The organism is Sphaerospermopsis aphanizomenoides BCCUSP55 (assembly GCF_001586785.1).
Lineage (GTDB): Bacteria > Cyanobacteriota > Cyanobacteriia > Cyanobacteriales > Nostocaceae > Sphaerospermopsis_A > Sphaerospermopsis_A aphanizomenoides_A.
Genome location: NZ_LUFH02000038.1, coordinates 1 through 50,732, shown reverse-complemented (window position 1 = coordinate 50,732; position 50,732 = coordinate 1). Strand labels below are relative to the sequence as shown.

Here is a 50,732-nt window from a genome sequence, read left to right as displayed (position 1 = left end):
TGGGGAGATGGGGAGATGAGGGGATGGGGAGAAAGATTTACCTGCTGCCTTCTGCCTCCTGCCTTCTGCCTCCTGCCTCCTGCCTCCTGAACTCCTGAACTTCTGAACTCCTGCCTCCTGACTCCTAAACTCCTAAACTCCTGAACTCCTGAACTCCTTCTTCAATGACCAACTTACAAATTTTTCTCGATATTGCTACTGAAGCGGCTTTAGCTGCTGGTATGGTTTTGCAAGATTATCTGGGTAAAGTAGAAGATGCTATTACCGAAAAAGGAAGACCTGGTGATTTAGTTACCGCTGCTGATCAGGCTTCCGAAAAAGTCATTTTGGACGTTTTACGTCGCCATTTTCCCCAACATTCCATTCTTGCAGAAGAGTCAGGAAAACTGGGTGATCAAACTAGTGAATACCTCTGGGCTATTGATCCTTTGGATGGTACAACTAACTACGCCCATCAATATCCCTGTTTTGCAGTTTCTATTGGTTTGTTGATCCAAGGTGTACCGCAAGTTGGTGTAATTTATGACCCTTTCCATAATGAACTATTCCGGGCTGCTGCTGGCTTAGGTGCAACTCGCAACCGTAGACCTATCAAGGTTTCTCAAACTGTTGAGTTGAGTAAAAGTCTGTTAACCACAGGATTTGCTTATGACCGTCGAGAAACTCAAGATAATAATTATGCAGAATTTTGTCATCTGACCCATCTTACCCAAGGCGTGAGACGTGGCGGTTCAGCATCCTTAGATTTAGCTTATGTTGCCTGTGGCCGTGTTGATGGTTATTGGGAAAGAGGAATTGCACCTTGGGATGTTGCAGCTGGTATAATTTTGGTACAAGAAGCAGGTGGCAAAGTCACAGCTTATGATGGTACTGATGTAAAAATTGAATCTGGGAGAATCCTAGCTACTAATAGCTATATTCACGACACTCTCAGTCAAAAACTCATGCAAGTCTCCCCTTTATCAGCCTGGTAAGCAAGAAAAACTGCCATTCAACAATTGACAATGAACAATGGACAATGAAAAATTACTGCTTTCTCAAGGGTGGAGGATTGAAATTCAGGGAGGGTTTTTCTGGCTCTTGCTCCTGGAAAAGAGAGGTTTTAAACCTAATTAACTAATTGTCAATTATCAATTGTCCATTGATAATTGGTAGATAAATAATACAGGCGAGTTACACTATAAAAAATTGCTGCTTGGGTGCAAGATTTCTATATGTCTTTAAAAATAGATGGTGGATTATTCAAATATGAAATCATAGATTATCACGCAGTTCTGTGCGTACCAGTTGATGCTGATGCAAAGGAAGTGCGTAAACGCTATCTCAAGATTGCTAGACGCTTGCACCCAGATAGTTCCGCTATTGCGAATAGTCCAGAAAAAGATATAGCCAATGACTTATTGTCTAAGTTGGTGAATCCTGCTTATGAAAAACTGTCTGTAGAACGCAATCGAGCAGAATATACTTTAGTGTTGTCTCAAATAGGCAAACGTCTAGCACAAGAGTCAGCACAAATAGAACTGAGTACAGAGGCTGCCAAGCAATTAGCGATCGCTCCCAACGTTGACTTGTTGTACAAAAATGCGATCGCCAAAATCGCCGAAACCCAATTTAATCAGTTAAAACAAGTACCCCAATTCATTGCCCAAATTAGTGAATTAAATTTAGTGTACTTGATGCGACGTGCAGGAAAAATCATGACAACTTCCCCAGTTGTTCAAGCTGCAACCTCTACTACAGCACCACCTCCACCACCTCCACCACCCTCACCACCAAAAGAAGATTCCGTGGTGGAACAATACCTGCGTCGCGCTCAAACTCTAATTAAGAATAACCAATTTGTCCCAGCCAAAGTAGAATTACAAGATGCCTTGAAGCTTGAGCCGAAAAACAGTCGCGCCCATAGCTTAATGGCTATATTATATATGCGGCAAAATCAGCTAAAAATGGCCAGAATTCACTTCGATAATGCACTGAAATTAGATCCCCATGATCCCATAGCTTTGGAGTGGAAACCTAAAGTTGATAAGGTTTTAGGGACTCAATCTGGTACTACTCAAGTGAAGAAATCTGCCGATAGCGAAGATCCACAACCAGATAACTCTTCTGGAAATGGTGGTTTGTTTGGTGGTCTGTTTGGTGGGAAGAAAAAATAATGGTGTATCAACCAGCAGCGGGAGCTAGGGATCTACTGCCCTTAGATGTGGCTCAAAAACGCTGGATTGAAGAAAGGTTACAGCAAGTTTTTCACCGTTGGGGATATCACAGGATTATCACCTCAACTTTGGAAAGAATGGATACCCTCATGGCAGGTGGAGCAATTCAACGCCATAAGGTAATTCAATTACAAAATGGTCAAGATGAAGAACTGGGTTTACGTCCAGAACTCACAGCCTCTATTGCCCGGACTGTAGTTACTCGCATGGCAGAGGCTACCTATCCCCAACGACTGTACTACAATGCTAATGTATTCCGTCGTAACTGGGAAAATCGCCATAATCGCCAGCAAGAGTATTATCAAGCTGGTGTAGAGTTGCTAGGATCAGATGGGTTGCTGGCCAATGCGGAAGTGCTGCTACTGGTAGCCAGTTGTTTAGAGGCTTTAGATTTGCAAGGATGGCATTTAATCCTTGGTGAAGCCGGAATTACTAAATTTCTACTGGATGCTTTTCCAAGCAATATCAGAAGTAAAGTGCGGGGTGCGATCGCTCATTTAGATCGAGTTGCTTTAGACACTTTGCCCATGAGTGATGAACTACGGGAACGTGCCAGAATCATGTTAGATCTGCGCGGTGACAGTGGTGATGTCTTGGCAAAGGTCAGCAGTTTAAATTTAGATGCAGATCAACAAGCAGCGGTAAATAACCTCAAATCCCTAGTCGAATTACTAGAATCAGAAGGTAAATTCTCCTTAATTCTGGACTTGAGTTTGATTCAAACCATAGACTACTATACAGGCATTGTGTTTGAAGTAGTTAGTAATACCGACGGACAAGCACAGGTCTTAGGACGTGGTGGTCGATATGACCAGCTTTTAGGGTTATATCATCCCCAAGCGGAAAACATTCCTGGCATTGGCTTTGAATTAAGTATTGATGATTTATACCAACTTTTAGCATCGAGTCAGCAATTACCGCAAACTACTCCCGCAAGTAACTGGTTAGTAGTACCAGAAAGCAACAGTGCTAATGCTGCGGCCTTTGCTTACGCCCAAAAGTTGCGAGATTCTACTCATTTAGTGCGAGTAGAAATGGACTTGGGGGGAAGGGATACAGAAGCTATTCGGAACTATGCACGCGATCGCTCAATCACCCAAATCGCCTGGATTAAACCTGATGGTTCTCCCATAATAGAAGCAGTCCGTTAACAGGTAATATTACAAATTGTTACGCTAGAAACTGCTGATTGATGAAAGAGAGGGGATCGAGAAAATGCCACATACAATTGTAACTGAAGTTTGCGAAGGCGTTGCTGACTGCGTAAGTGCCTGTCCTGTAGCTTGCATCCATGAAGGACCAGGCAAAAACATCAAAGGAACAGATTGGTACTGGATAGATTTTGCTACCTGTATTGACTGTGGCATCTGTTTACAAGTTTGTCCAGTAGAAGGAGCAATCTTACCAGCAGAACACCCTGAATTACAGAAAATAGAAAAATAGGTGACAGGTGACAGAAGAAGCAGGGGGGAGGTATTTTCCCCCTTGCTCCCTGCTCCCTGCTCCCTGCTCCTTTTCCTCTTTTCTATTCCCTATTCCCTATTCCCTATTCCCTATTCCCTATTTTTTATGACTAATAACTATTTATTAAAAGTTGAAAATGTCCACGCTGGATATATTAAAGATGTAGATATCTTGCAAGGAATAAATTTCCGAGTTGCAGATGGAGAATTAGTAACTGTAATCGGTCCCAACGGTGCTGGTAAATCTACTTTAGCAAAAACAATTTTTGGACTTTTGACACCCCACACAGGTACTATTACCTTCAAAGGAGAAAATATTGCCGGGTTAAAATCAAATCAAATTGTGCAGAAGGGAATGTGCTATGTTCCCCAAATAGCTAACGTTTTTCCATCTTTAACCATAGAAGAAAATCTAGAAATGGGGGCTTTTGTAAGGAATGTTCCCCTCAAACCTTTAAAAGATAAAATATTTACCATGTTTCCCAGATTGAGCGATCGCCGTCGTCAACGTGCTGGTACACTATCTGGTGGAGAACGTCAAATGTTAGCAATGGGTAAAGCTTTAATGTTAGAACCCAGTTTATTATTATTAGATGAACCTTCTGCGGCTTTATCTCCCATTTTGGTGACACAGGTGTTTGAGCAAATTAAACAAATTAACCAAGCGGGTACTGCGATAGTTTTAGTAGAACAAAATGCCCGTAAAGCATTAGAAATGGCTGATACAGGTTATGTTTTAGAATCTGGACGTGATGCAATGTCTGGGCCTGGTAGGCAATTATTGAATGATCCGAAGGTGGGAGAATTATATTTAGGTGCAGGAAGACATTAAAGATTTTTTGTTTCACCTAAGCGTTTTGAATTTTGAATTTACGGTTATTCGCCTCTCTGCTTGCCTGCCATGACAGCGATTGTATATTTATTATATAGTTATTTATTTATTAATCCCTTTACATGTTAAAACTTTAATCGACAAGCTTGATATGATATAATTTACGTGACAGACGTTTTAACATATTAATTCTTATTGGATCAGAATACTTTGATATGACACTGCATTTATATATACAGCACGCATTAGGTATGAATTAAATTGTATTACTTATTTAGTATATACTATAGCTACCTTTGTAAATAAACAAACTAGACTATTTAAAACAATACTATCTGAACAACATCGGATAAAATTAATAATACATACCATAACTCTATTCTGTTTGCTTGGTAAAATACATTGCCTAACAGCATAGTTGCCTAATGCAATATGATTTGCTACATCTGTAAAAAAACAGCCAAATCTGCTTCCCTACTCCTTGCTGCCTGAATGATAAGTGTTTAACCGGACACGATATGGAAAATTTTCTGGACTTTAGTTTTCACATATTGGCTATGAATTTTATTTACTGTTAGAAATGAAAGCTACAAAATCTGTAGGATTTACGCAGAAAAACAAAAAATGAAGGGTTTGGACAAAGGGATAAAGTGATGGAAAGATTAAGGTCGAGGAGAGGAAAACCCCTACACCCCTACACCCCTACACCCAGCCCTGACGACAGATTCTGTGCGTAAGTCCTGATCTGGTTTCGATGATTTTTTTTTCGAGAGTGACAGAAAAGGGATAAGAATCAATGTCTTTAAAGATATATGCAAAATCAAAAGACTCAAGCAGAAATTTCTTTTCACCTTGGTATTCTTGCTCAGGTCAGTGATGCAGTAATCGCTGTTGATCTTGAACAACACATCACATATTGGAATCAAGCAGCAGAGCGGCTATATGGATTAAAGGCACAAGAGGTATTGGGTCGTAAGTTACAAGAATGTTACCAGTATCAATGGCTCAAACCAGAAGAAGAGCAAACTGCATTCAATTCCTTGGCAACCACAGGTGAATGGCAAGGTGAGAATCTTCATATTAAAACCACTGGAGAAGTTATCCATGTTGAATCATCAGTCAGCAGTATTAAAGATGAACATGGTACTAATATTGGCTGGCTGGCTGTGATTAGGGATATTACTGAACGCAAACAGCAAGAGGAAAGACTCAAAGAAAGTGAAGAACGGTTGCAACTTGCTCTCTTGGCTGGTGATGCTGCCATTTGGGACTGGAATATCAAGACTAATCAGGTGATTTGGTCAGATCATCTGTATTCTTTATTTGGTCTCACCTCCGAGATGTTTGACGGGAGGTATGAAACTTTTCTCAATTTTGTCCATCCTGAAGACCGAGAATTCCTAAATCAGTCAGTTATGCGGTCTATTCACCAGCATACACCCTATGAACTAGAATTCCGGTTCATTAAACCCGATGGTACAGTGGGTTGGTCAGCTTGCAAGGGCAAGGTTTTATACGATGATAGTAATCAGCCAGTGCGGATGATAGGGGTGAATATGGATATCACCCAGCGCAAGCAAACAGAAGAATTGTTGCGCCAAAGTGAAGCTGAGTGTTGTCGTATTCTGGACACTGCCACAGAAGGTGTTTGGTTGATAGATGAAGAAGGGAAGACAAGCTTTGTCAATGAACAAATGGCAAGAATGCTGGGCTATGCAGTTGATGAAATGCTGGGAAAATCCTTTCTGGAATTTATGGCTCAAGAACAGCAAGCATTAGCCACCCAGCTTTTGGCCAGACGCAAACAAGGAATTAAAGAACAACACGATTTCAAGTTTCGTCATCGAGATGGCACCCAAATGTGGGCAATTGTTTCAGCCAGTCCAATTTTTGACGATCACGGTCAATATTTTGGTGCTTTAGGAATGGTGACAGATATTACTGCTCGCAAACAAGCAGAGGAAAATTTACAAGCAAGCGAGCAACGTTTACAGGCAATTTTAGATAATTGTCCGTCCGCTATCTATGTGAAAGATACCCAGGGTCGTCACATTATAGTCAACTCCCAATTTGAAAGATACACTCACCTCACACGAGAGCAAGCTAAAAATAAAACTAATTATGATCTTTTTCCCGCCAACATAGCTGATAACTTGGTGAGGAACGATAAAAGGGTTCTTGATACTCTCATACCTTCTGAATTTGAAGAAATAATCACCTTTGACGATCAAGTTTATACTTTCTTTAGTGTCAAGTTTCCTTTGTGTGATGCTTTTGGTAAGCCCTATGCCGTATGCGGTATTTCTACTGACATTACCGAGCGCAAACAGGCAGAAAAGAAAATTCAGGAACAAGCGGCTTTGATTGATATTGCTACCGATGCGATTTTTGTTCGTGATTTAGAAAACCGCATTTTGTTCTGGAGTCAAGGTGCTGAACGCTTGTACGGTTGGACATCAGAAGAAACTCTAGGTAAAAAAGCGCATGAACTTTTCTACAGAGAATCTTTACAGCAACTGGAAGCAGGTTTAAAGGCTACTATCGAAACAGGTGCTTGGTATGGAGAGTTAGAGCAAATTACCAAAACAGGTAAAAAAATCATTGTTGCCAGTCGCTGGACACTGGTATGGGATGAATCTGGAAAACCCCAATCTATTCTAGTGGTCAATAGCGACATCACAGAGAAGAAACAATTAGAACAACAATTTTACCGCGCCCAACGCTTGGAGAGCTTAGGAACTTTAGCTAGTGGCATTGCTCATGACTTGAATAATGTTTTTACTCCTATTGTCATGCTGGCTCAATTACTGCCTTTAAAATTCAAAAATGTTGATGCACGCACGCAAGAATTATTTAAAACACTGGAAAATAGTTCAAAGCGCGGAGCTAACTTAGTTAAACAAATTCTCATCTTTGCTCGTGGTACGGAAGGAAAACTTACTCTCCTACAGCCTGAACATTTACTCAATGCAATAGTGCAAGTTATCAACCAAACATTTCCCAAGTTGATTGAGATTCAAACTGACATTCCCAGGAATACTTTATGGTTGGTGAAAGCAGATAGCACCCAAATAGAACAAGTTTTAATGAACTTAGTAGTTAATGCTCGTGATGCAATGCCCAATGGTGGGATTTTGAAAATTGCGGCTGAAAATCAGTTTATTGACGAAATTTATGCTCAGATGCACCTTAATGCTCATGCAGGTAACTACGTTGTGATTACTGTCTCAGATACAGGGATAGGAATTCCCCAAGACAAGTTGGAATACATCTTTGAGCCATTTTTTACCACCAAAGAGATTGGTCAAGGTACAGGACTGGGGCTATCAACAGTTTTAGGCATTATTAAGAGCTACGGTGGCTTTGTCAGTGTACAAAGCGAAGTTGGCAAAGGTACTAAATTTTCTGTGTATTTACCAATAGCAGAAGGCTCATTAATTGAGCCAAGAGGTGAGGAAGAATTACCTCAAGGTCATGGGGAATTGATTTTGCTTGTAGATGACGAAGAAATGGTGCAACAAACTACCAAGATAGCATTAGAAAATTATAATTACAAAATTCTGATTGCTAATGATGGAATTGAAGCGATCGCTCTTTATGCTGAGTACCAACAAGATATTAGTTTAGTTTTGATGAATATTATCATGCCTAACATGGATGGATTAACTGCTATCCGTACTTTGCGAGCCATTAATCCTCAAGTCAAGATTATTGCTACCAGCGGTTTACCCACTAATAAAGATAAAGTTCTTGCTGCTGGTGCAATGACATTTTTACCAAAAGCTTACACAGCCAATGAATTACTAAATACTCTATCATCGTTAATTGCTACAGCAGGTGACAGGTGACAGGTGACAGGTGACAGGTGACAGGTGACAGGTGACAGGTGACAGGTGACAGATTTAAAAGTTTATAAGATAGGCAAAAGATTAAATCACCGTTAAACAGTGTAATCAGGTACTCTCATATCATTGTTAAACCTGATATCTTCCTGAAAATCATGTAGAAGTTGTCAGGTAGACTTATGAGTAGAATGAACGGGTTTATAGGTCGTCGTAACTTCTTAAAAGTTGCAGGTTTAACTACCTTAAGTATTGGTGGTATTACTGCCTGTAATGGCATGATTACTAACCGAGAAGCAATCACTATTCCTGAAAATAATCCTAATCCTAATCCAGTTAGTGCAAATGAAGCCCAAAGAAGATTAGTAGAAGGAAATAGAAGATTTTACAACCAAAATCGGCAATATCCTAACCAATCAAAAAGACGCTTACAATCTGTTGCTAAAACACAGTATCCTTATGCAGCAATATTAGGATGTGCAGATTCCCGCGTACCACCAGAAATAGTTTTTGACCAAGGACTGGGAGATTTATTTGTTGTGCGTGTAGCTGGTAATATTGCCAGTGATGCAACTATTGGTAGTTTAGAATATGCTGCTGCTGCTTTAGGTACACAGCTAATAGTTATTTTAGGTCACAAAAGATGTGGTGCAGTTCAAGAAGCTATTAAAAATGAACAATTTCCTGGTAGAATCAACTCGGTTGTTGACAGTATTAAACCAGCCTTAGCTCAAAATCAACCAATAACAAATGATGTTGACAGTAATAAAGATGCTGTAATTAATAACATTAAATATCAGACAGAGCAATTGCAGAGAAATTCCCCAGTTTTAGAAAGATTGACCCGCGATGATAGATTAAAAATTGTTAGTGCTTTTTATGATATTGATACAGGAAAAGTTCAATTCTTAAATGGAAGCTTATCCGACTGATTTTTGTGCCTTTGCGTGAGGCATTTTTTATTTTCACGCAACAATTACCCTAATTTTCATCTTCGCTTTCTGTATACAAATCCTGTAAATTTTGTACCTGTAGACGACGAGAAACACGGCGATATTTCTTACTTTCTAATTTTGGTTCGTATTGATTTTCTCCTTTACTTTTGGTTTTTAATTTTAATGTTGATTCTGGGTCAGTTTGTTGTTTTAAGAAAGTTTGATAAGCGATCGCATCATTTAAAAATTCTAAATAATGCTCATACCTTTCCCAATCATCACCCACAGCACAATTTGGCTCATCTCGATGCAAGCAATCACTAAACCGACAACTAGCAACATCTAACTTTTGTCTGGCTTCAGGAAAATAGTATATTAATTCCTCTGGACTACAATTTAAATCAGGCTGGTTAAAACCTGGAGTATCAGCCAATAAACCACCACCGGGCATTTCAAATAATTCTACATGACGGGTGGTATGACGACCACGGGCTAATTTACCAGAAACCTCCCCTACGCGCAGATTAGCATCGGGAATCAGCATATTAATTAAACTGGATTTTCCCACACCAGAAGGACCTGCAATCACTGTAATTTTATTATTTAAATATTCATCAACTTGATGAATATTGATTTGATTTTGGACACTAATAAAAATTGGTTGATATCCCCATTGAAACAAGCGATCGCTAATTGAGTTCTGTTCTTCTGAGGAAATCAAATCACATTTATTCAGACACAACAGTACATCTAAGCCGGTAGACTCAGCCTTGATTAAAAATCTACTCAACTGAAAAGGTTCTAAAGGTGGATCAGCAACCGCAAACACCAGCAAAATTTGGTTCACATTAGCGATCGCCGGTCTGTCTAACTCACTTTGTCTGGGTAAAACTTCCGCAATTGCTCCTCTTCCCCCACTCCAATCAGGTTCTTCCACAATCACGCGATCGCCAACCATCACCTGTTGGCCAATTTTCTTCAACCGAGTTCTGCGAGTACAGAGGAGAATAGGTGACAGGTGACAGGGAACAGGTGACAGAGAAGAAGAATTTTCCCCCTTGCTCCCTGCTCCCTGCTCCCTTTCCTCTTCCCCATCTAGTTGGACACGATAAAAATTAGCCTGTACAGCTAACACTGTACCCAATAACTGCCCAGTAGTAGAAACTGTATCCTCTTTCATGCGTCAGTTACAGGACGGCGTACAAACAGAGAAAAATAGTCAGCGCAATCTGTAATTTTTTCCACCTGATAACCTGCCATTGTCAAGCTATCAGGAACTTGCTCAATGGGTTCTCCCGCATCTAACCAGACTTCGAGCAAACTTCCCATTGGCATTTGTTCCAAACGCAGCTTTGTCCGCACAAAATTAATTGGACAAGGAGTGCCACGCAAGTCCAGTTGAGCATCAGGAGTTGATATAGAGGATGTACTCATCACTTAAACAAACTTCCCAAAAATCCTTCTAGACCACCTTTACCAGTTCTGTCTCCCTTGATTTTAGCCAGTTGCTCTAACAGTTGTCTTTCCTCCGGTGTAATCTTATTGGGAATATCAATTAATACCGTCAGCATATGGTCGCCCCGACTCACGGGATTACCCAAACGGGGTACACCACGATTTTCCAACTTCATGACTGTATTGGGCTGAGTTCCAGGGGGAATAATCAACTCCACAGGGCCATCAACAGTATTCACCTCCAAACGACAACCTAAAATCGCTTGTAGGTAACTAATTTTGATTTCTGAGAGAACATTAATTCCATCGCGCTGAAATTCTTCGTCCTCATTGACAAATAAGTAAACATATAAATCTCCAGCAGGACCACCACGTTGACCAGCATCACCTTCTTGAGAGATGCGTAAGCGTGTGCCATTATCTACCCCAGCCGGAATAGTAATTTTCAGCTTTTTCGTGACTTGATTTGCGCCTTTCCCATCACAAGCATCACACTTATCCTCAACCACCGAACCTGTACCATTACAGGTTGGACAAGTAGAAACTTGGGTAAAACTGCCAAAAGGTGTTCTAGTCACACGCCGTACCTGACCAGAACCGCTACAAGTAGCACAAGTGCGGGGACGAGTTCCTGGTTTAGCACCAGAACCACTACATACTTCGCAAGTTTCTAGATGAGAAATACGAATTTCTTTTTCGCCACCAAATACCGCTTCCCGAAAATCTAACTTCAGGTCTAGGCGTAGGTCATCACCCCGCACAGGTCCACTACGCCGTCTTTGCTGCTGGGCAGGTCCACCCATGCCACCAGCAAAGCCACTGAAAATACTTTCAAAGATATCGGCAAAACCTCCCATATCGCCCATATCTTGGAAGCCACTAGCAGCAGCACCAGATACCCCGGCTTCTCCAAAACGGTTATAACGCTCACGAGTTTCTGGCTCAGACAATACTTCGTAAGCGCGGTTAATTTCCTTAAATCGTTCTTCAGCACCCGGTTCTTTGTTCACATCTGGGTGATATTTCCGGGCTAGACGGCGATAAGCCTGTTTAATTTCTTCTTTGTCGGTGTCACGAGAGACACCTAGAATTTCATAATAGTCGCGGGCCATAGAGCAAGGGTAAAAGTTAGAAGTAAGAAAGCAGAAATAGTTGCAAAAAGCATAGACAAATATCTCATGCCCTTTGTTTGCCGGGAATAACCCCAACAGGGCGAACTACAACACCCCCTATCCCTAGACTAAAAGCTGTCGGGACTACTTTACGTAAAATATTCCAACGAGTTATATCACTCTTTTACAATTGTGCTACTTAGAAGAAAAAATCCTAGCTTCTTAACCACTGGTACTACCCGTACTATTAGGTGTGGAAAACCAACCATAGACGTTTATTCGCCTCTGTAGTATGGAAGCATTGAGTTTAATAAAGTTCGCCTCTACAATCTAGCAAACCTTGGCATATAAAACCATTTTCAGGAGTTTGTTACCTGTCACCGATGAAGGGGCAGATGACCCCTTCCCTCCTAATCTATCGCTTCATAATCAGCCGAAGCTGTACTATCCTCATCAAAATCGAAGTTGAATTGTTGAGGGATTGATGTCTCAGTCGCAGAACTTTCTTCCACTAAAGTTACAGAAAAATCAGACACATCTTCATCTTCCTGGTTCTCTTCCGGTATAACATCTACTTGTTGACTACTGGCGCGTTTGTAAACATCTGCACCAATAGCAAATAGAGTTTGTTGGAATTCCTCTAAGATCGGCTTAAAGACGATGGCGGAGATATTAGGATCTTTCATGACTACTCGGAGTTGCGTAGCTTTTTCATTGGCTAACTCTTTCATTTCTTCACCAATAAAATCGCTATTATCCTTTAACGTAGATTCGTAACTTAACAACAAGTTATCTGCTTGGTTTTTGAGTTCAATCAGTTCTTTACGTTTTCTGTCTTCTTCTGCATATAATTCCGCTTGTTGTCGCATCCGCTCAACTTCAGCTTGACTTAAACCGCCTGTATTAGTGATGCGAATACTCTGCTCTCTACCTGTCCCCTTATCTTGAGCAGAAACTTTCAGGATACCGTTGACATCAATATCAAAAGCCACTTCAATTTGTGGTACACCACGAGGAGCGGGAGGAATTCCAGCTAAAAGAAATTTACCAAGACTTTTATTATCTCTTGCTAAAGCTCTTTCTCCCTGAAGAACATGAATTTCTACAGAATTTTGGCCATCAACTGCTGTAGAAAAGACTTGGGATTTGCTAGTGGGAATTGTGGTGTTACGTTCAATAATTTTAGTAAATACTTCTCCCAGAGTTTCCAGTCCCAAAGACAAAGGAGTCACATCTAAGAGTAATAAAGTATCAACTTCCCCACCCAAGACTCCGGCTTGAATGGCGGCTCCCAGTGCAACAGCTTCATCAGGGTTTACAGACCGATCAGGAGTTTTGCCATTATAGAATTTGATCACCGCATTTTGAACTGCGGGAATACGGGTAGAACCACCAACTAAGATAATTTTATCAATGTCTTTTGGTTTCAGGTCTGCGTCTTTGAGTGCCTGACTCATTGGTTCAATGGTAGCAGCTATTAAATGTGCTGTCAGTTCTTCAAATTTGGAACGGCTCAGTTCCATTTCTAGATGCTTGGGGCCTGTTTCATCAGCGGTGATAAACGGCAAGTTAATTGAAGTGTTGGCCATGCTAGAAAGTTCAATTTTTGCCTTTTCCGCTGCTTCCCGCAAGCGTTGTAGCGCCATTTTATCTTTGGCAATGTCAACATTCTCCTGTTCCTTAAATTGCTCTACCATCCAGAGGACAACGCAATTGTCAAAGTCATCTCCACCCAGTTGATTATTACCACCAGTGGCTTTCACTTCAAAAACTCCATCTCCCAGTTGCAAGATGGAAACATCAAAAGTTCCTCCACCCAGGTCAAATACTAAAATTAGTTGCTCTTGGTCTTGCTTGTCTAAACCAAAGGCTAAAGCTGCCGCTGTTGGTTCGTTAATGATCCTCATAACTTCCAAACCAGCAATTGTCCCAGCATCTTTAGTTGCTTGTCTTTGGGCATCTGTAAAATAGGCTGGTACGGTGATTACTGCCTGAGTGACTTCTTCACCCAAAAAGTTTTCCGCCTCTTGTTTGAGTTTTTGCAGGATCATCGCGGATATTTCTTGGGGTGTGTAATTACGTCCGCGAATCTGCACATCAACGGTATCATCTCTACCTTTGACACAGTTATAGGGTACACGAGAGCGTTCCGTGGCAGTATCTTCCCAACGGCGACCGATAAATCTTTTTATACTGTAGATTGTGTTTTCGGCATTAGTGATGGATTGCCGCTTGGCTAACTGACCAACCAGTAGATCGCCACTTTTGCCAAATCCGACAATACTAGGAGTCGTGCGTCCTCCTTCGGAATTGGCAATCACTAGTGGTTGACCACCTTCCACAACAGCAACACAACTGTTGGTAGTGCCTAAGTCTATCCCAATAACTTTTCCCATACTGACAGTATTTTTATTGAGTGCTTTTACCGTGATTTTTCGCGGACTATCGTTTTTGGCTCAGGGTTGGAAGTTCAAGGTCAGGTATAAGACGAGAGCTAAACAACTGGTACATTTTGTTGTTTGCTTAGGTGCTTCTACCAAGGAGATCAAGACACCAGCGGCTACAACTTTGGATACCATAACACACTGTCCAAGCCCCGTTGGGGCGGGGTGTGGGGTGTGGGGTGTGGCGCTTCCAGGCGACCCGTCTTTTCAGAACGCGATCGTCCTTGGGAGTTCAAGCTCCGTCCCACCCTGTCTTCCCTACACCCTTTTGGTGACTCATCTTCTTATCCACATACATAAATTTTGTGCTGGACGCATTCACTTGATGGTATGAATTACGCCAAGCTATCGGAGTATCTCTTAAATCGACAGCAGCATTTAAATTACGGCCTTGAACTTGTCCACAACCGCTATGATTATATAGCTTCTGTGAACTGTCAGAGAATATCTGTAAGAATTATGTACTCCATGTTGCTAGTGCAAGAAAACAGAAGGCAGATGGCAAAAGGCAAAAATTTCTCCCCTGCTCCTCTGCTTTCTTCCCTATTCCCTGTAACTTGCTCAGTTAACTGGGTTCCTGACTCGAATCATCTTCCTGTGGTGTGGGTGTATCTTCTTTAGGAGCGGCTACTTTCACCATTGCATGGCGCAGAACGCGCTCGCCTAAGTAATAACCGCGTACTAACTCTTCCAACACTGTCCCTTCTGGATGTTCATCCGTAGGTTCTCGCATTACGGCTTCATGCAAGTTAGGATCAAATTCTTGACCTTCTGGACGCATTGGTGAGACACCTAAACGTTTTAAACAATCTACCAATTGTTTATAAACGCCTTGATAACTTTTGTGAATTGTCATCTCGCCTTCCGTTTGCGGTTTGAGATGCGCCCGCGCCCGTTCAAAATTATCAACAACAGGCAACAATTCCATAATTGTATTTCGCTTGATTTGCACCTCCATATCTTCCTTTTCTTTGGAGGTGCGTTTGCGATAATTCTCGAAATCCGCAGCAATACGCATATATTGATTGCTACGGTCTTCCAATTGGAGTTTCAGGGACTCAAGTTGCTGAGTCAAATTAGCCAAAGCAGCTGTATCTACTTCTGTTGTTTCTGCCGCAGCGACACCATTTTCTTCTGTGAGTTCAGGTTCTTGCGGTACATTATGGGCTGTCATTTCCTCAGTCACCTCGCTGCCTGATTCTTGAGAGTTCATTTCGTCTGGGGAGTCGCTCTTCATTGCTTGCTTTACCTCTATTGGTTCACCCGATTGCTGGTTGGTGTTGTTTACTTGTTTATTTTCATCCATCATTGCCTACTCATCCCAGATGCTTTTTACGGCAGAGCCTCAAGCAATTGTGGATTAAGTATTTTTGAATTGAGATTTAGTCCATGTCTGAAGACAGAGACTTGGTTGAGGGAGTTTTGGGTTTTGGTCTCGAATTGATTGGGGTCTTGAATTTATTCCATAGTTGAAACTGACGTTGCTTTGTACTAGATTAAAGATTTTGGATCGAGAAGACAAAATCTACAAAATCTAATATATAAAATTCGGTAGTCAGTAGATTTGAGATTTTAGCCTTGCGGTCTACCTATTGTGACAAATTGTGAACAGGTTAGCGTAGACGGGAAACCGAACAGGCAGTTGAGTGCTGAGTGATGAGTGTTGAGTCCTGCCCCTCTACACCCTTATACCCCTGAAATGTACTGAAATAAAAATTTTTAAGAAGAAAGACTTTAAACTTAAATTTAATACACTCTAAATGAGAATAATTGACTAGAGTGTGGGAATACTTAAACAAGAGGTTTCCCTACGAGATTGCTTATGACTTACTCGTCACCACAACGGCCTAGCACCGCGCTAACTACAAGAACACAGTTTTCGCCCTTTGGCAATAAGCTAGTGCAATCTGGCTATGTCAACACTGATCAGATGAAACAGGCACTAATTGAGAGCCGGAAATCTGGCAAGATGTTGACCGATGTCCTAGAGTCAATCACTGGGCAACAACTATCACCGGAATTTATCAGGGAATACAAGAAACAACATTTATTTGAACTAAAAATACTATATGGCGTTGAGTCACTAGATCCAGAAATCAATCAAATTGGGAATTTGATGGTGGGGCAATTGATTGACAGTCTGATTCCAGTGGATATATGTCGTCGTCATCGTCTAGTACCTTTATCAAAACGGGAAGACCACAACCCGCCTTATGTATTGGTGGCAATGGTTGAACCGGATAATTTAGAGGCTTCTGACGACCTCAACCGCATTTTGCGTAACAAAAATTTGTCTTTACAGCGGATGGTAATTACTCAAGAAGATTACCAACAGCTGATCAATAAATATTTAGATGAGTTTGCTGTTCGACAAAAGGAAATCGAACAACAAAAATTTACAGATATTGGTCAAGATTTAGAAAATCTAGAAAAGCTGGACACAGAAGAAGTTGCTGACGATATGGAGGCTGACTTAGGCGCAGCCATGAAGGGGGCTGAAGATGCACCCATTATTAACCTCGTCAACAGAATTCTGTTTAAAGCTTTGCAAGATAAGGTTTCGGATATCCATATCGAACCACAAGAGGAAAACTTACGCATTCGCTTCCGTAAAGATGGAGTGTTGCGTCAGGCTTTTGATCCTCTACCTAAAAAAATTATTCCGGCGGTGACAGCACGATTTAAAATCATTTCCAATCTAGATATTGCAGAAAGACGTTTACCGCAAGATGGAAGAATTCGCCGCTTATTTGAAGGACGGAAAGTAGACTTTCGGGTCAATACCTTACCCAGTCGTTATGGGGAAAAGGTATGTCTGCGGATTTTGGATAACTCTTCTACCCAACTGGGTCTAGATAAATTAATTACTGATCCAGAAACTTTGCATATAGTCAAGGATATGGTCAGTAAGCCCTTCGGATTGATTTTAGTCACAGGTCCGACTGGTTCTGGTAAAACGACTTCGTTGTATTCGGCATTGGCGGAAAAGAACGATCCAGGGATTAACATTAGTACCGTAGAAGACCCGATTGAATATAGTTTGCCAGGGATTACTCAAGTACAGGTAATTCGAGAAAAGGGGTTGGATTTTTCCACCGCATTGCGGGCTTTCTTACGTCAAGATCCTGATGTGTTGCTGGTGGGTGAAACACGGGATAAAGAAACAGCAAAAACAGCGATTGAGGCAGCTTTAACAGGTCACTTGGTATTAACTACCTTACACACTAATGATGCTCCTGGTGCGATCGCTCGTTTAGGAGAAATGGGTATTGAACCCTTCATGGTTTCCAGTTCTCTAATTGGTGTTTTGGCACAACGTTTAGTGCGGAGAGTCTGTTCACAATGTCGAATTCCCTACACTCCCACTGCTGATGAACTGGCTCGCTACGGTCTATCAGCATCAAAAGAGACATTAGTTACTTTTTACAAAGCTAACTCCTTACCACCAGAATCCATAGCTGAAGTTAAAGCCAAACATCAACTTTGCCCAGCTTGTAATGGTATTGGCTACAAAGGACGTTGTGGTGTATATGAAGTGATGAGGATTACGGAAAACCTACAAACTCTGATCAACCAAGAAGCACCCACAGAACGCATCAAAGAAGTAGCTGTAGAAGAGGGTATGAAAACTTTACTCGCTTACAGTCTAGATCTAGTACGTCAAGGTGCTACAACCCTGGAAGAAGTAGAGCGCGTAACCTTTACTGATACAGGTTTGGAGGCTGAGTTGAAGGCCAAACGGAAGAGTGGTCTAACTTGTCAAACTTGTGATGCCACATTACAACCAGAATGGCTAGATTGTCCCTACTGTATGACACCTCGTTTTCAAGATTAACAACAGAGAAGAGGGTGTGGGGTGTTGTTTATTTTGGATTTGGATTTTGGATTTTGGATTGTTTTTAGCCACTTCAATCTAAAATCTAAAATCTAAAATTTTCTTCTCTATTCCCTCATTTTAAATTGGAGCGAAGCAACTATGGAAATGATGATTGAAGACTTGATGGAGCAGTTGATTGACATGGGTGGTTCGGATTTACACCTGTCCGCAGGTTTACCTCCCTACTTCCGTGTCAGTGGTCATTTGACTCCTATTGGTGATCATGTGCTGACCGCAGATGAATGCCAAAGATTGATCTTTAGTATGCTCAACAATACCCAGCGCAAAACCTTGGAACAAACCTGGGAATTAGATTGTTCCTATGGTGTGAAAGGATTAGCTCGCTTTCGGGTGAATGTCTATAAAGAGCGTGGGTCTTATGCGGCTTGTTTGCGAGCATTAAGTTCTAAAATTCCTAACTTTGACAAATTAGGTTTGCCAGATATAGTCCGGGAAATGTCTGAAAAGCCTAGAGGATTAATTCTGGTGACAGGTCCGACCGGTTCAGGTAAAACAACTACCCTAGCGGCAATGATTGACTTAATTAACCGCACTAGGGCAGAACATATTTTAACAGTTGAAGATCCTGTGGAATTTGTTTATGAACCGATTAAAAGTCTGGTTCACCAACGTCAATTAGGTGAAGACACCAAGAGTTTTGCTAATGCCCTAAAAGCTGCTTTGCGGGAAGATCCAGATATCGTGCTGGTGGGGGAAATGCGGGATTTGGAAACAATTGCTTTGGCAATTTCCGCCGCAGAAACAGGTCACTTAGTATTTGGTACACTACACACCAGTTCTGCTGCTCAAACTGTTGACCGGATCATTGACGTTTTCCCCTCGGAACGACAAACTCAAGTACGGGTACAATTATCAAACTCTTTAGTCGCAGTATTTAGCCAAACTTTAGTACCCAAGAAAAATCCCAAACCTGGTGAATATGGTCGGGTAATGGCTCAAGAGATTATGATTGTCACACCGGCTATTTCTAACCTAATTCGGGAAGGAAAAACAGCCCAAATTTACTCAGCTATTCAAACTGGAGGTAAAGTAGGGATGCAAACTTTAGAGAAAGTTTTAGCCGATTTATACAAGGCTGGAACTATCTCTTTTGAAGCTGCCATGTCGAAGACCTCTAAGCCAGATGAAGTGCAGCGTCTCATTGGTTCAGCACCACCACCCCAGGCAGCAGCAAAACCTGGTACTGCTGCTAAAGCTCGATAGATGTTTTAATTCGTAATTCGTAATTACCAACTATAAATTATGAATTACGAATTACAAATTTTGAATTACAAATTTGGAATTTTGAATTAATATTATGCCAACCTACCTTGCCCGTGTTCGGGATTCCCAAGGAAGATCCCGAACTCAAAAATTTGAAGCTGATTCTTTAACCGATGCTCGGACTAATCTCAGAGATAAGGGTTTGATAGTTCAAGACCTGAAAGAATCTCAAAGTTTATCGTCACGCTTTGATTTAAAAAAATTCCAGACTTCCCTAGTGAAGGTTTCTGTAAAAGACAAAGCCGTTTTTTCCCGTCAGTTTGCTGCTTTGGTGAATGCTGGTGTGGCAATTGTCAGAGGTTTGGGGGTGTTGTCTGAGCAGTGCAGCAATCCTAAACTGAAAGCAGCACTGACAGAGATTAGCAATGATGTACAAACCGGAATTAACCTTTCTGATGCGATGCGTAAGCATCCTGATTGTTTTGATGGTTTGTATGTGAGTATGGTGCAAGCTGGGGAAATAGGTGGTGTACTGGATGAAGTCTTAAATCGTCTAGCCAAACTATTAGAAGATATGGCTCGGTTGCAGAACCAAATTAAATCCGCCATGTCTTATCCATTGGTAGTAGGTTTTTTAGCAACGGCTATCTTTGTGGGGATGACTGTTTTTCTGATTCCTATTTTTGCCAAGATATTCAAAGACATAGGTACAGAATTACCTGCTCTCACACAATTTCTAATGACTTGTAGTGAAATATTACGAAGTTATTGGTCTTTGGTGATTATTGCTGCCTTTATAGCTGCCAGCATTGCCTATAAACAGTATTACAAAACCCGTGTAGGCAAAGAAACTATTGATCGCCTTTCTCTGAAAGTTCCCCTATTTGGTGATTTAATCCAAAAATCTTCCGTGGCAAGATTTAGCCGTACCTTTGGTTCTTTAACTCGTTCTGGCGTACCTATTATCACTTGTTTGGAAATTGTACGGGATACATCAGGAAATCAAGTGATTGCTAACGCTATAGATGCAGCTCGTCGAGAAGTTCAAGAGGGAGGAATGATTAGTGCAGCTTTGAACAGAAACCAAGTATTCCCTGCTATGGCTATTCAGATGATGATGATTGGGGAAGAAACTGGGGAATTGGACGGAATGTTGATGAAAGTTGCTGATTTCTATGAAGATGAAGTAGAACAGGCAGTTAAATCTTTAACTAGTGTTTTAGAACCATTAATGATTGTGGTTCTTGGGGGGATGGTGGGTACAATTTTGCTGGCAATGTATTTACCGATGTTCAAGGTATTTGAAAAGTTCGGTTGATACTGTGCAGAAAAGCAAAATTTTCCAGGTAAAAGTTATTAGATGTCTTGGGACAGGTGTTATGTTAAGCCTATAAAAAGGCTGAATATAACACTTGTTAGATTCTAAAGCAGCAGTCAGGAGTCAGGAGTCAGAAGCAAAACCCTATTAATAAGACTTTCATGATAAAATCATGTCCTAACTACTCTGTCTACGGCTATAGATTAATAGAAAAAGAATCTATTTTGAATTTTGAATTTTGAATTTTGAATTGATATTATGTCTGTACAAAAATCTCTTTATGAAGGTAGTTTAGCTGAATATAGCAATCATTTAGCAGCGATCGCACTACTCAAACAACATCGTCCTTATTTGGAGATGATACCCAGTCTCCGTCGTCCATCGGAAAGTGTGATTACTATTCCTTTACCCATTGTTCGGATTCGTGATCTTGAAGCTAAAACTTCACAAACGATAGCTTTACCCAGTGATATTGCCATGATCATGTGTGATCCGGAATGGAAAATCAAAACAGGTGTAGAGATATTACTATTCATTCATCGTCCCCATGAAGACTTTTCTGACTTATTGGGAAGATGGAGACAAAGTCAAGTTTGGTTAGATAAAGAATACGAGTGGATTATGCACCCCCGTCACAGTCATATTTTAAGTGAAGGTGCAAATAGTATTTATCCTTTGTTTGTAATTTTCAATCAAACATCAGAACGTATCCAACGGGGTTTAATTGGTGCGGAATTACCTTTTGTCATTCAAACATCTGCAACTTTGGAAGAAGAAGAATATCAAGAATCTTATATTAGGGAATAGGGAACAGGGAACAGGGAACAGTAAGAAGGCAAAAGGCAAAAGGCAAGAGAGTATTATTATCAATTACCAATTACCAATTACCAATTACCTATTCCCTATTTTACAAATTTGGGCATAATTTCTGCGGCAGTAAATAAGCCACAAATACCCCGTTGATGTAATTCTTGACCAGCTTTTAAATAACCAAAAGCTGGACCACAAACGTTGGCGGCCATGCTGGTTTCATCACCTAATGTAAAGGTGTGAGTAGAAATTTTACCTTCAAAAGTACGACCGGTAATTTTCACATTTGTACTTAAAGGTTTTTTGGGGTTGCGGGTATCAACTACACCACCAACGGTTACTCTATCCCGTGAACAAATTCCGGCTATTTCTAACATCACATCATCGGCGTGTTCCATGTTTTCTAAGGTCAGCACACCGTTGGTTTTATCTAATAATGCTTCTACTTCTGCATCAGTCATTGCCCTAGCAACTTCTACACTATAACCAGGCATATGGCCGATATCTTCCCGAACTGTGGCGCGGTAAGCTTCCCAGTTAGCAATACCTACACCAAAGGTAATAACTACACTGTGAATTTCTGCGTAACTTTGAGCAGCTAAAGCGGCGGCGGCGGTTAATAGTCCAGGGGTTGCACCACAACCGGTCATGTAGGTAATACCTGCTGCTTGCAGTTCGTCTTTCATCGCTAACAGTTGTTCTACTGCACTGGTGCGTTTGATGGCATCAACTAATACACCTTTCCAACCAGCTTGGATAAATTGTTTGGTGACGTTGGGGATAAAGTCGTTAGGAAGGTTAGGTAAAGCCAGGAAATAACCATCTACAGCGTCACCTGTGGCTTGAATTAGGTCTTGAATGCTGTTGTTGCTGAGTGTACCAAAGGGTTCTAAATAACCGACTGTTCCTTGTTTTTGGTAGGTGGAAATGCAAGCGTCGGTGTTTAAGCCTTCTGTGGAGTATGCGTAGCCTTTTTGATCTGCGGCGGCTACGAGGATCATTTCTCGTTTGCTGGAGAGGAGTTTTGCTGCTGCTTGGCCGAGTCCACCAAAACCAAGGACTCCGATGCGGATGGGTTGTTTGTTCATTGTGTTTTTTCTCTGTATGGTTAATGGTTAATTATGCTTTATTTTGATTAAAGTTTCGCGCAATCTCCGTCAGGAGATCCCGTAGGGTAGACGGGAAGGAGCAAAGAAGATACCTTGATTTAGAATATAGTGATAATGGGGAATGATTGATTACAATTAGTGTACTATAGGGAGATTTGGTAATTTATGACTATTGAACAATTAGAGGCTGAAGTTTTAGCTTTACCAAAGGATACTCTAGCATTATTAGTAGCTCGTTTAATTGAACATTTAGGACAAGTGGAAGAAATTGATCAGCAAGTTGCTGAGGAATGGATACAAGAGGCAGAATTGAGGGATGAGGATATTAGTAGTGGTAAAATTGTTGGTGTTTCCTCTCAAGAAGTGTTTAGTAAATTGCGTACTTATTTACAATGATAAATGTTATATTTCATCCCTTAGCAGAACAAGAATTAACTGAAGCTATCAATTATTATGAGGAGCAAAGAACTGATCTAGGTTTAGAATATTTAGAAGCGGTAGAACAGGCTGTAAATTGTTTAATGTATTATCCAGAAATAGGTGTAAAGGTTCGGGGTTCTATTCGGCGTTTAGTGATACCAAAATTTCCCTATTCTCTTTTATATCGTGTTTTGGAAGAGGAAGAAATTCGCATTTTAGCTGTAGCGCATCATAAGCGTAAACCATTTTATTGGAGTAGAAGAAAGTAGCTGTTAAGCTGAAATAGCTTATTGTTCTATGGATTCCTTAACTAATCAATATCGTCAGATTATTAAAAATGTTCTTGAAGAATATGCAGATTTTTTTGGTAATGATGAACAAGTGAAGGTGGAAATAGTGTTAGATGAAAAAAATGATCATTATTTATTAGTAGAAATCGGTTGGGAAAATGGTTATCGGATTTATGGATGTTTATTACATTTTGATTTAATTGATGGTAAGGTTTGGATTCAACATGATGGAACTGAGGAAGGGGTGGCTAATGATTTGGTGGCTGCGGGAATACCAAAATCACATATTATTTTAGGGTTTAAAGCGCCTGAAGTTAGGAAATATACGGAGTTTGCTGTTTTTTAGGTAAAACTTCGTTAACTTAGAGTATAATAAAGTTTTAGAATTGTTATTTTTGTATGTAAAAATATTTTTTTAATCTAATGCGAGTACATCTAGAAATTACTGAACGAATAAGATATGTTGAAAGATTCGAGGTTTTAGTTTCTGGTAAACCATTACATTATGGAAAATCTACGGATAGTCGTTCTTGTGAGTATCCTTTCAGTCGTGCCGCAAATAGGCAAATGCCTGTATCAAAATGGCTGGAAACTCGATTTCGTCCCACATACCCAGGTTTCCAAGCAACTGTAATTTATCCTAATGGTTTAACAGTTACCCCTGATATACCTATCGGAGTTGTAAGAGACGCATATAAAGATATTACCGATTTGTACGGTAAATCAATGTGGTTTAAGTTCTCTGATAATAATCAGTCCTCGATTGTTAAGCTAAAATGCAATCTTAGTAAAGCAGGAATTGAAACAAAATTTGGAAGTCCATCTATTTTGTGGTTGTGGGAATGGTACACAGTTGAGAGTAATATTTTACATATTCATATTCCTCTGTTTAATTGCAAAGAACTTCCTCTTATATTAAAATCATTTGCTCCTTCACAAGATATAAGCTTTGAATATAAATTCAGTTCTGATAGTTGCCATTTGTTTGAAGCTGACTCTAATTATTTGTATTTTGGTATGGAGCAATTTAAGTTGTTAAAATCTTTTAATGGATAAACTAAAAATTTTATTTTTGGATTGGATTATTACATAAAAGCAAAAAATATGCTCCATTTTATTTAGCAATCTAACCAGTTTAAGTCAATATCATTATCAATTTGTTGAAGAGATTTGACAGCTTTTCTTACTACATCAACAGCCCCTTGTGCTTCTAATAATGTGACATAATTATTATCTTCTGCTTCTTCTAAATCAAAATCATTTCGGTCGGGTTTGAAAATTTTTGCTTTATGATGAACTAATTTATTTCGTAAGTCAAAAAGTTTATTAAGGTCATAAATTCGATTTCCATCTAAACCAGAAGGAATATATTTTCCTGTATATTCTAAAGGAATTTCTATCCACTTTACTACTGTATCACGTATCAGAACTCCTTCTTTTCTGTCAATCCATTTCTTAATAGTTGTCCTTTGTTCATAGGGTAATTGATATTGTTCCTGTATTTCATCACGAGCCCTTCGCTCTATTTCATAAGACTCTGCCATAAATCCTTTTATTTTTTTCATAGACATTCCTTTAGAAATAGCGTAGTAATTAATAAAGGCTTCAGCAGTTAAAGCTGAAAAAATTATTGATGGTATGACAAACTTCTTTAACTGCAAGAGATTCAAATTCAACCAAGATGATGTTTCAGGATTACCATCCCCTAGAATATACCGATCATCTCCCATTGGAACAACTCGACCAGATTCCAGGATTTCTCTATAAAGGGTTTGAGCATTTACTAAATTCTCGTTAGCAAGACTAAAATATATGTCGGGATTGGTATGTTCAATCAAAATACTATCCATAATTCCATAAATTAGTATTGAAAGTTAGCATATATCATTATATAGCATTAACTATCTTACTCCTGAATGCAATACTGTATAGTTAAGTTAGGCGCGATACCTTCGGTGCGCTTCGCTAACGCATTTCTGGTGTAGAGTGAGAGCGATCGCATTTCTGGTGTAGAGTGAGAGCGATTACAAGGATTCAGTTTTAATGACTATTGAATTACACAACTACATTTTTGAAGTACACAACTACATTTTGTCGCAACAACGTCTAGTACAGATAGAAAGTCAAGCAAATCATATTGATGGTGTACTGGATGTCATTCAAAACGTACGGAGGAGTTCAAATTTAGATTGGGAAGATATCTACTCTGCTTACTACGAGTGCGATGAAGATAGTACAATCACTTTCTATGAAGGTGAAAGTGCAGAAGCGGGTGATCCGGGGATAAGGACTTATGTGGTGTATGATTGTGCTGCTGGTGAAGAAGAGATTGTCAGTAATCCAAATATTGATGCTCTAAGTGCTTTACTGAAACTGAGACAGATAATTAAGGAAGACAACTCTAATTCAGTCAATTTACTACCAAATGCAGAAAATGCAGTTATTGACATTCGTAAACTACGTGACTACTCCCTTAATCGAGATCATCCCACAGGAAAGAATAAAGCTCGTCTGTTTTCATCAATTTTAGGCATGACTGCTGAAAATGCTGAAGAATTACGCCAAATTATTTTGGAACAAGTTAAAATTCAAGAAGCTTGCTTAAATAAAAGTGATCAACATGGACAACGTTACTATGTAGATTTTACTTTGAATAGGCAAAATAGAAGTTCAACCATTCGTAGTTGTTGGATTATCGAGCCTGGTTCTGATTTTCCAAGATTAACAAGTTGCTATATTAAGTTGTAATATTTGAAGGTTGTAACCAATGAGTAAACTAGAACCAAAATTACTAGATGTAATAGCAATCACAATTGATTTACCTGAATATAACTTATTACGTGGTCAAGTTGGTACAATAGTGGAATTACTAGCAGATGGTACAGTATTTGAAGTGGAATTTAGCGATAGTAATGGACAAGTCTACGAATTTGTTGCTTTAACTTTAGAGCAAATTATGGTTTTGCATTTTGAGCCAGTATCTCCTGATTTAGCAAAGTCAACAGTGACAGTGTAAGTAGTAAATTGATATGCTTATTGTAGAGTAAGAGCAATTTCACAATGTATAATAGACAAATGTAAAGAATAATAAAAATCTATGAGTATCAACACCCTAGAAGAAATTGAACGCGCAGTCAGTCAACTTTCCTCAGAAGAACTAGCTCATTTCCGTGCGTGGTTTGCAGAATTTGATGCAGCTATGTGGGATAAAAAATTTGAAACCGATGTTAAAACAGGTAAACTTGATGCACTTGCAGAAAAAGCATTGCAACATCTAAAAAAAGGAAATTGTACCGATCTGTGAACCACAAAGCAACCCCGGATTTTTGGTATTATTACCGACAATTACCAGCAGAAATTCAAGAACTAGCAGATCAATGTTATGAACTGTTAAAACAAAATCCTCGTTATCCGTCTTTACATTTTAAAAAAGTCGGACGTTTTTGGTCAGTAAGAGTAGGTTTACATTATCGAGCGGTAGCTGTAGAAGAAAATGATGATATAGTTTGGTTTTGGATAGGTTCGCACGCAGAATATGACAAACTATTAGGAATGTAGCAGTTTCATCAGGTGGGAAATTCCCACCCTACTAAATCAAACTAAAGCCGCTTCAGGGATAGCACCTTGTATTTTCCCAAAAGTATCAATTAAAGTTTGCAATTGTTGTTCAGCTTTAAACACACCTAAACCCCTTGCTGTTACCTTTCCAGGAGAATAAACAAACCTACTTCGCATGGTTTCTGTTAAATTTTCTGCTAACAAACTCCAAGCAGGTTCTTCCATTGGAGTTTCTAAAACAATATGCTGTTTGTTCTCTGGTTTAATTCTACTAAAACCTAAACTTTTCGCTAGTTGTTTTAATTCCATCACCCGTAAAAGTTGATTTGCGGGAACAGGAATTGCACCATATCTATCAGTCCATTCTGCTGCTATTGCTTTTAATTCTTCTTTGGATTTTGCTGTTGCTACCGCACGATAAGCACTCATCTTTTGATCAATATCAGTAATGTAAGTAGAAGGAATAAATGCGGTGAGATTGAGATCAATTTGGGTATCATCAACTTTGGGTATTTCTTGACCTCTAATTTCTCTAATCGCTTCCTCTAACATTTCCATGTAAAGATCAAATCCTATTGCATCCATTTGACCAGATTGTTCTGCACCTAGCAAATTACCTACACCGCGAATTTCCATATCTCGCATTGCTAATTGATAACCAGAACCGAGTTGAGTAAATTCTTGAATTGCTCTCAATCTTTGTCTAGCTGCATCGGATAATTCACGCTGTTTAGGGTAAAATAACCATGCGTGAGCTTGGATTCCTGCCCGTCCCACACGACCACGTAATTGATATAATTGAGCTAAACCAAAGCGGTGTGCATCTTCAATTAAAATGGTGTTAACTCGCGGGATATCTAAACCAGATTCAATAATTGTGGTACAAACTAAAATGTCTGCTTCATGATTGCTGAAAGTCAGCATTGTTGATTCTAACTCACTTTCGTCCATTTGACCGTGTGCGATCGCAAATCTTCCCCCTGGAATCATTTCCCGCAAATGTGCAGTTGTTTCTTCAATTCCTTCTACTCGCGGAACTACATAAAATACCTGTCCACCTCGATCTAATTCTTGTCTAATTGCACTTCTCACAATTTCTGGATTTAAAGGTGCAAGATGGGTTTGAATTGGTCTTCTGGTTGGGGGTGGTGTGGTAATTAAACTCATTTCCCGAATTCCAGATAAAGACATATATAATGTTCTGGGAATGGGAGTTGCAGACAAAGTTAACACATCAACTTGGGTTTTCAAACTTTTGATTTTTTCCTTTTGATTCACACCAAATCTTTGTTCTTCATCAATTACCAAAAGTCCTAAATCTCGAAATTGTACACCTTTACCTAATAATTGATGTGTGCCAACAACTATATCTAATTCTCCAGTTGCTAAACGTTTTTGGATATTGCGTTTTTCTTCCGCACTGCGAAAACGATTGAGTAAACCTACATTGACAGGATAAGGTGAAAAACGTTCTTTAATGGTGTGATAATGTTGTTGAGTTAAAATTGTCGTTGGTGCTAAAAGTGCAACTTGTTTACCTGCGGTGACAGCTTTAAAAATCGCTCTAATTGCTACTTCAGTTTTGCCAAAACCCACATCACCACAAACTAACCGATCCATCGGTCTTTCACTTTCCATATCCCGCTTTACGTCTTGCACAGCTTTTAGCTGATCTGTGGTAGGTTGATAGGGGAAAGAATCTTCCATTTCTTCCTGCCAAGGCATATCTGCGGGATAGGAAAAACCTTGTTGTTGAGAACGGGCTGCATACAACTTTAACAAATCAAACGCTAATTTCTTAATTGCTTTTCTGACTTTATTCTTGGTATTATCCCAAGCTTTCCCTGTCATTTTATGCAGTTCTGGTGGTTTATCTGCATTGGTTCTAAACCGAGACAAAGAACCAACTTGATCAGCAGCGACTCTCAGCAAACCATCAGCATATTTAACAACTAAATAATCACGAGTTTCATGATTAATTGTCAAACTTTCTAATTTGACAAACTGACCAATACCGTGACTACGATGAACAACAAAATCTCCCGGTCGTAATTTATTGGGGTCAACTTGTTTAGAAACAGCTTTGCGACGTTTGCGAATATAGCCAAAATTAGCTAAAGAATGTTGTCCGTAAAATTCCCGGTCGGTGAGGATGACAACACGGTAAGAAGGTAAAATAAAACCTTCTAATTCTGCTAAACCAGAATATTTGAGGGCAACAGGTGTATGATTAATTTGCAGTTTATCAATTGCTTGATAATCACGAGGATTAGGAATAAACTGGGCGGGACAATCATGTTCTTGGAGTAGAGAAACAGAACGGGAAGGTTGGGCAGAAATAATCCAAACTGCAAATTTACGCTCACGTTCTTGTCTAATAGTTTCCCCTAATTTGGCAAACTGGTGAGGAGTAACAGGTAAAGGTCTACTAGCTAAATTAGTACCGCTATTTTCTTCAGCTAATTCTGATAAATATAACTTCGGGAAATTCCCAATTTCCACTAAACTTTCATCAAAAGTTCTGTGAATTTTAGGAACTCGCCAAGATTCTTCCCCAGTCCCCAGTCCCCAGTCCCCAGTCCCCAGTTTCCATTGAACTTCAGCATTTTCCACCCAGCGATCGCTATGGGCATGACACTGTTCTACTTCATCAATGGCAACGAGGGTATTTGCTGGTAAATAATCTAAAATTGAAGCAGGTTTGGCAAAAGCTAAACCCAGAAAACGTCTACTTCCTTCTAATGATTGAAAATCCATTTCCTGTAGAGAAGTTTCATGAAAAGTCTCTACAATTTTGGGAAAATCAGAATTTTCTTTTAATGCGGCAGTGACAATTGGTGCAAAGCTGGTAGGAGTAAGAGATATGCGATTAACTTTATCTAAAGCAGAACGTTGAGTAGCGGGGTCAAACTCCCGAATTTGTTCAATTTCATCCCCAAACCATTCCAACCGCACTGGTAACTCAGAAGAAACGGGAAACACATCCACAATATCCCCCCGTCTACTCCATTGACCTTCCGTTTCCACCAAGGGAACTCGTTCATATCCCAAAGCGGTGATTTTTTCGCCGAACTCATCTAAATCATATTCCATCCCCTTTTGTAAAGAGAGGCAAAAAGATTTAAATACCTCTGGGGGTGGTAAATGTGGCTGTAGCGCCCCTATGGTAACAATAATAGCTGTATTCTTATTAGGCAACTGACCACTCACCAAATCAGCTAAAACCTGCATTTGTCCCCAGCTTAACTCAGTTTCTGGGTCAAAAGGTTCGTAAGGAGAAGCTTCAGAAGTAGGGTAAAAATGGACAGTTTTCCATCCCATCGCTTCCATTTGGGCATAAACTCGTCCGGCTTCTTCCAAAGTGGCACAGACTACGCACAAATCTCTACTCTCATTATTGGCTAAAGCCGAAGCTACCAAACCCTTGGGTAAACGGGGAATGCCATTTAACCGCAATTCTTGATTTTTCTTGAGTTTAGTGTTTAGTTCTGCGGTGAGAGGCGATCGCGCCAAAGCACGCACAATAGAAGAAAAAGCCATAATTGTTACTAGAGTGAGAAGTGTTGAAAAGTGGGAAAATCTAGATTGTAGTTATATGTAAACTATTTTAGAGGAATGGTGATTGGTGATTGGGAAAGAAGGGAACAGGGAACAGGGAACAGGTAAAGAATTTTATCCCCACCTCCTGCCTCCTGCCTTCTGCCTCCTGCCTTCTGCCTCCTGCCTCCTGCCTCCTGCTTCCTGCCTCCTGAATAAAATGTCTTCCATCAGTTTTGAAATTTTAATTATTTTGGTGTTAATCTTTGCCAACGGTGTATTCTCCATGTCGGAGATGGCCATAGTTTCGGCACGGAAAGTCAGATTACAGCAATTAGCTAATCAAGGCAATCTTAATGCCCAGGCTGCACTACAATTAGCAGAATCTCCCAATCATTTTTTGTCCATTGTCCAGGTGGGGATTACACTCATCAATATTCTTAATGGTGTGTTTGGTGGTGCTACCATTGCCCAAAGGCTGGAAGGTTATGTCAAACTAGTTCCATTTTTAGCAAGCTATAGTCAACCCATTGCTTTTAGTGTCGTCGTTTTAGTCATCACTTATTTGTCACTGATTATTGGTGAACTTGTACCCAAACGGTTAGCATTAAACAACCCAGAAAGAATTGCTGCAACTGTGGCTATTCCCATGCGGGCTTTAGCTGCCTTAGCTTCCCCAGTAGTGTATTTATTAAGTGCTTCTACAGAAACTGTGTTGCGAATTTTGGGGATTACACCTTCAGAAGAACCCCAAGTTACGGAAGAAGAAATTAAAATTTTAATCGAACAAGGTACAGAAGCGGGAACTTTTGAAGAAGCAGAACAGGATATGGTGGAAAGGGTATTTCGGTTAGGCGATCGCCCTGTGACTGCTTTCATGACACCCAGACCGGATATTGTCTGGTTAGACTTGGAAGATCCCGCAGAAGAAAACCGTCAAAAAATGGCTGATAGTGCCTATTCTCGCTATCCAGTTTGTCAAGAGGGACTAGATAATGTCTTGGGTATTATTCCCGTCACAGACTTATTAGCTAGAAGTTTACGTAATGAACCTTTAGACCTAACTCTAGAATTACGTCAGCCTGTATTTGTACCTGAAAGCACTCGTGGTTTAAGAGTTTTGGAGTTATTCAAACAAACTGTAACTCACATGGCGTTAGTCGTAGATGAATACGGTGTAATTCAAGGTTTAGTCACATTAAACGACATTATGAGTGAAATTGTCGGTGATGTTCCCGCAGGGCCAGGACAGGAAGAACCCCAAGCTGTACAACGGGAAGATGGTTCTTGGTTAGTGGATGGAATGTTACCTGTAGAAGAGTTTTTAGAACTGTTCGACCTAGAAGAATTAGAAACAGAAGAAAGAGGAAATTATCAAACTTTGGGTGGTTTTATCATCACTCATTTAGGACGTATTCCCTCAGCGGCAGATCATTTTGAATGGGACGGTATGCGTTTTGAAGTCATGGATATGGATGGAAATCGGGTAGATAAGGTGCTAATTGTGCCGAGGGAAATTAATAAATAGGTAATTGGTGAGAAATTAGCAGTTATCTATTCACAGTTTTCAAGTCATCAACTCTGAGACAACCTTTTAATTTCTGCACCGACTAATATTTCATGTGCCTTGGCTAACATTTGCGGTATTTTTTCAGCATGGGGACTATTCACAAGACATTCTCGCAAATCTAATTCCTGGAGTTTATCTGCCTTATTCCCAGGAAACCAGGAATTACCATTTCCTAACAGGTTATATCGCATTTTGCTATACTCTACCATGTCATAGGCTAAAGCTAAATTGAATAACCACAAAATCACGCGGATATTGACTTGTCCTGGTGTTTGTTCCCAAGTTGGTAAATTAGTTTCCCAGGTTTTTACCCAGTCTTCTCCGAAAGTTTCTATGGCTGCATTTTCTAAACGTGCAAGAATGGGAGGTAAAATTTTGTCGGCTTTATCTAATAATTCTAAAGTCTTTAAATGTTCATCAAAATCAGTAGGTTTTGCTGCCCCAATACTCAAAGTATGTACTTGGGGATGACTCAAACAAAATAAATCATTAAATACCATCGGACTTAATGGACTACACAAATTAACTAATTTTTCCGATGGTTTATATAATAAGCCACCTTTATTAGATGGGCTGATAATAAATACACCCATATCTAATTTATTAGCAGCTTCAATTGCAGCCCAATTCCACTGATTAATATAGTACCAATGCAAATTTACATAATCAAATTGGTTAGTATTAATTGCTTTTAAAATTATCTCCGTTGGGGCATGAGTAGAAAAACCAATAAATCTAACTTTTCCTTCTGCTTGTAGTTCCTTAGCAACTTCTAAACACCCATTTTCACGAATACTATAATCCCAAATTTCATGATTATTAACACCATGTAACCCAAATAAATCTACATAATCTAATTTCAGATATGCCAAAGATTTTTCAAATGTCTTACGAAATTCTTTCGCATCTGCAACAGGAGAAACTTTAGTTTGTACGATTAATTTTTCACGGGGAAGTTGAGGTAATATTTTTCCCAATTGCATTTCCGAAGTTCCATAACCACGGGCAGTTTCTATATGATTAATTCCTAACTCAACTGCACGACGAATTACTGCTTCTAAATTTTCTTGGTTATCTTGAGGAATTTCTTCTGGTTTTACATCTTGCCATTTAAATTGATATCGCATCCCCCCACAAGAGAACAGGGGCATTTGTAATTCTGTGCGTCCAAATCTTCTGTATAGCATCACGAAATTTTAGATTTTGGATAACGATGGCTTGATATGAATTAACCGCAAAGAACGCAAAGGACACAAAGTTAAGAGGGTTTAAGAGAATTTTGAGTATTGCTGCGTTTATTTTTTCGTCTTTGTGTGAGCTTTTTTACAGGTGGGCATTGCCCACCATACTAATTTGAACTACATTCTACGCACAACAGGTTTACCGTCAATTACTTCACCAATTAAAACCACATCAGCGCAGTTGACGAAAATACCATTTTCCAAAACACCTGGAATATTATTCAGTGTTTTTTCTAAGTTTACAGGGTCATCAATATTATCAAATCTGACATCTATTACCATGTTCCCTTGGTCAGTAATTACGGGTCCAGCTTTTTTGACACCCATCCGTAACTCTGGTTTACCACCTAGTTCTTTAATAGCATTAGTGACGGGGGTGAGTGCCATTGGTATGACTTCTACAGGAACTGCAAATACACTACCCAACCGATCTACAAGTTTACCACTATCAACTACAACAATAAACTGGGCTGCCAGGTAATCTACCACTTTTTCGCGGGTATGTGCTGCACCACCACCTTTAATTAAGTTTTTGTGGGGATCAACTTCATCAGCACCATCAATAGCGATGTCAATATGGTCAATAGCGTCTAAAGTGGTGAGAGGAACTCCGTACTGTTTGGCTAAAACTTCTGACTGAAATGAGGTGGGGATACCAACAATATCTTTAAGTTCACCAGATTTGAGGCGTTCTCCTAAATACTGGATGGTGTAAGCTGTGGTTGAACCTGTTCCTAATCCCACAATTGAACCTGATTTTACCATTTCTGCGGCGGCTTTGCCAACTTCTTGCTTCATCAATTTGACGGGATCTGCTGCTACGGACATTCCTAAACTCCTGGAAATTGAACAAACTCTCACAGCCGAATATTAAACTAAAAACTACATTCGCAGCAATTGACAATCCAAAGCTGAAATTGAATTATGTGGCAATTTTCTGAATTTTTTCCAGATGTCTAATGCAGAATCTCAGAAGAAAACATTTGTGACAACGCCTGAAAATATGGCATTAAGGAGTTAGTTTGTTGAGGAGTTAGGCGATCGCTGATTTCATATCTGAGTAAATGTAGCATTTGCCGCACCATTTCCCATTGTACTTTTAATGTGGGATAAAGCATCACACACAGAGGAAATAATTCTTGTTGAATGGCAGCAATACTCCCTTCTAATGCACATACCCACAGGTAAACTTGGAACATCTCCACATCCCGGATGCTGGAAATTTTCACCACTGGGTCACTCAACTTCCCAGACATGGTACTGTAAGCTGGGAATAATTCAATCACCCGTTGACTAATATTTTTAGCAATTTGTGTACTCACTGGTAGTAACTGTTGTACTGCGGACAAAACTGGCGAATTATAGTTATGTTTAGCTGCTGCTTCATAGGCACGTTGCAGTGGCATATAAAGATGATCATCAATAACTTTAAAGTATGCACTAATGAGGGATTGCTCAACAGGTTCTACTAGTTGAATCAGCATTTGACTAGTGTAATGAAACTGCATACTCACAAAGCCAATCACCCTGGGGTCAGCATTTGTATATTTTTTTCTAATTGCACTGATTTCTGAGCCAACTACTGTAGCCAATTGGTTAGGTGCTACTTTTTCAGCATAGTCTAACAATTTCTGTTCGTCACAGCAATCACTTTCAGTCATGTTTATCACTTCAGATGCTCGCAATGCTTCTGTATCAGTGTACACACTGAGAACTTTTTCATAGATCCTAAAAGAATCTGCCGCAATGTCCCAGGGATTAATCAGGTTGTAATCTATACCATGCTGTTTGACTTCTGCTGATAGTAATATCTCTGTTTTATTCCAGGCTTTAGCACTGATACTGCGTAAGGATTCCCTGATTTTTGTGGCTGTTTTCTCTCGTCCTGCTGATGACGATATCTCCGACAAATCAGATACAGGAGAATTTTTTTGCTGGCTGGGATCAATATGGAGACTTTGCAAATACTTTTTAGCCCATTGCTGTGCTAAAGATTCCACTGATATATTATTTTCTCCATTTGATACTGAATTGACATCATTGCTGAAAATTTCTTTACTAACGGACATTATTTATTACCTAAGTAAGTATTATTGACAAAATCTTAAATACTCAAATTATTTTATAGCAAATATATTGTCAGTAATATTTCTTAGCCTTAAATTCTTACTGTTTACAGTCTACAAGAATTGTATTGTAACATTTTTACTAAAAATACGTACTCTCACTCATCTGACATATATAGGAATCCGGTTTGGTTTCTGAATTTACTTGTGTAGGCAGGCAAAAGGCAAGAGGCAAAAGGCAAGAGGGATTTATAGAATTTAGGTGTACTGAGTTTTGTATGGCTACGCCTCGCAAGCTATCAAAAATCAAATAGTAGTCCTATATTAACAAGCAAATTAATAAATATAAAAATTCTTCTTTATGTGTATCTAAAAATTGATACTTTTGTAAATGAAATTAATAGCAAAACATATATCAGTGAACAGGGAGTAGGGAACTATTAATAAGTTTAAAAGTCTTTATGGTCATGGCTTAGTTCTTAAATTTTGTACCGCCTGAACCTAAAATCTACTGTCAGCAAGGGTGAATATTGATTGTTAGGATCAGTTAGGAGGCAGAAGTGAAAAGGATTTAAGCCTTGTTAATTTCTCTTCAGTGCCATTCTTGTCCAAAATTAGCAGATTGAAAATCGTAATCACTATGAGGCATTTAATAAGTGCAATTTCCTTAACGGTGGTACTGCAAACCTGCCCAATAATTGTCCAAGCACAATCTACAGAACAAGTACCTGTAAAAAGCTCAGAAGATTATATTCAAAAAGTGCTGCAAGCAAAATTAATGGATAACTTACCCGATGGACAATTTTATCCAGAAAGGTTAATTAGTCGAGCTGAATTAGCATCAATTTTAGTGAAAGCTTTTTATTTAGATCAACGACAAATCGCTAAACAAGAAAAAACCATTGTTGTACCAGATGTGCCTAATTATTATTGGGCATATCAAGATATTCAAACAGTGCTAAAAACCGATATTATGAAAGGTTATCGGGGAAATATGTTTTTTCCGAACCAAAAAGTTACTAGGGCGGAAGGTCTAGCGATTTTTGCCCAAGCTTACGGAGTATTTCAATTTCCTAAACAAACCATCAACGCAATTCTCCAATCTTACCCAGATGCACAATTTATACCTAATTGGGCTAGAAAAGCGATCGCTACAGTGATTACGGAAGGATTCATGAATACAGATGCCCAAGGCAATATTAACCCATTACACCCCATGACCCGTGGTGATATGGCTTATCTGTTAAGTAAATATTTGCAACGACAAAAGCCACAAGCAGAAACACCAGTAGTTCCCGGTGTTTCCCAATGATGATGGGGAGCTATCAAGTCAAAAGTCAAAAGTAATAACTCCTGCCTTCTGCCTTCTGCCTTCTGCCTTCTGCCTTCTGCCTCCTGCCTTCTGCCCCCTGCCCCCGGTTGGTGAGCGAAGTCGAACCACTGCCTCCTGCTATATACTGCTACAACAACATTAATGACAGTGAGATTCTTGTAGCCACCTGAGCGTGTGACAATTAAATAATGCCAATGCCAAAAATAGAGTTAGAGAGGAAAACCCTATAGTATGCATCTGAGTGAAATAACCCATCCTAACCAGTTACATGGTTTGTCTATTCGGCAATTGCAACAAATTGCCCGTCAAATTCGAGATAAGCACCTACAAACCGTAGCAGCAACTGGAGGGCATTTGGGGCCTGGTTTGGGAGTTGTAGAATTAACTTTAGGGCTTTACCAGACATTAGACTTAGATCGGGACAAAGTTATTTGGGATGTAGGACATCAAGCTTATCCCCACAAATTAATCACCGGACGTTACAGCGACTTCCATAGCCTCAGACAAAAAGACGGAGTTGCTGGTTATCTCAAACGCTGTGAAAGCAAATTTGATCACTTTGGTGCAGGACACGCTTCTACAAGTATTTCTGCTGCCCTGGGTATGGCTTTAGCCCGTGACTTAAAAGGGGAAAAATTTAAAGCTGTAGCTGTAATTGGAGATGGCGCTTTAACTGGAGGTATGGCTTTAGAAGCTATCAACCACGCCGGACATTTACGCAAAACCAACTTGCTGGTAGTTCTCAATGATAACGAGATGTCAATCTCTCCTAACGTTGGTGCTATTCCCCGCTACCTCAACAAAATGCGTCTTAGCCCACCAGTGCAGTTTCTTTCAGATGGCATTGAAGAACAAGTCAAACACATTCCTTTCGTTGCTGATGAACTGGAACGCATTAAAGAAGGCATGAAGCGGTTAGCAATGTCTAAAGTTGGTGCAGTTTTTGAAGAACTGGGCTTTACCTATATGGGTCCAGTGGATGGCCATAATTTAGAAGAACTCATTGCCACCTTCCAACAAGCACATCAAATTACAGGGCCTGTACTGGTTCACGTAGCCACTATTAAGGGTAAAGGCTATGAAATGGCTGAAAAAGACCAAGTAGGCTATCATGCCCAAAACCCCTTTAATTTGACTACTGGGAAGGCTATTCCTTCCAGTAAGCCCAAACCTCCTGCTTACGCGAAAGTCTTTTCCCACACTTTGGTCAAACTGGCGGAACAAAACCCGAAAATTGTCGGTATTACCGCAGCTATGGCCACAGGTACCGGTTTAGATAAATTACAAGTTAAATTGCCTAATCAATATATTGATGTGGGTATCGCTGAACAACACGCTGTGACTCTGGCTGCTGGTTTAGCTTGTGAAGGTATGCGTCCCGTCGCAGCTATTTATTCCACCTTCTTACAACGTGGCTACGATCAAATTATCCATGATGTCTGCATTCAAAACCTCCCTGTTTTCTTCTGTTTAGACAGGGCAGGAATTGTTGGTGCTGATGGTCCAACTCACCAAGGTATGTATGATATCGCCTATCTGCGTTGTATTCCCAACATGGTGTTAATGGCACCCAAGGATGAAGCAGAACTACAAAGAATGGTAGTGACAGGGATTGAATATACAGATGGTCCTATTGCTATGCGTTTTCCCCGTGGTAATGGTCATGGTGTACCTTTGATGGAAGAAGGATGGGAATCTTTAGAAATTGGTAAAGGGGAAATTCTCCGCCAAGGTGATGATGTGTTAATTGTTGGCTATGGCACAATGGTTTACCCAGGAATGCAAGCAGCAGAAATTCTCAGCGAACATGGCATTGAAGCAACTGTGATTAATGCCCGGTTTGTGAAGCCTTTGGATACTGATTTGATCTTACCTTTGGCTGAGAAAATTGGCCGGGTTGTCACTTTAGAAGAAGGTTGTTTAATGGGAGGTTTCGGTTCTGCGGTAGCTGAAGCTTTACTGGATGCTAATGTTGTTGTCCCTGTAAAACGCATTGGTATTCCTGATGAATTAGTTGATCATGCGACACCAGATGAATCTAAGGTCGAGTTAGGTTTAACTAGTCAGCAAATTGCAGACAATATTTTGCAAGCTTTCTTTAAAAAAGAATTAGCTGTTGTGAAATAGTTTTCATTGTCTGAATCAGGATTTACAGGATTTGAGGATTTACAGGATTTAATGATTATGTATTTCTTCGTTCTGTTGATCTTTTTCTCGTTTCTCGTTCCCATACTCTGTATGGGAATGGTAATTTATTTTTTGTCTGAATCAGGTGGTTATCGAGCGAAGTCGAGATAATATCCAGGATTACAGGATGAACAGGATAGTTTTTGAAGATTGCTGGAAATTTTCAGAAATTGTATTTTGTCTGAATCAGGTGGTTATCGAGCGAAGTCGAGATAATATCCAGGATTTAAGGATGTACAGGATGAAATTATCAAATCTTTCTCAAACCTCTTACCTTAGTGTCCTTTGTGTCTATGCCTAACCTGACTCTGCGCGTTAGCGGAGCTTTCGCTGTCTTCGATACGTGGTTCGTTCTGTAGTGACTTGTGCGTAACCAAGCATAATTAAAATCATATCCTGTTCGCGTAGTGTGGCGTTAGCCATAAATCCTGAAATCCTGGATATCTTGATTTAGACAATATAAATCCCTTGGATTATTTTCAAGGCTATCATAACATAACCCTGTCAGAAGTCAAGACCCTTGTAATTGCGTTGGGTTTGTTGACACTATTCTCAATAATTTGAGGGGAAAAACCCTTGCTCTTGCTTTTTTGGGAAAATGGAGTTAAGAATTGTTAAGGTAAGTGACGCTAAGACGAGCAGTTACCAGTTTTAGAGGAAATTAATTTACATTAACTGTTAATCAAATATTTGCTTGGTTGAAAATGATTTATTAATACTAGAGTCAGAGACTCTAAAATTGCATTCCCAGTCTGAGACTGGGAACGAGAAAACGAGAAACGAGAAACAAGAAATTTATAAAAGGTTGGAAAAATTATGATTGTTGTATTTAGCGGTGCGGGACTTTCGGCTGAAAGTGGAATTCCCACCTTTAGAGGTGCTGGGGGACTGTGGGAAGGATACAAAATAGAAGATGTGGCTACACCTTTGGGTTGGATGAGAAATCAAAAATTAGTCTTAGATTTTTACGCCCAAGGTTTTGAGAAAATGCAGCAATGTCAACCTAATGCAGCACATTTTGCGATAGCTGAATTAGCTAATTCTTTTGATGTGGTTTGCATTACTCAAAATATTGATACTCTGTTAGAAAAGGCAGGAGTGAAAGATGTTTGGCATATTCACGGGAGAATAGATGCTCAAAAATGTGAATGGCATTTTGATATTCCTCCCATGTATGCCGAATGGCAATGTGATTATAAAGCGCAAATAAATAAACCTGTGCAAGGGGGTGATGTTTGTCCAAAGTGCGGTAAACATTTACGTCCTGATGTGGTTTGGTTTGGGGAAGCTGTGGATATGCGAGTTGATGATTTATATAAAATTCAATCTCAGGTAAATATATTTATTGTGGTGGGAACTTCTGCACAGGTTTATCCAGCAGCGAATTTATTGAAGTTTTTTCAAGCTGTACCTGAGAAATATTTTATTGATCCTCATCCTAATGCTGAGTTTTTGGATGGGTTTACTGTTTTTGAAGGTAAGGCTACAGAATATCTACCAGTATTGGTTGAGTCTTTGAAGGTTAAATTCGCTACCCTTGAGCAGTAGTAGCTATTTGATACAACCTGCATGAGTCAAAAAATTACATCAAGTTTAAGAAAATTACCTCCATGCAAATGAAGTGATAACTTAGATAATTAGTTGCCCAGAAGGGCAAATTTTATGAAAAGCTTTGTATCTGCTGTTGGTAAGAGTCGAAAAAATAAACTTGTTGGTTTAGCAGCATCTACGGTAGCAGCTATATCTCTGGCTACTGGTGTTTATACTGCCAATGCTACGCCGTTAAAGACTTCTACAGTTACAGAAATTAACTCAACATCAGTTTCAACTAGTTCAACACCAACGGATCTCAATCATTCTGTTGCCTATCAAGCAATGGGAGTAGAACCTCTTATTCCCCTAATTCTATTTGGTGGGGTAGTGATATTTGTCCCCTTATTCTTTGGTGGACTGGTAGTAATTGGTGAACGGGAAGTTGGCGTAGTTGTTAAAAAATTTACCATCTCAGGTAAAGGACTACCACCAGGAAGATTAATCGCTTTAAATGGAGAAGCTGGTTTACAAGCAGATACCCTCGCACCAGGTTGGCATTGGGGTTACTGGCCTTGGCAATATGCCGTCAAAAAAGAACAAGTTGTTGTTGTTCCCCAAGGTCAAATTGCTTTAATTGTGGCCGCAGATGGGGCATCTAACCCACCAGAACGAATTTTAGGTAAAATTGTTGACTGTGATAACTTCCAAGATGCACGGAAATTTTTAACCAAAGGTGGGGAAAAAGGCCGCCAAATGGGTTTTCTCACCGCAGGTACATATCGCATTAACACGGCTTTGTTTAAAGTGATTACATCTGCGAATGCTAGTAGTCATGGCATGAATCCCGAACAAATGCGGGTGTATAGTGTGTTATCGGATAAAGTCGGTATTGTCACGACCTTAGACGGTTTACCTATTCCTGCTGGTGAAATTGCAGGGCCTGTGATTGAAGGACATGATAACTTCCAAAACGGGCAGAAGTTCCTGAATGGTGGGGGAAGAAGAGGTTTGCAAGAACAGATTTTACTTTCTGGTTCTTGGAATTTAAACCCTTGGTTTGTGCAAGTTGAACAAGTACCAATGACAGAAATTCCCATTGGTTATGTGGGGGTGGTAATTTCTTTCGTGGGACAAGATCAAGAAGATGTCAGCGGTGCATCTTTCACACATGGTAATTTAGTCAAACCGGGACATAAGGGAGTGTGGGTAGAACCGCTTTATCCTGGTAAACAACCGCTGAACTCGCGGATCATGAAAATTGAGTTAGTGCCGACTACGAATATTGTTTTAAACTGGTCAAGGAGAACAGAACGTCATAGTTATGATGCCCAACTTGCATCTTTAACAGTGCGATCGCGTGATGGTTTCGCTTTTGATTTAGAAGTAGCACAAATTATCCACGTTGGTGCTTTGGATGCACCCAAGGTAATTTCCCGTGTGGGTTCAATGCAGAATTTAGTAGATCATGTACTAGAACCGACCATTGGTAACTATTTCCGCAACTCTGCCCAAGATTATACTGTACTCGATTTCTTGACCGCCCGGAGTGAAAGACAAAGCGAAGCCGCAGAATATATTAAAACCGCTTTGCGTACTTATGATGTGCAAGCAATAGATACCTTAATTGGTGATATTCAGCCTCCTGCAACCTTGATGCAGACACAAACAGACCGCAAAATTGCTGAAGAAGAACGGAAAACCTATGAAGTGCAGCAAATGGCACAAACTCAACGTCAGCAATTGGTGCGGGAAACTGCTTTGGCTAATATTCAGCAAGAAATGGTGCAATCTGAACAAAGCGTGCAAATTGCGGAATTGAAATCTCAAGCTGCTATTAAGGAAGCAAACGGACAAGCGGAAGCAACGAAGCTGAAAGCTTTAGCAGAAGCAGAAGGTATCCGTGCTACAGGTAATGCAAAAGCTGAAACCTACCGCACTGGTGTACAAGCTTTGGGAATGCAAGGTTATACAGCGATGCAATTAATGCAAATTATCGGCGATCGCAATGTCCGTTTAATTCCTGATATCATGGTAGGTGGTAACAATGGTACGAGTAATGGTTTGGTAGATGGTTTGTTATCTATGATTCTCTGGAATCAAACTGGTCATAACCAAGCTAAAACAGGTATAGTTCCTCCACCACCACCGAAGAAAAGTGAACAACAAAATGGTAATGGTCAAATTTTAGGTGAGTTACCAAAAGAATAAGAAAAGGGTGTAGGGTGTAGAGAAACGTTGAGGAAATTTTGCTAATTCAAGAATGTTATCGGTTAATTAAGTTAATTGGTGATGGGGGAAAATATCAGACTTTTATGGCTGTTGATGAAGGTCTATTTCCCCCAGTTTATTGTATTGTCCATAAATTTTCTCAAGTGCAGGAAATACAACTCAGGTTGATTGAGAAATTTGAAAAATTAAAAAACTTAAATAATCATCCACAAATCCCCAATTTATTAACATCGTTCCCAGATCATCAAGATTATTATTTGGTCTATGAGTTTATTTCTGGTGATAATTTAAAGACGATTTTAGCTAAAGAGGGTGTTTTTCAAGAATCGCAAATTTGGCAACTTTTAAAAAGTGTCTTACCGATTCTAGATTTTATTCACAATCAGCAAATTATTCATGGTAATATCAAACCAGAAAATCTGATTATTAAAAATTCCCTTTTATCGGCAATATCCAATCATTTAGTTTTGGTAAATTTTGCATCTGCTCAAATATTCACTACCAATCCTATCAACGCCCAACAAATAACTGGTAGTCCTGAATATATCGCCCCAGAACAATTACAAGGAAATCCAACCTTTAGTAGTGACCTGTATAGTTTAGGTGTAACTTGTATTTATCTACTCACACAAATTCCTCCCTTTGATTTATTTGATATTGCTAATAATCAATGGGTATGGCAAGATTATTTAACCACCCCCGTGAGCGAATATCTAACACAAACCTTAGAAAAATTAATCAATCCTAATTTACAAAACCGCTGGAAATCAACAGCAGAAATTATCACCCAACTAGGAATCAAAAACCTTCATCCGCGTTTATCTGCGTCCATCTGCGTTCCCAAAAATATCACCATCAAAAATCAACTTGATAGTCAAATTAACACCTTAGCATTTTCACCAGACAATCAAATTTTAGCTAGTGGTGATGACAGTAAAAATATTAAAATTTGGGATCTGCAAACTCAAAAAATCTTAGCTAACTTGACAGGACATACAAAAGCCGTACAATCAGTAGTTTTTAATCCCGATGGACAAATTTTAGCAACAGCAGGTGATGATAAAATTATTAAATTATGGGATGTGAAAACATTTCAAGAAATTACTACCTTGAAGGGACATTCCCACGCTGTCAAAACATTAGCTTTTCACCATGATGGCAAAATTCTGGCCAGTGGTAGTTGGGACAAAACTATTAAAATTTGGAATGTAAATACAGGTGCAGAAATTTGTACAATTACAGGACATCAATTACAAATCAACGCTGTTGTTTTTAGTCCTGAAAATCATATATTAGCTAGTGCTAGTTGCGATCGCACAGTGCGTCTGTGGAAATTACAACTAGACCAAACCTCACAAAACTGTCAATATAATTTATTATCTACTCTTGTCGGTCATACACGCGCCGTATCAGCAGTGGCTTTTAGTCCTAACGGCAAGATTTTAGCAACAGGTAGCGATGATAACACCATTAAAATATGGGATGTGAACACTGGTGAATTAATTAGCACACTTGTAGGGCATTCCTGGTCAGTGGTAGGATTAGCTTTTACAGCCGATAGTCAAACCCTAATTAGTTCCAGTTGGGATAAAACCATCAAACTTTGGAATGTCAGTAAAAAAGCAGAAATAGCAACTCTATTGGATCATTGTGACTCAGTATCTACGGTTGCCATTAGTTCAGATTCACAAATAATTGCTACTGGTAGCAGAGACAAAACTATCAAAATATGGAATAATTGGAAATTGGGGACTGGGGAATAGGGACTGGGGAGAAATAAATCCAAAATTCAAAATTCAAAACTCTTGCCTTTTGCCTTCTGCCTTCTGCCTTCCTGTTCCCTGTTCCCTGTTCCCTGTTCCCTGTTCCCTGTTCCCTGTTCCCTAATTAAAACAATCAGGCGCTACCTGTGAAGGCAACTTCAGGAAACTTCAACTGTGCCTCTGCCATTGGGCGATTTCTACCTTCTTCTTGCCAGTAGTTAATCACCTCTGTTGCCTTGTTCAGCAACTCGACGCGATCAATATCAGTAATCCAGTGTTTGGATTCTAACTCTTTTTTGAGTTCTTCCCAAGCATCATTACGAGGCCAGAAGAAGTATTTAGTTAAGGGACTTGTGCCTTTACCGACTATTTGATCGACTGCTAAGGCTACGTTCTCATCTAACCAGAGAATTTTTAAGATAAATTTCGACAATCGTACCTCCGGGACAAATCCGGCTATAACTTACTAAGTTTGCGATCCCTTATTGTAACTTAATATCTGTCCAATTGACTAATGAGTTTGAATATCTGGCAGGAGGAAGGTGACAGGTGACAGGTGACAGGTGACAGGTGACAGGTGACAGGTGACAGGTGAAAGAAATTTGTATGGAAGCGTCTGGATCTATTTTGGATTTTGAATTTTTGCGCGAGAGGGTGGGTGTTAAAAAACCATTCGCTGAAAAAAGCCCTGAATTCTTTTGCTGGCAAGACTTTCCAGGATTTTCTGCTGTTGACCCACTCGCGCACCTTACACAGCAAGGGTTTTGGCGTTTTTCGCTCTTGACACAATTTCTGAAATGGACTATGATTAGATCATCCGCGCAATCGAACCTTGAAAACTACATATATATAGGCTTTCAGGATGCCGCTATTGCAATTTCACCTAATCCCTATTAGGGATTGAAACGCCAATAATAAACCCGCCAGAACCGCCTGGTTTTTGAAATTGCAATTTCACCTAATCCCTATTAGGGATTGAAACTATATTTTATATAAAATGTACCCAGTGACTATCAATTGCAATTTCACCTAATCCCTATTAGGGATTGAAACGTTGTTGGTTGTTGGTATGGTTGGATTAGTCTTCAATTGCAATTTCACCTAATCCCTATTAGGGATTGAAACGCTTGCCCTGTTGCACGAAGAAATGTGCAATTATTGCAATTTCACCTAATCCCTATTAGGGATTGAAACGTTTACTGCGACAATGGCGCGTATATCTTAAGTTCATTGCAATTTCACCTAATCCCTATTAGGGATTGAAACTTTTCACTTTATATCGCAAAACCAAGACAGAGGTAATTGCAATTTCACCTAATCCCTATTAGGGATTGAAACTTTCATGATCACTTGCTAGGGACTCCATCAACGATGCAGATTGCAATTTCACCTAATCCCTATTAGGGATTGAAACCCTCCTGTTTGGTTAAGTAAGTCATGAATCCTGCCTCATATTGCAATTTCACCTAATCCCTATTAGGGATTGAAACATCAGGTGCATAATCTGAATAACATTCTGCTGTTGATTGCAATTTCACCTAATCCCTATTAGGGATTGAAACGCTAAGGATTTAACTTGAGCATAGGAGTAGGCGATCTCATATTGCAATTTCACCTAATCCCTATTAGGGATTGAAACACGATTATTCGGAAGAGGTAAATAGTATATTCTCTGAATTGCAATTTCACCTAATCCCTATTAGGGATTGAAACATTGCTAACATTCAGGGCATAGAGTGTGCATCAGTAACATTGCAATTTCACCTAATCCCTATTAGGGATTGAAACGGGTTGAATTTTTGAATGACTCTTTTTGAGAAAATATCCGCAATTGCAATTTCACCTAATCCCTATTAGGGATTGAAACCCAAGGATAATAACAAACGACGCTCACTTTTTAACTATTGCAATTTCACCTAATCCCTATTAGGGATTGAAACATGGTAAAACAAAATCTGGTAGAATAGTTATTGCAATTTCACCTAATCCCTATTAGGGATTGAAACCATTTTATAGGAAGATACTTGACGATAAAATAGATATAAAATTGCAATTTCACCTAATCCCTATTAGGGATTGAAACACATTCGGTTTACAAAGCAAGTATTTGTCAACATTAAGAATTGCAATTTCACCTAATCCCTATTAGGGATTGAAACTTTGATAGCCAGACTATTTTCTTCTTTGGTAGAAAAGCGATCGCTCATTGCAATTTCACCTAATCCCTATTAGGGATTGAAACTTCACGAATTTAGTAGCTGGTCAAAACTACATCAAATTGCAATTTCACCTAATCCCTATTAGGGATTGAAACTCTAGAAACTATTTAACGACTCTTTCTAGTGGTCATAGATTGCAATTTCACCTAATCCCTATTAGGGATTGAAACCCTGCAAAACCAAAGAAGGGGTACCGGATGCGGGTAAACAAATTGCAATTTCACCTAATCCCTATTAGGGATTGAAACATGAGCGTTTAGGTGGTGGGATTTGGACTATAGAAATTGCAATTTCACCTAATCCCTATTAGGGACTGAAAAATCATTTACCATTTGGACGTTGAATAATAGTTTCCACCACCCGTTTTTTAACCTGCGGATCAATTCCCACCAAGCGCACATACTCACCACTAAATTCAGCCAAACAAGATTCTAAAGTAGAAACAACATCAGATTCAGCATCAGTATTAATAGTACCGCAACTTTGCCAAGAACCAGTGCGAAAACGACGTTCATCTATATGTTCAATGCCGATTTTATAACCTTGAGACAAAATTTTGCGAACTTGGGCTTGGATATCTAAAGTTAAATGTGTATTAGATAGTTTTTCCTGGGGAACAGTAGCTTCATGAATTGGTGTTTGTACAACAGCAGCAGCAGGTTGAGAAATTGTACTCCGATGTAAACGATTATATTCATCAACCAAATGAGAAGTTTCCACCCGTTTTTGTTCACCCACCATGAATTTAGCAGACTCAATTAAATGAGATAAGCTGAAATCAGGCTTTTTAAACACTGGTGGTCCATCGGCGCTATTAACCACACGCAAAGATACATTTTCAAAACCAATTTGATGAATAAATTCGCGGATTTGTTCATCATAAATTCGGGAACGTAAAGCACTAAAGAAGTCAATAGATTGAGAAGGGAAAGTATCTACTAACTGTTCAACTTCCCGCTGAGAAAGACCATCTTCTGTAAAAATACCACCAACAATCCCCACCTTGTCATCACGGTTAGGTTCCCAGTAAAATTTTTCCATCCTTCCATCTCGAATTAATGGTGCATAAAGTGTGGAAAAATCATTTCCTGTAACAATAATTGGTACACGACGAATTGGGTTAGCATCATAACTTCCAGGTAACTGCACATCTGTGGGATTATCAGCAATATTCATCAATGTAGCATTTACCAATTGAGTATTAACTGTGTATTGAGTACCTTCGTCAAAGCGTCCTGCACCAGCATCTAAATCATTAATCATTAGCACGCACATTTTTCCGCGTACCTTGATTAATTCTGCTGTTTCTCGATAACGTAACCGAATTAACCGCGCGGGATCTCCTGCATCTGGACTTTCTAATTCTCCTCCAGAGATGAGAGTTGTTTCAATGCCCATTTTTTCAAACACTAATTCACATTGAAAAGATTTTCCTTCTCCTTTGCGACCATGAATACCTAAAATTAACGGAACTCGAATACCGGGAATATTTAAAAAGTTTTTAGTGATATGAACAGCAAGTTTATCCAGAAAGCTGGGAGCGATATAGTAACTCATAGAATTATCCCTGGGAATGATTTATGACAATCATGGTAGATTTTTTCGGTCAGCATTGAAAACGCTAAATTTACACTAATGCTTTATCATACTAATTGGACATCAAATAAATTATACTATGAATCATTCATCAATTAAAATTGAAAAATTACTAAATCATGATTTGGAAGAACTGAGAAAAGTTAGTCAAGAAATTCGGTATACTCACTATCCCGGAATCATCAGTATTCCACAAATAGAATATATGTTGGAAAAAATGTATGGAATGGGAGTAATTGAAAATGAAATTGATAATTTAGGAATATTTTACGATAAAGTGGTGAAAAGTTCTGACATCGTTGGTTATTTATCCTATGGTGCGGAAATAAAAGAGAATATTAATTGTTTAAAATTACATAAATGTTACCTATTACCCTCGCTGCATGGTTTCGGCTATGGACAAATAATGTTATCTCATGTTTGTCAAAAAACTCAAGCAATGAACTGTCAAAAAATTCTCCTTAACGTCAATAAAAGGAATGAAAAAGGAATTACAGCTTATACCCGATTTGGGTTCAGAATTATTGCCAGTGAAATTAAAGATTTTGGTGGTGGGTTTGTGATGGATGATTATATCATGGCTTACGAACTTTAAGAATTGACACTTCTCGGTCTAAGAGGATGTCTGAAAAGTATCAGAATTGATCGAGATCCCCCCAACCCCCTTAGAAAGGGGGGCTAAATTACTCACGCCACGCAACATCCTCTTAAACTGCGTGTATATCTACACAAGGCTCACCATGACAATGATTAACTTCCACCGAAACGTGAACAAGAGAGGGAATATCTCGAAGTAGGTTTTTATAATATTCTGGTGTTTTTGGGTAATGAGTAACCAGAGAAATTGTAGCTGCTAAATAATCTTGACCCACATACCAAATATGCAAATCTGTAATCCGATTATCAGCATCTTCTTCAATAGCATTAACAATAGCTAATTTTGTTTGTTTGTCACTTGCACCATCTAACAAAATTAAACTCGTATCACGCACCAAACCATAAGACCATTTAGCAATTACAGCAGCACCAACAAATCCCATTGCTGCATCCATCCATACCCAACCCAGGAACTTGCCAGCGAATAAAGCAACAATGGCAAAAACAGAAGTTAGTGCATCTGCCAAAACATGAAGATAAGCAGCACGAAGATTATGATCATGATGATCGTGATGAGAGTGATGATCATGATTGTGATCATCTTCATGTTCATGGTGATGATGATCTTGCAGTAAGAAAGCACTAGCAATATTGACAACTAACCCGATGACAGCAACACCAATTGCTTCATTGAACTGAATAGTTTGCGGCTGAAAAAGACGACCTAAAGATTCAACTCCCATCACAAAAGCGATGACAGCAAGTGCAACAGCACTAGTAAATCCTCCCAGAACGCTAACCTTTCCTGTTCCAAAGGTATATTTAGGATTATTGGCATTACTCCGCGCATATTGATAGGCAAATACCGTAATTCCAAACGCTGCAACATGGGTTGCCATGTGCCAACCATCGGCCAGCAAAGCCATTGAACCAAAAATCGTTCCGGCGACAATCTCAGCCAACATCGTCAATGCTGTCAGTAGCATCACTATTTTGGTGTTTCTCTCTGCATGATGTTGGTCAACAGAAAAATCATGAGAATGCTGCCATTGTTCAAGCCTATGGATATGCACGGAAATTGTTACACTCCTTTCGTTAATATTTAAAGATTACAGGACATCAACAGCATAATAAAACAAACAGACCTAAAATCTGTCACCTGTCACCTGTCCCCTGTCACCTGTTATCCAGGTAAATCTAAAGCAATTAACAAAGCCTGTGCCAGATGGGTCATCACCGCTTCAGAAAGTACCCCCCTCAAACGCAAAAAGCGGGTTTTGGACAATACCCGCACCTGATCTGCCATTGCGATCGAGTCTTTCTTGAGTCCGCCATCTGGTGCTAAAATTAGGACTTGAGTGGGGTAAACTCTTTTACCAGTTTGGTAAGTGGTACAAGGTACTGCTAAAACTACCGGGCTAGATACATTAATCACGTCACGACTGACAATAATTACGGGGCGAGTTCCTCCCTGTTCTGAACCCTCAGTCATCTCCAGACGCGCATCATACACTTCACCCCTTCTCATCTTGGAATTTCCCCTAGCTGCAAAGCCTCCCATTGCGCTGGTGCAAACTCCGCCTCCATTTTTAAAACTTCCGCTTGATAATCAGGATCTCTGGTCATTTCTGCCAAAGCAGCATCTATTTCGGCTCTTTTTTGGGCTGCCAACTCCCGTTTTAAAGCTTTAACCACAAAGTCATTTCGACTCTTGGCTTTTCCCTCCAATACTGCTTTATCTGTGGCTTCTAACAATTCTTTGGGGATAGTTAACGTCGTGCGAATGGTTTCTGCCTTCATAGCGCGTTCATCATGTGATGTCTGAAGTGACGACTTATATGATATCGCTTTAGGCATCAAATAGTAAGTAAAAGATGAACTCTAAAGAAATAAGGGTGTAGGGGTGTAGGGTGTAGGGGTGTAGGGGTGTAGGGTGTAGGGTGTAGGGTGTAGGGG

42 protein-coding genes and 1 CRISPR repeat array are annotated in these 50,732 nt (G+C 39.6%); of the genes, 26 read left to right on the top strand and 16 right to left on the bottom strand.

The window, feature by feature from the left end:
- Nucleotides 1-164 precede the first annotated feature (164 nt).
- From A0J48_RS11725 to A0J48_RS11695, 7 genes are all read left to right on the top strand, one after another.
- Nucleotides 165-974, top strand: coding sequence for an inositol monophosphatase family protein (locus A0J48_RS11725; RefSeq protein ID WP_200323259.1), 810 nt, complete (start codon nt 165-167; stop codon nt 972-974).
- A gap of 240 nt (nt 975-1,214) precedes the next feature.
- Nucleotides 1,215-2,156 (top strand): J domain-containing protein, encoded by a 942-nt coding sequence (locus A0J48_RS11720; protein ID WP_200323258.1) that lies wholly within the window; start codon nt 1,215-1,217, stop codon nt 2,154-2,156.
- The gene (locus tag A0J48_RS11715) at nt 2,156-3,367 is read left to right on the top strand and encodes an ATP phosphoribosyltransferase regulatory subunit (protein ID WP_200323256.1); all 1,212 of its coding nucleotides are present in this window, start codon (nt 2,156-2,158) and stop codon (nt 3,365-3,367) included. The genes A0J48_RS11720 and A0J48_RS11715 overlap by 1 nt, the downstream gene beginning before the upstream one ends.
- Before the next feature lie 64 nt (nt 3,368-3,431).
- Nucleotides 3,432-3,659 carry an indolepyruvate ferredoxin oxidoreductase subunit alpha gene (locus tag A0J48_RS11710; protein WP_200323254.1) on the top strand — a complete coding sequence of 76 codons (228 nt, stop codon included), beginning with the start codon at nt 3,432-3,434 and terminating at the stop codon, nt 3,657-3,659.
- Nucleotides 3,660-3,785: 126 nt separating this feature from the next.
- Nucleotides 3,786-4,511, top strand: coding sequence for an ABC transporter ATP-binding protein (locus A0J48_RS11705; protein ID WP_200323253.1), 726 nt, complete (start codon nt 3,786-3,788; stop codon nt 4,509-4,511).
- Between the two features lie 812 nt (nt 4,512-5,323).
- Nucleotides 5,324-8,359 carry a PAS domain S-box protein gene (locus A0J48_RS11700; RefSeq protein ID WP_200323251.1) on the top strand — a complete coding sequence of 1,012 codons (3,036 nt, stop codon included), beginning with the start codon at nt 5,324-5,326 and terminating at the stop codon, nt 8,357-8,359.
- A 176-nt stretch (nt 8,360-8,535) separates the two neighbouring features.
- Complete coding sequence (locus tag A0J48_RS11695; protein ID WP_200323249.1) at nt 8,536-9,285, top strand: carbonic anhydrase; 750 nt, start codon at nt 8,536-8,538, stop codon at nt 9,283-9,285.
- A 49-nt stretch (nt 9,286-9,334) separates the two neighbouring features.
- On the opposite strand, the gene rsgA is transcribed toward A0J48_RS11695, so the two are convergent.
- The 5 genes from rsgA to grpE form a co-directional block, all read right to left on the bottom strand.
- Complete coding sequence (gene rsgA / locus A0J48_RS11690; protein WP_200323247.1) at nt 9,335-10,468, bottom strand: small ribosomal subunit biogenesis GTPase RsgA; 1,134 nt, start codon at nt 10,466-10,468, stop codon at nt 9,335-9,337.
- Nucleotides 10,465-10,722: a sulfurtransferase TusA family protein gene (locus tag A0J48_RS11685; RefSeq protein WP_200323245.1), complete on the bottom strand. Its 258-nt coding sequence runs from the start codon at nt 10,720-10,722 to the stop codon at nt 10,465-10,467. The genes rsgA and A0J48_RS11685 overlap by 4 nt, the downstream gene beginning before the upstream one ends.
- Entirely contained in the window at nt 10,722-11,855 is a 1,134-nt protein-coding gene (gene dnaJ, locus A0J48_RS11680) for a molecular chaperone DnaJ (protein WP_200323243.1), read from the bottom strand. Before dnaJ ends, A0J48_RS11685 begins: the two co-directional genes overlap by 1 nt.
- Before the next feature lie 410 nt (nt 11,856-12,265).
- On the bottom strand, nt 12,266-14,251 hold the full coding sequence (gene dnaK, locus A0J48_RS11675; RefSeq protein WP_200323241.1) for a molecular chaperone DnaK: 1,986 nt from the start codon (nt 14,249-14,251) through the stop codon (nt 12,266-12,268).
- A 613-nt stretch (nt 14,252-14,864) separates the two neighbouring features.
- A complete protein-coding gene (gene grpE, locus A0J48_RS11670) occupies nt 14,865-15,608 on the bottom strand; it encodes a nucleotide exchange factor GrpE (protein ID WP_200323239.1) in 744 nt (247 codons plus the stop codon).
- Between the two features lie 513 nt (nt 15,609-16,121).
- On the opposite strand from grpE, the gene A0J48_RS11665 reads away from it, so the two are divergent.
- The 4 genes from A0J48_RS11665 to A0J48_RS11650 all read left to right on the top strand — a co-directional run bounded on the left by A0J48_RS11665 (nt 16,122) and on the right by A0J48_RS11650 (nt 21,525).
- Nucleotides 16,122-18,134, top strand: a complete 2,013-nt coding sequence (locus tag A0J48_RS11665) for a GspE/PulE family protein (protein WP_200323237.1) — start codon at nt 16,122-16,124, stop codon at nt 18,132-18,134.
- Nucleotides 18,135-18,275: 141 nt separating this feature from the next.
- Complete coding sequence (locus A0J48_RS11660; protein WP_200323235.1) at nt 18,276-19,400, top strand: type IV pilus twitching motility protein PilT; 1,125 nt, start codon at nt 18,276-18,278, stop codon at nt 19,398-19,400.
- Nucleotides 19,401-19,494: 94 nt separating this feature from the next.
- Entirely contained in the window at nt 19,495-20,718 is a 1,224-nt protein-coding gene (locus tag A0J48_RS11655) for a type II secretion system F family protein (RefSeq protein ID WP_200323233.1), read from the top strand.
- Nucleotides 20,719-20,976: 258 nt separating this feature from the next.
- On the top strand, nt 20,977-21,525 hold the full coding sequence (locus A0J48_RS11650) for a hypothetical protein (protein ID WP_200323231.1): 549 nt from the start codon (nt 20,977-20,979) through the stop codon (nt 21,523-21,525).
- Nucleotides 21,526-21,620: 95 nt separating this feature from the next.
- Here A0J48_RS11650 and bioU read toward each other — a convergent pair whose 3' ends face one another.
- Entirely contained in the window at nt 21,621-22,616 is a 996-nt protein-coding gene (gene bioU, locus A0J48_RS11645; RefSeq protein WP_200323229.1) for a (S)-8-amino-7-oxononanoate synthase BioU, read from the bottom strand.
- Between the two features lie 186 nt (nt 22,617-22,802).
- Here bioU and A0J48_RS11640 point away from each other — a divergent pair, with 186 nt between their 5' ends.
- The 4 genes from A0J48_RS11640 (at nt 22,803) to A0J48_RS11625 (ending at nt 24,403) form a co-directional block, all read left to right on the top strand.
- Nucleotides 22,803-23,033, top strand: a complete 231-nt coding sequence (locus A0J48_RS11640; RefSeq protein WP_200323227.1) for an addiction module protein — start codon at nt 22,803-22,805, stop codon at nt 23,031-23,033.
- Entirely contained in the window at nt 23,030-23,326 is a 297-nt protein-coding gene (locus A0J48_RS11635) for a type II toxin-antitoxin system RelE/ParE family toxin (protein ID WP_200323225.1), read from the top strand. Before A0J48_RS11640 ends, A0J48_RS11635 begins: the two co-directional genes overlap by 4 nt.
- 28 nt (nt 23,327-23,354) lie before the next feature.
- Nucleotides 23,355-23,693, top strand: coding sequence for a XisI protein (locus tag A0J48_RS11630; RefSeq protein WP_200323223.1), 339 nt, complete (start codon nt 23,355-23,357; stop codon nt 23,691-23,693).
- 77 nt (nt 23,694-23,770) lie between these two features.
- Entirely contained in the window at nt 23,771-24,403 is a 633-nt protein-coding gene (locus tag A0J48_RS11625; protein ID WP_200323221.1) for a hypothetical protein, read from the top strand.
- A 62-nt stretch (nt 24,404-24,465) separates the two neighbouring features.
- Here A0J48_RS11625 and A0J48_RS11620 read toward each other — a convergent pair whose 3' ends face one another.
- Nucleotides 24,466-25,197: a hypothetical protein gene (locus A0J48_RS11620; RefSeq protein ID WP_200323219.1), complete on the bottom strand. Its 732-nt coding sequence runs from the start codon at nt 25,195-25,197 to the stop codon at nt 24,466-24,468.
- 193 nt (nt 25,198-25,390) lie between these two features.
- On the opposite strand from A0J48_RS11620, the gene A0J48_RS26920 reads away from it, so the two are divergent.
- The 4 genes from A0J48_RS26920 (at nt 25,391) to A0J48_RS11600 (ending at nt 26,905) form a co-directional block, all read left to right on the top strand.
- Nucleotides 25,391-26,095, top strand: coding sequence for a DUF6883 domain-containing protein (locus tag A0J48_RS26920; RefSeq protein ID WP_234300864.1), 705 nt, complete (start codon nt 25,391-25,393; stop codon nt 26,093-26,095).
- Nucleotides 26,096-26,114: 19 nt separating this feature from the next.
- The gene (locus A0J48_RS11610; protein ID WP_200323217.1) at nt 26,115-26,363 is read left to right on the top strand and encodes a DUF4926 domain-containing protein; all 249 of its coding nucleotides are present in this window, start codon (nt 26,115-26,117) and stop codon (nt 26,361-26,363) included.
- Between the two features lie 81 nt (nt 26,364-26,444).
- Nucleotides 26,445-26,651: a hypothetical protein gene (locus tag A0J48_RS11605; protein WP_234300863.1), complete on the top strand. Its 207-nt coding sequence runs from the start codon at nt 26,445-26,447 to the stop codon at nt 26,649-26,651.
- Nucleotides 26,648-26,905 carry a ParE family toxin-like protein gene (locus A0J48_RS11600; RefSeq protein ID WP_200323216.1) on the top strand — a complete coding sequence of 86 codons (258 nt, stop codon included), beginning with the start codon at nt 26,648-26,650 and terminating at the stop codon, nt 26,903-26,905. The genes A0J48_RS11605 and A0J48_RS11600 overlap by 4 nt, the downstream gene beginning before the upstream one ends.
- A gap of 36 nt (nt 26,906-26,941) precedes the next feature.
- Here the strand turns inward: A0J48_RS11600 and mfd are convergent, their stop codons facing one another.
- The gene (mfd, locus tag A0J48_RS11595; RefSeq protein ID WP_200323214.1) at nt 26,942-30,445 is read right to left on the bottom strand and encodes a transcription-repair coupling factor; all 3,504 of its coding nucleotides are present in this window, start codon (nt 30,443-30,445) and stop codon (nt 26,942-26,944) included.
- A 217-nt stretch (nt 30,446-30,662) separates the two neighbouring features.
- On the opposite strand from mfd, the gene A0J48_RS11590 reads away from it, so the two are divergent.
- A complete protein-coding gene (locus A0J48_RS11590) occupies nt 30,663-31,970 on the top strand; it encodes a hemolysin family protein (protein WP_200323213.1) in 1,308 nt (435 codons plus the stop codon).
- 47 nt (nt 31,971-32,017) lie between these two features.
- Here the strand turns inward: A0J48_RS11590 and A0J48_RS11585 are convergent, their stop codons facing one another.
- The 3 genes from A0J48_RS11585 to A0J48_RS11575 all read right to left on the bottom strand — a co-directional run bounded on the left by A0J48_RS11585 (nt 32,018) and on the right by A0J48_RS11575 (nt 35,322).
- Nucleotides 32,018-33,199: an aldo/keto reductase gene (locus tag A0J48_RS11585; RefSeq protein WP_200323261.1), complete on the bottom strand. Its 1,182-nt coding sequence runs from the start codon at nt 33,197-33,199 to the stop codon at nt 32,018-32,020.
- A 171-nt stretch (nt 33,200-33,370) separates the two neighbouring features.
- The gene (gene rpiA / locus A0J48_RS11580) at nt 33,371-34,081 is read right to left on the bottom strand and encodes a ribose-5-phosphate isomerase RpiA (RefSeq protein ID WP_200323212.1); all 711 of its coding nucleotides are present in this window, start codon (nt 34,079-34,081) and stop codon (nt 33,371-33,373) included.
- A 128-nt stretch (nt 34,082-34,209) separates the two neighbouring features.
- Nucleotides 34,210-35,322 carry a hypothetical protein gene (locus A0J48_RS11575; RefSeq protein ID WP_200323211.1) on the bottom strand — a complete coding sequence of 371 codons (1,113 nt, stop codon included), beginning with the start codon at nt 35,320-35,322 and terminating at the stop codon, nt 34,210-34,212.
- 637 nt (nt 35,323-35,959) lie between these two features.
- Between A0J48_RS11575 and A0J48_RS11570 the strand changes: the two genes are divergently transcribed.
- The 5 genes from A0J48_RS11570 to A0J48_RS11550 all read left to right on the top strand — a co-directional run bounded on the left by A0J48_RS11570 (nt 35,960) and on the right by A0J48_RS11550 (nt 44,364).
- Entirely contained in the window at nt 35,960-36,631 is a 672-nt protein-coding gene (locus A0J48_RS11570) for an S-layer homology domain-containing protein (protein WP_200323210.1), read from the top strand.
- Between the two features lie 252 nt (nt 36,632-36,883).
- Entirely contained in the window at nt 36,884-38,779 is a 1,896-nt protein-coding gene (dxs, locus tag A0J48_RS11565) for a 1-deoxy-D-xylulose-5-phosphate synthase (RefSeq protein ID WP_200323209.1), read from the top strand.
- Between the two features lie 876 nt (nt 38,780-39,655).
- Nucleotides 39,656-40,387 (top strand): SIR2 family NAD-dependent protein deacylase, encoded by a 732-nt coding sequence (locus A0J48_RS11560; RefSeq protein WP_200323208.1) that lies wholly within the window; start codon nt 39,656-39,658, stop codon nt 40,385-40,387.
- A gap of 114 nt (nt 40,388-40,501) precedes the next feature.
- Nucleotides 40,502-42,580: an SPFH domain-containing protein gene (locus A0J48_RS11555; protein WP_200323207.1), complete on the top strand. Its 2,079-nt coding sequence runs from the start codon at nt 40,502-40,504 to the stop codon at nt 42,578-42,580.
- Nucleotides 42,581-42,618: 38 nt separating this feature from the next.
- Complete coding sequence (locus A0J48_RS11550) at nt 42,619-44,364, top strand: serine/threonine-protein kinase (RefSeq protein ID WP_234300862.1); 1,746 nt, start codon at nt 42,619-42,621, stop codon at nt 44,362-44,364.
- Nucleotides 44,365-44,497: 133 nt separating this feature from the next.
- Here the strand turns inward: A0J48_RS11550 and A0J48_RS11545 are convergent, their stop codons facing one another.
- Together A0J48_RS11545 and A0J48_RS11540 are read right to left on the bottom strand one after the other, a co-directional pair.
- The gene (locus A0J48_RS11545) at nt 44,498-44,824 is read right to left on the bottom strand and encodes a 30S ribosomal protein PSRP-3 (protein WP_325078693.1); all 327 of its coding nucleotides are present in this window, start codon (nt 44,822-44,824) and stop codon (nt 44,498-44,500) included.
- Between the two features lie 410 nt (nt 44,825-45,234).
- Nucleotides 45,235-46,903: a CRISPR direct-repeat array (repeat unit 37 nt; unit sequence ATTGCAATTTCACCTAATCCCTATTAGGGATTGAAAC).
- 1 nt (nt 46,904) lies between these two features.
- On the bottom strand, nt 46,905-48,140 hold the full coding sequence (locus tag A0J48_RS11540; protein WP_200323205.1) for a ribulose bisphosphate carboxylase small subunit: 1,236 nt from the start codon (nt 48,138-48,140) through the stop codon (nt 46,905-46,907).
- Between the two features lie 118 nt (nt 48,141-48,258).
- On the opposite strand from A0J48_RS11540, the gene A0J48_RS11535 reads away from it, so the two are divergent.
- Nucleotides 48,259-48,774: a GNAT family N-acetyltransferase gene (locus A0J48_RS11535; protein WP_200323203.1), complete on the top strand. Its 516-nt coding sequence runs from the start codon at nt 48,259-48,261 to the stop codon at nt 48,772-48,774.
- A 112-nt stretch (nt 48,775-48,886) separates the two neighbouring features.
- Here A0J48_RS11535 and dmeF read toward each other — a convergent pair whose 3' ends face one another.
- The 3 genes from dmeF to A0J48_RS11520 form a co-directional block, all read right to left on the bottom strand.
- Nucleotides 48,887-49,849 carry a CDF family Co(II)/Ni(II) efflux transporter DmeF gene (gene dmeF / locus A0J48_RS11530; RefSeq protein WP_200323201.1) on the bottom strand — a complete coding sequence of 321 codons (963 nt, stop codon included), beginning with the start codon at nt 49,847-49,849 and terminating at the stop codon, nt 48,887-48,889.
- Between the two features lie 110 nt (nt 49,850-49,959).
- Nucleotides 49,960-50,304 carry a type II toxin-antitoxin system PemK/MazF family toxin gene (locus A0J48_RS11525; protein ID WP_200323199.1) on the bottom strand — a complete coding sequence of 115 codons (345 nt, stop codon included), beginning with the start codon at nt 50,302-50,304 and terminating at the stop codon, nt 49,960-49,962.
- The gene (locus tag A0J48_RS11520) at nt 50,301-50,576 is read right to left on the bottom strand and encodes a ribbon-helix-helix domain-containing protein (RefSeq protein ID WP_200323197.1); all 276 of its coding nucleotides are present in this window, start codon (nt 50,574-50,576) and stop codon (nt 50,301-50,303) included. Before A0J48_RS11520 ends, A0J48_RS11525 begins: the two co-directional genes overlap by 4 nt.
- Between the last annotated feature and the right edge of the window lie 156 nt (nt 50,577-50,732).

Excerpts from the sequence above, each read along its gene's own strand:
- A0J48_RS11725 (WP_200323259.1), top strand. The coding sequence starts at position 165 with ATGACCAACTTACAAATTTTTCTCGATATTGCTACTGAAGCGGCTTTA.
- A0J48_RS11720 (WP_200323258.1), top strand. The coding sequence starts at position 1,215 with ATGTCTTTAAAAATAGATGGTGGATTATTCAAATATGAAATCATAGAT.
- A0J48_RS11715 (WP_200323256.1), top strand. The coding sequence starts at position 2,156 with ATGGTGTATCAACCAGCAGCGGGAGCTAGGGATCTACTGCCCTTAGAT.
- A0J48_RS11710 (WP_200323254.1), top strand. The coding sequence starts at position 3,432 with ATGCCACATACAATTGTAACTGAAGTTTGCGAAGGCGTTGCTGACTGC.
- A0J48_RS11705 (WP_200323253.1), top strand. The coding sequence starts at position 3,786 with ATGACTAATAACTATTTATTAAAAGTTGAAAATGTCCACGCTGGATAT.
- A0J48_RS11700 (WP_200323251.1), top strand. The coding sequence starts at position 5,324 with ATGCAAAATCAAAAGACTCAAGCAGAAATTTCTTTTCACCTTGGTATT.
- A0J48_RS11695 (WP_200323249.1), top strand. The coding sequence starts at position 8,536 with ATGAGTAGAATGAACGGGTTTATAGGTCGTCGTAACTTCTTAAAAGTT.
- rsgA (WP_200323247.1), bottom strand. The coding sequence starts at position 10,468 with ATGAAAGAGGATACAGTTTCTACTACTGGGCAGTTATTGGGTACAGTG.
- A0J48_RS11685 (WP_200323245.1), bottom strand. The coding sequence starts at position 10,722 with ATGAGTACATCCTCTATATCAACTCCTGATGCTCAACTGGACTTGCGT.
- dnaJ (WP_200323243.1), bottom strand. The coding sequence starts at position 11,855 with ATGGCCCGCGACTATTATGAAATTCTAGGTGTCTCTCGTGACACCGAC.
- dnaK (WP_200323241.1), bottom strand. The coding sequence starts at position 14,251 with ATGGGAAAAGTTATTGGGATAGACTTAGGCACTACCAACAGTTGTGTT.
- grpE (WP_200323239.1), bottom strand. The coding sequence starts at position 15,608 with ATGATGGATGAAAATAAACAAGTAAACAACACCAACCAGCAATCGGGT.
- A0J48_RS11665 (WP_200323237.1), top strand. The coding sequence starts at position 16,122 with ATGACTTACTCGTCACCACAACGGCCTAGCACCGCGCTAACTACAAGA.
- A0J48_RS11660 (WP_200323235.1), top strand. The coding sequence starts at position 18,276 with ATGGAAATGATGATTGAAGACTTGATGGAGCAGTTGATTGACATGGGT.
- A0J48_RS11655 (WP_200323233.1), top strand. The coding sequence starts at position 19,495 with ATGCCAACCTACCTTGCCCGTGTTCGGGATTCCCAAGGAAGATCCCGA.
- A0J48_RS11650 (WP_200323231.1), top strand. The coding sequence starts at position 20,977 with ATGTCTGTACAAAAATCTCTTTATGAAGGTAGTTTAGCTGAATATAGC.
- bioU (WP_200323229.1), bottom strand. The coding sequence starts at position 22,616 with ATGAACAAACAACCCATCCGCATCGGAGTCCTTGGTTTTGGTGGACTC.
- A0J48_RS11640 (WP_200323227.1), top strand. The coding sequence starts at position 22,803 with ATGACTATTGAACAATTAGAGGCTGAAGTTTTAGCTTTACCAAAGGAT.
- A0J48_RS11635 (WP_200323225.1), top strand. The coding sequence starts at position 23,030 with ATGATAAATGTTATATTTCATCCCTTAGCAGAACAAGAATTAACTGAA.
- A0J48_RS11630 (WP_200323223.1), top strand. The coding sequence starts at position 23,355 with ATGGATTCCTTAACTAATCAATATCGTCAGATTATTAAAAATGTTCTT.
- A0J48_RS11625 (WP_200323221.1), top strand. The coding sequence starts at position 23,771 with ATGCGAGTACATCTAGAAATTACTGAACGAATAAGATATGTTGAAAGA.
- A0J48_RS11620 (WP_200323219.1), bottom strand. The coding sequence starts at position 25,197 with ATGGATAGTATTTTGATTGAACATACCAATCCCGACATATATTTTAGT.
- A0J48_RS26920 (WP_234300864.1), top strand. The coding sequence starts at position 25,391 with ATGACTATTGAATTACACAACTACATTTTTGAAGTACACAACTACATT.
- A0J48_RS11610 (WP_200323217.1), top strand. The coding sequence starts at position 26,115 with ATGAGTAAACTAGAACCAAAATTACTAGATGTAATAGCAATCACAATT.
- A0J48_RS11605 (WP_234300863.1), top strand. The coding sequence starts at position 26,445 with ATGAGTATCAACACCCTAGAAGAAATTGAACGCGCAGTCAGTCAACTT.
- mfd (WP_200323214.1), bottom strand. The coding sequence starts at position 30,445 with ATGGCTTTTTCTTCTATTGTGCGTGCTTTGGCGCGATCGCCTCTCACC.
- A0J48_RS11590 (WP_200323213.1), top strand. The coding sequence starts at position 30,663 with ATGTCTTCCATCAGTTTTGAAATTTTAATTATTTTGGTGTTAATCTTT.
- A0J48_RS11585 (WP_200323261.1), bottom strand. The coding sequence starts at position 33,199 with ATGCTATACAGAAGATTTGGACGCACAGAATTACAAATGCCCCTGTTC.
- rpiA (WP_200323212.1), bottom strand. The coding sequence starts at position 34,081 with ATGTCCGTAGCAGCAGATCCCGTCAAATTGATGAAGCAAGAAGTTGGC.
- A0J48_RS11575 (WP_200323211.1), bottom strand. The coding sequence starts at position 35,322 with ATGTCCGTTAGTAAAGAAATTTTCAGCAATGATGTCAATTCAGTATCA.
- A0J48_RS11570 (WP_200323210.1), top strand. The coding sequence starts at position 35,960 with ATGAGGCATTTAATAAGTGCAATTTCCTTAACGGTGGTACTGCAAACC.
- dxs (WP_200323209.1), top strand. The coding sequence starts at position 36,884 with ATGCATCTGAGTGAAATAACCCATCCTAACCAGTTACATGGTTTGTCT.
- A0J48_RS11560 (WP_200323208.1), top strand. The coding sequence starts at position 39,656 with ATGATTGTTGTATTTAGCGGTGCGGGACTTTCGGCTGAAAGTGGAATT.
- A0J48_RS11555 (WP_200323207.1), top strand. The coding sequence starts at position 40,502 with ATGAAAAGCTTTGTATCTGCTGTTGGTAAGAGTCGAAAAAATAAACTT.
- A0J48_RS11540 (WP_200323205.1), bottom strand. The coding sequence starts at position 48,140 with ATGAGTTACTATATCGCTCCCAGCTTTCTGGATAAACTTGCTGTTCAT.
- A0J48_RS11535 (WP_200323203.1), top strand. The coding sequence starts at position 48,259 with ATGAATCATTCATCAATTAAAATTGAAAAATTACTAAATCATGATTTG.
- A0J48_RS11525 (WP_200323199.1), bottom strand. The coding sequence starts at position 50,304 with ATGAGAAGGGGTGAAGTGTATGATGCGCGTCTGGAGATGACTGAGGGT.
- A0J48_RS11520 (WP_200323197.1), bottom strand. The coding sequence starts at position 50,576 with ATGAAGGCAGAAACCATTCGCACGACGTTAACTATCCCCAAAGAATTG.